This window comes from Rhodococcus sp. P4_C10, assembly GCF_056402135.1.
On record NZ_JBFUHZ010000009.1, the window covers coordinates 112204 to 169874 of the forward strand.

Consider the following 57671-nt stretch of genomic DNA (forward strand, 5'->3'; position numbering starts at 1 on the left):
GACGACCCCCGCGTCACAATCCTGCACACCCCCGCGGGCGGCGGCGCCAAGGCAAACTGGGACCGCGTGAGCCAGGCCGCGAACGGCGACCTGCTCAAGCTGGTGTGCGGCGACGACACGATCTTCCCGACCTGCCTGGCCGAACAGGTGGCGGCGTTCGACGAGCATCCCGACGCGGTCCTGGTCGCCTCGCAGCGCACTCTGGTCGACGCGGCGGGCAAGACGGTGCTCGCCGCCCGCGGCCTGGCCGGTCTGTCCGGACCGGTGAGCGGACGGGTCGCCGCCCGGCGGGCCGTGACCGCCGGGGCGAACATCTTCGGCGAGCCGGGCTCCGTGCTGATGCGGCGCGCCGTGCTCGAGAAGATCGACTGGTGGGACGACGCCAACCCGTACCTGATCGACGAGGCCACCTACATCGGCGTCGCACTGCACGGCGACGTCGTCGCGATACCCCGCCCGCTGGCATCGTTCCGCATCAACGCCGGCCAGTGGAGCGTGCGGCTCGCACGCCAGCAGGCGTCCCAGGCGGCGGCATTCCACGAGTCGTTGCGCGCGGCCGAACCGGGACTGCTGTCCGCGACGGATGTGCGGGTCGGCAACGCCAAGGCACTGGGCACCTCGTTCATGCGGCGCGCCGTGTACATGGTGCTGCGCCACCGCATGAGCTGAGCCCGTCAGCTCATCGTGCCGATACCGGTGGATCCGACGCCGACCGAGCCGATGCCGGTGGTCATCGAGCCGTCGGTGGCCGACCCGGTGTTCGCGAACCCGGTGTTCAGCGACCCCGTGTTGACCGAGCCCACGTTGCCGGAACCGGTATTGGCCGACCCGACGTTGCCGGAACCGGTGTTCGCCGACCCGACGTTGCCGGAACCGGTGTTCGACGACCCGACGTTGGCCGAGCCGGTGTTCGCCCACCCGACGTTCTGCGAGCCGGTGTTGTTGGAGCCGGCGTTGTAGGAGCCGGTGTTGTCCGGGCCGACGTTGTTGGACCCGAAACTGCTACCGCCCCCGGAGGATCCGGCACTGCCCGAGCCCAGGCTGCCGGCCACGTCGCGACAGGGCAGCAGAACCTCGGCGACGTCCTGCGCCACGGACCGGACCAGCACCGCGACATCGGCCAGTCCGGCCTCCGCGCAGGAGGGCCCGGCCGCGACTGCGGCGGCGTGCGCGCTCACCAGGTCGCTCACCGGGTCGGCATTCGCCAGTCCGGCGCCCGCGTAACCCGTCGACAGTGCGGCGAAGGTGGCGGCGCCCGCGAAAATTCTGACCGTCGTGGCCCGGCGAACAGCGTTCATGGAGTGCTCCTTCTCAACAAGTAAGGTGCGAGCGAACTCTCAGTGAATGGGTGTTGCGGACGTTACGGTACCGGTGTCCGGGCGAGGCCGCCCGCAAATCACCGATAGTCGGCGTGCCCCGTTCCGTGTCCGCAATCGGACCTGAGGTGACGGAACCCATGCCCGGTTCCCGTGACCCGGCGGTCCCGACCTGGCGTTGGCGGGCCCCGGCAATCACCCGTCCCGCGGCCCCGAAAAGTCGTAAGTTCAGATTCACCACTGCGCGTGATCTATCGGGCGGCCCCGCCGCAGGATGCCGGGTGTGTATGGCGGATGTGGAGACGGACAGGACGGCGCGACGTCGGCCGCGACACCGACGTGGACTCCGACTGCTGCTGGCCGCCCTCGCCGCGGTCGCGCTCGCCCTCGTCGGCACCCGGCTGGACACCGAGCCCCCGCGCCCCACCGTGGTCGCGACCCCCGAGATCTCGACGCCGGCGCCCGCCCCGCTGAGCCCGGAGGAACTCGCGGCCCGGGTGGTGCCGACCATCGTCACCGTCACCTCCAGCACCGGACTGAAGAGCACCGCGGGCACCGGCATCGTGCTGTCCGAGGACGGCCTGGTGCTCACCAACCACCACGTCGTGTGACCGCCCGCAGCTCCGGCGACGGGTCCCGTAACCGGCTGACCGGGATGATCGAGGTCGACGCCGACGTGCGTCCCGGCGACTCCGGCGGACCGCTGGTCGACGCCGCCGGGCGGGTGGTCGGGGTCAGCACCGCGGGCAATCCGGACAGCCGTCCCGACGCGCCCGCCGCCGACCACACGGGCATCACCTCGTACGCCATTCCCATCGACGACGCGATGGGCGTCGCCGGACAGGTCCGGGAGGGCCGGACCGGCGGGACCGTACACGTCGGGCCGACCCCGTTCCTGGGCGTCGCGGTGACCAACTCCCCCACCCTGCAGGACGGCGCGCGGGTGGTGGCCGTCGGGTTCGGCTCCCCCGCCGACCAGGCCGGGATCAAGTCCGACGACCTGATCACCTCGTGGTCCGGCACCCCGATCCGGTCCGCGTCGGACCTCACCTACGAGATGACCGCCCGGCATCCCGGCGACCGCGTCGAGATCGGCTGGGTGGACGCCACCGGCGCGGCCCGGACCGCGTCGCTGGTGCTCGGAGCCGGTCCGCCCTGAGCGGCGTCAGTGGATCTTGAAGATCACCGCGCGCTGGACCACGAAGTTGATCACCGTCGCGGTGCCCTGGGCGATGACGAAGGCGAGGGCGCTGTAGAGCAGGGTGTCCGGCCAGATCTGCCCGAACACCGTGTACAGACCGACCTGGACCGCGAACGTCACCGCGTACAACGCCACCACGGCCGCGAAGCGCGCGCGGCTCGGCGGGGCGTTGAACGTCCACCGGCGATTGATCAGGTAGGCCGTCGTCGTCCCGAGGACGAAGCCCACCGACTTCGCAGCCGCACGCGGCACCCCCAGGCCGTTCTGCAGCAGGATCGTGATCGTGAAGTCGACGACCGCGGACAGCGCACCGGTGAGCACAAACCGGACCAGCTGGGTCTTGAGGTCGACCTCGGTGCCGCCGGGCTCGTCCACCAGCGGCAACTCGACGGGGAGCGGCAGGTGCGGCTCTGGGGCATGCGGGGTACCGGACACCGGTCGAGGGTAAGCGACCCGCGCGCACCGAGTAGCGGTGGCCACATGTGCGCATCGACACGGGCTGCCGTCGCTACCGCCAGGTAGCCTCTACACCGATGTCCACGACAGCTGAAGAGACGCCGGCCGACGTAGTACAGCCGCAGCCTCTCCCCACCCAGACCCGCACCCTCACCGGTTGGGGACGCACCGCGCCGACGACGGCCGAGGTGCTCTCCACCCCCGACGTCGAGGTGATCGCGTCCGCGGTCGCCCAGGTCGCCGAGCGCAACGACGGCAAGCCCAGCCACCTGCGCCGCGGCGTCATCGCCCGGGGCCTCGGCCGCTCCTACGGCGACCCGGCCCAGAACGCGGGCGGCCTGGTCATCGACATGAATGCCCTCAACCGCATTCACCGCATCGACCGCGACACCGCGCTGGTGGACGTCGACGCCGGCGTGAGCCTCGACCAGCTGATGCGGGCGGCGCTGCCGTTCGGCCTCTGGGTCCCGGTGCTGCCGGGCACCCGCCAGGTCACCATCGGCGGCGCCATCGGCTCCGACATCCACGGCAAGAACCACCACAGTGAGGGCAGCTTCGGCAACCACGTGGTGTCGCTGGACCTGCTGACCGCAGACGGGCAGGTTCGCAAGCTGACGCCGAAGGGCGGTCGCAACGACCCCAAGGGCGCGCTGTTCTGGGCGACGATCGGCGGCAACGGCCTGACCGGCATCATCCTGCGCGCGACGATCAGCATGACGCCCACCGAGACGGCGTACTTCATCAACGACGGCATCCGGACCGAGAGTCTCGAAGAGACGGTCGCCGCGCACCAGGACGGCACCGAGGACAACTACACGTACTCGAGCGCCTGGTTCGACGTGGTCAGTGCGCCGCCGAAGCTGGGTCGCGCAACGATCACCCGCGGCTCGCTCGCGAAGTTCGACGAGCTGCCGAAGAAGCTGCAGAAGAACCCGTTGAAGTTCGACGCCCCGCAGCTGATGACCGTCCCCGACGTGTTCCCGAACGGCCTGATGAACAAGCTGTCGGCCAGCGCCATCGGCGAGCTGTACTACCGGATGGGCGGTAACTACACCGGCAAGGTCCAGAACCTGACGCAGTTCTACCACCCGCTCGACCTCCTCGGTGAGTGGAACCGCGCGTACGGCTCGAAGGGCTTCCTCCAGTACCAGTTCCTGGTGCCCACCGAGGCCCTCGAAGAGTTCAAGAGCATCATTCGGCACATCCAGGCGTCGGGCCACCACTCGGCACTCAACGTGTTCAAGCTGTTCGGACCGGGCAACAATGCACCGCTCAGCTTCCCGATGGCGGGCTGGAATGTCGCCATGGACTTCCCGATCAAGGCAGGCCTGAACGAGCTGGTCACCGAACTCGACAAGCGCGTGCTCGAGTTCGGCGGCCGGCTGTACACCGCCAAGGACTCGCGCGCGACCGCCGAGACCTTCCACGCCATGTACCCGCGGATCGACGAGTGGATCGCGACCCGCCGGAAGTACGACCCCACAGGCGTTTTCGCCTCCGATATGTCCAGAAGGTTGGAACTGTGATCAACGCCGTGGGTAACCCCCAGACGCTCCTGCTCCTCGGCGGCACCTCCGAGATCGGCCTGGCCATCTGCGAGGAGTACCTGAAGAAGGCTCCGATGCGGGTGATCCTGGCCGCGCTGCCCGGCGACCCGGGCCGTGACGGCGCGGTCGCGCAGCTGAAGGCCAAGGGCGCCACCGAGGTCGACGTCGTCGACTTCGACGCGCTGGACACCGAGTCGCACCCGAAGGTGATCGACGAGGCCTGGGCGAAGAGCGACGTCGACGTCGCGATCGTCGCGTTCGGCCTGGACGGGGACGCCGAGGAACTGTGGCAGAACCAGCGCAAGGCCGTGCTGGTGGCCAACGTCAACTACACCGCCGCGGTATCCGTTGGTGTGCTGGTCGGCGAGAAGATGAAGGCGCAGGGCTTCGGCCGCATCATCGCGATGTCCTCGGTCGCCGGTGAGCGCGTCAAGCGCGCCAACTTCGTCTACGGCTCCACCAAGGCCGGCCTCGACGGCTTCTACCTCGGCCTGGGCGAGGCCCTGGCCAAGTTCGGCCCGCGGGTGACGGTGGTCCGGCCCGGCATGGTGCGCACCCAGTTCAGCGCGCACGTCAAGGAAGCGCCGCTGACGGTGAACAAGGACATCGTCGCCACGCTCGCCGTCGCCGCGTCCGACAAGGGCAAGGAAATCGTCTGGACCCCGGGTCCCTGGCGCTTCGTGATGATGGCGCTGCGCCACGTGCCGCGGGCGATCTTCCGCAAGCTGCCGATCTAGGCGGCTCCGCAGCCTGTGTGCCTTTCTGGTTGCTCCAACTACCAGAAAAGCGCACAGGCGCGCAGCGCCTAAACTCTCGAATCGTGACGACCACCGCCGCCAGCCCCGTCTCCCCCAGCCACGTCCAGCCCGCTCGCCGGGCCGCGTCCGCCGCCGGGGAGATGGTGCTGGCGGCGCTCGTTTCGGTGGTGGTCGCCGCCGTCGGACTGGTCGCCTTCTCGGTGGTCCAGTGGCCGGCGTTCAACTCCTCCAACGTCACCCGCGCGCTGACCACGGTCGGGCAGGTGCTCACGCTGTCGGTGCTGGCGCTGTCCGTGTGGCTGCTGCGCCGACGCCGCGCGACCACCCTGGCGAAGGTGCTGTCCTGGGCCGGGGTGTCCGGGTTCGTCACCGTCACCCTCGGCATGCCGCTGGCCGCCACCAAGCTGTACCTGCACGGCGTCTCGGTCGACCAGGAGTTCCGCACCGAGTTCCTCACCCGGATGACAGACACCGCGGCTCTGAAGGACATGACCTACGCGGACCTGCCGTCGTTCTACCCGGCCGGCTGGTTCTGGTTCGGCGGGCGGGTCGCGAACCTGCTCGGCATGGACGGCTGGGAGGCGTTCAAGCCGTACGCGATCGCGTCGCTCGCGGTGGCGTCGGTGATCGCACTCGTGTTGTGGTCCAGGCTGATCCGCGCCGACCTCGCCGTGCTGGCGACGGTCGCGACGACCGCGCTGACGGTCGGGTACGCCTCGCCCGAGGCGTACAGCGCGATCCTGGTGGTGCTGCTGCCGCCGGTGCTGCTGCTGGCGTGGGGCGGGCTCTACCGGCCCGGGGAGACCGGGTCCGGCGGGTGGGGCGCCGTCGTGGGCACCGGACTGTTCCTCGGCCTCGCCGCCACCTTCTACACGCTCTACCTGGGCTACGCGGCCTTCGCTGTGACGGTGATGGCCCTGGTCGCGGCGGGCCTCGCCGTCCGCGCACAGGGATCCTGGCGGGCGGCCCTCGACCCGCTGGTGCGCCTGGCCGCGGCCGGAGTGATCTCCGGCCTGATCGCGCTGATCGTGTGGCTGCCGTTCCTCAGCGCGCTGCGCACCGGCACGCTGTCGGGCACCGGCTCCGCCACCCACTACCTGCCCGAGGCCGGCGCGGACCTGCCGCTGCCGATGTTCGACGGCGACCTGACCGGGGCGCTGTGCCTGCTCGGCACGGTGTGGCTGGCCGGTCGCGCCGCCTCGTCGCGGCGCGCACAGGCGCTGGGCCTCGGCGTGGTCGCGGCGTACCTGTGGGCCCTGATGTCGATGGCGGCGACGGCGGTCGGCACCACCCTGCTGTCCTTCCGGCTCGAGCCGGTGCTCATCGTGTTGCTCGGCGCCGCAGGTGTTTTCGGCTTCGTCGACTTCGCCCGCTGGCTGATCCTCGCGACCAGCGAGAACCCCCGGGTCAAGGCCGCGGTGGTGGCGGTGGGCGCGCTCGGCGCGGTCGCGTTCGCCCAGTCCATCCCGCACCTGCTGGCCCCGGAGATCACCATCGCCTACACCGACACGGACGGCGACGGGGTGCGCGCGGACCAGCGTCCGCCGGGCGCCGCTGCCTACTACGCGGCGGTGGACGAGGCGATCCAGGCGCAGCGCCCCGGCCCGCGGTCCGACACCGTGGTGCTCACCGCCGACACCAGCTTCCTGAGCTTCTACCCGTACTTCGGGTTCCAGGGACTCACGTCGCACTACGCAAACCCGTTGGCGCAGTTCGACAAGCGAGCCGCCTACATCGAGTCCTGGACGGAACTGCAGACCCCGGACGAGCTGATCGAGGCGATGGACGCGACCGGCCTGCGGGGCCCCGACACGTTCGTCTTCCGCCAGTCCGACGACGGGTACACCCTGCGCCTCGCGGAGGACGTGTACCCGAACGACCCGAACGTGCGCCGCTACACCGTGACGTTCCCGGAGAAGCTGTTCGAGGACCCGCGGTTCTCGGTCACCGAGGCCGGGCCTTTCGTGGTGGTCACCCGCGTCGGTTAGGGTCCACTTGTTGTCACGGTGTTCGGGAAGTCCGGTGTGAAACCGGCGCGGTACTCGCCACTGTGAGCAGGTACGTCGACCGCTTGGGGCTCGAGCTCCGACCACTGGGTGCGCAGGCATCTGGGAAGGTGCGGTCGCCGGTCATCCCTGCGAAGCCAGGAGACCGGCCGTGACGCAGCCCTGATGTTTTCCACGAGTCATGGAAGGCGGGTCGCTTTGCGCACCCTCGTTTCGTCGCGAGCTCGCTCGCGTATCTCCCCCCGGGTCATCTCCTCCGCGGCACTGTCGATCGCTGCCGCCCTCACCCTGTCCGCGTGTGGCGGGTCGTCGGACTCCGACGGCGACACCGCTGCGATCTCCCTGCAGAGCTGCGGTCGCACCGTCACCCTCGACGGACCCGCCGAGCGCGGCGTCACCCTCAACCAGGGCGCCACCGAGACGGCGCTGTCGATCGGCGCCCAGGACCGGATGGCCGGCACGGCCTACCTCGACGACACCATCGCACCGCAGTGGGCCTCCGCCTACGCGCAGGTCCCGGCGCTCGACGAGAAGGACTACCCGAGCCGCGAGGCCCTGCTCGAGGTCAAGCCCGACCTGGTGCTCGCGTCGTACTCGAGCGCGTTCGACGACAAGGCCGTCGGCTCGCACGAGTCGTTCGACGCCCTCGGTGTCGCCACCTACGTCTCCCCGTTCGGCTGCAAGGACAAGTCGACCCGTCCCGCCGTGTCCTGGGATTCGATCGGCACCGAGATCACCGACTACGGGACCCTGTTCGGCCACGAGTCCGAGGCCGACGCCGTCGTCGCGCAGATGCGCGAGACCCTCGGAGGCATCGAGGCCGCGGCGCCCGCGAAGGGCAAGAGCATCTTCTGGTACGACAGCAACACCGACACCCCGTACGTCGGCGGCAACGCCGGCGGACCGCAGCTGATCATCGATGCGGTCGGCGGCACCAACATCTTCGCGAATGCCGACGGCGCGTGGCTCGACGGCAGCTGGGAGACGGTGCTGGCCGCGAACCCCGACGTCATCGTCCTCGCGGACGCGTCGTGGGACACGGCCGAGGAGAAGAAGAACTACATGCGGGGCGACCCGGCCCTGAAGGATCTGAAGGCCGTGCGCGACGACGCGTTCGTCGTGGTCCCGTTCTCGGCGAGCACGCCGGGACCGCGCACCATCGAGGGCGCGAGCCAGGTCGCCGAGCAGCTGGGCGGCAACGGGGCATGAGTCCGACGACCCGGGTGCCGGCCCGGGTAGCCGCGGCGACCAGCACCGGCTGGTCGGTGATCCTGGTCGCGCTGCTCGTGGTGAGCTGCGCGGCCGGGGTCGCGATCGGCGCGGCCGACCTGTCGATCGGCACAGTCGTCGAGTCGATCGCCGGACGCCTCGGCATCGGCCCGGGCACTGATCTGCTCACCACCCATATCGTCGTGGACCTGCGGATGCCGCGGGTGCTGGCAGCCGCGGCGATCGGCGCGGGGCTCGCCCTGTGCGGCGCGGTGCTGCAGTCACTGACCGGCAACCAGCTGGCCGACCCCTACCTGCTCGGCATGTCCGGGGGCGCGTCGTTGGGCGCGGTCCTGGCGCTGACGACCGGCGCGAGTGCGGTGGGCGCCTTGGGATTCGGTGCCGTCTCGTCCGCAGCATTCCTCGGTGCCCTCGGGAGCCTGCTGCTGGTGTTCGTCATCGCGACGTCCCGGTCCGGGGCGCTGCTGCCCGGTCGACTCGTCCTCGCCGGTATCGCGGTGGGGCAGTTGGCCGCGGCGCTGACGTCGGCGTTGGTGCTGTTCGGCGACCGCGACTCCGCCCACCGGGTGCTGAACTGGACCCTCGGCTCGGTGGCCGGCGTGCGCTGGTCGGGTCTGGTCGGCATCCTCGTCGTCGTCGCCGCGACGATGACGATCTTCCTGGCCTACAGCCGGGTACTGGACTCGTTCGCGTTCGGTGAGCGTGCCGCCGCGAGCCTCGGCACCAACGTCGAGCGGTCGCGCTGGGTGCTGTACGTGGTGGCGTCACTGTGCACGGCGGCGCTGGTGGCGCAGGCCGGCATCATCGGCTTCGTCGGACTCGTGGTGCCGCACGCGGCCCGGATGCTCGTCGGTCCGCTGCACGCGCGCCTGCTCCCGGTGGTCGCTCTGGTGGGCGCACTGTTGCTGGTGTGGGCCGACATCGCCGCCCGCACGGTCATGCCCGGGCGGGAACTGCCGATCAGTATCGTCACCGCCGTCGTCGGGGTGCCGGCGTTCGTGTGGCTGCTCCGACGACGGGGAGCCGCCTCATGACGCACCACTCTCCGGAGATCCGGGTCGAGGACGTCACCTGGTCCGCCGGAGGCACGCGGATCCTCGACCGCGTGTCGTGCACGGCCCCGGCCAGGCGGGTCACCGGGCTGATCGGGCCGAACGGTTCGGGCAAGACGTCGCTGCTGTCGACCATCGCCCGGCTCGAACGTCCCGACAGTGGACGGGTGCTGATCGGCGACGTCCCGGCGACCGCGATGCACCGGCGCGAGTTTGCCCGCACCGTCGCACTGGTGGAACAGCATTCGGCCACCGAACTGGACCTGACGGTGGAGCAGATCGTCGAACTCGGCGCCATCCCGCACCGTGGCGGCTGGGCCCGCCCCGCCGCGCTCGGCACGGGTGAACTGGTCACCGACTGTCTCGCGACGGCCGGAATCACCGACCTGCGACACCGGTTGTGGCAGAGCCTGTCCGGCGGCGAGAAGCAGAAGACCCAGCTGGCCCGCGCCTTCGCGCAGCGCCCCTGTGTGCTGCTGCTGGACGAGCCCACCAACCACCTCGACGTCTCGGCGTCGCTGGAACTGCTCGAATTGATCCGGGTCCGCGGGCTCACCACTGTCGCCGCGATGCACGACCTGAACCTGGCCGCCATGTACTGCGATCATCTCGTGGTGCTGCGCGACGGCCGGGTCGTCACCGAGGGCCCGACGGAGTCGGTACTCACCGCCGAACTGCTGGCGGACGTCTACGGCCTCGACGCCCTGGTACAACCCCATCCACGAACGGGGCGTCCGATGGTGGTGCTGTGCGGGGCGGCCGCAGGCGCTGACGCACTCGTGGGGGGGGGGGGGGGGGGGGGGGGGGGGGGCCGGTGTAGATCGGGAACAGCGTGGTGCTCAGGATCGGCTGCTCGGTGAGCAGGTTGGTGGCGACGGCGCCGCCCAGGTACCCGGTCAGCAGGACCGCGCCGAGGACCGAGGTGACCGGCGCGAGGTAGAGCGCCAGGCACGCCAGCAGGACGACGCCGAAGACCCGGTTCAGCCCGGGATCGAAGCCGAGGTCCGCCATCGCGGTGCGCACCTGCTCCACGTTCGCGATGTGGGTGACCGAATCGAACAGCAGGAAGACCACGACCAGGCCGGTGACGATCCGACCGGCCAGGCGCTGCCGCGGCGTGACGGCGGCGGCCGTCGTGGCGGCGGGGGCGGACGTGGTGTGCGGGGTGATGGTCATGGCGTGCTCCGTCTCGTCCTCGTGGGCCTCACACGGGGTGCGGGAGGCGCATACCAGGTAGACCCGCACGGCCCCCGGAACTCATCGCCGCCGCGTCAGAGACGCACCGATCCGGGATCCGTCAATGTCGGGAAAACCACACCTGATCTGCGGCTTCTGACCTACTTCTCGTTGGCGGTGGAGCTCCCCGGACGGCTACCCTCGGCGGACATGAACGAGTCGAGTGCGGACCCCGGTCGCCTGCAGGCCACCTTCGTGCCCGCCCTCGCGACCCTCGCATGGTGGGGCGTCGAGGACGTCGAGTCGGCGCTGACCGCGCTCGGCCTCCCGCCGGGGACCGCCACCACCTGTCGGCTCGCGGTCCCGGTCGACGGCGCCACGGTCGCACCACGGACGGTGGGAGTTCGGGCCGCGGACCTGACCGACGTGCTGCCCGCGCTGCGGCGCCTGGATGTCGGTCCGGACGAGGTGGGCGCGTCGGTGCGGGCGTGGCACCGGGCGGCGCGCCAACTCGACGACGGCGACGACGACGACGCGGCCTGGGCGGAGCTGGCGCGGTCGATGCCGACCGCCGCGCACGCCTGCCTCCGCGCGGACGAGACGGCGGTCGGGACGGCGGCGTCCACCATCCGTCAGTTCGGCGCCGTGGCCGGCACCGGCCGCGAGCTGGCCGCCGCGGGTGTCCGGGCGACCTTGCGGCCCTATCAGATTCACGGCGTCACCTGGCTGCGCGCGCTGGCAGGCGAGGGCGGCGGCATCCTCGCCGACGAGATGGGGCTGGGGAAGACGCTGCAGGCCGTCTCGTTGCTGGCCACCCGCGCGGGGTCCGCGCCGCACCTGGTGGTGTGCCCGACCTCGGTGATCGGCAACTGGCGACGCGAACTGGACCGCTTCGCCCCCGACCTGCCCGTGGTGGTGCACCACGGCGCGAGCCGCGGGCTGCCGGCGACCGGGCCGGACGCCGCGGTGGTGCTCACGAGCTACAGCGTCCTGCGCACCGACGCGGACGAGCTGACCGCCGTCGCGTGGGACTGCGTGGTGTTCGACGAGGCCCAGCAGATCAAGAACCCGACGTCGCTGGCCGCCAAGGCCGCCGCCCGACTGCCCGCGACACTCAAGGTCGCGATGACCGGCACCCCGGTCGAGAACCGGCTCGAGGAGCTGTGGTCGCTCCTCCACGTCACCAACCCCGCCGTGCTCGGCACCCGGGCGCGGTTCCGGCAGCGGTTCGCGACGCCCATCGAGTCGGGACGGTCACGCACCGCCGCGGACCGGCTCGCCGCCGTCATCGAGCCGTACGTGCTGCGCCGCACCAAGTCCCAGGTAGCGACCGAGCTGCCCCCGAAACAGTTCTCGACGGTGGCGTGCACGCTGACCGACGAGCAGACCCGGCTGTACCGCGCCGCCGTCGCGGACGCGTTCGCCTCCGGGCTGGGCAGCGGCATCGCCCGGCGCGGCAACGTCCTGGCCCTGCTGACGACGCTCAAGCAGGTGTGCAACCACCCGGCTCAGGTCGGCGCCGGCAACGACGCCGGACTGGTCGGACGGTCCGGAAAGTTCGACCGCGCAACCGAAATGCTCGCGGAGATCGTCGAGGACGGCGACCGGGCGCTGGTGTTCACCCAGTACCGCGGCATGGGCGAGCTGCTCTCGGCGCACCTGACCGCCGAGCTGGGCGCCGGGACGATCCCGTTCCTGCACGGCAGCCTGAGCGTGGAGCGGCGCGACCGGCTGGTCGAGGACTTCCAGACCGGGCCGGACGCGGCGCCCGTGCTGATCCTCAGCCTCCGGGCGGCCGGGTTCGGGCTCAACCTGACCCGGGCCAGCCACGTGCTGCACTACGACCGGTGGTGGAACCCGGCGGTCGAGGCCCAGGCCACCGACCGGGCGCACCGGATCGGCCAGCACCGGACCGTCAACGTGCACACCCTCGTCACCGGAGGCACCATCGAGGACCACATCGCCGCCATGCACGAGTCGAAACGCGCTCTGGCCGAGTCGGTCACGGGGAACACGGAGTCGGCGCTGGCCGATCTACCCGACACCGAACTGCGCGCCCTGCTCGACCTCGACGCGATCGGCGTCTGCTGATGGGCGCGGAGTTCGGGGTCACCGCGTGGGGCCGGGCGTGGTTGCGGACCGTCGAGTCGACGGCCGCGTCCGCACCGAATCCGGCCATCCCCCAGGCGCGTTCCCTCGCGCGCAACGGGTCGGTGCACCTGACGACGATCGAGGCCGGGCGGGTCCTGGCCGAGGTTACCGTCCGCGGCAAGGTCTTCCCGGTGGCCGTTCAGGTGCCGGTGTGGACGAAGAAGGACGCCGGTGCGGTGCGGCGACTGCTCGACCGCGCCGGCGCCCGGGACCGTCGGGTGTCCGCGGGCGAGCTGCCCGACGCCCTGGTCGCCGACCTGCTGGCCGAGGACATCGCGGTGGCGCCCCCGATCGCCGAGCACGCGGCGACCTGCGGGTGCACCGGCCGCCGGCGCCCGTGCGTGCACCACCTCGCGGTGCTGTACGGCCTGGCCCAGAAGGTAGACGAGGAACCGGCGGTCGCGGTCGCGCTGCGGGAGAAAGGCGGTCGTTCGGCCGCGACGGCGACCCCGGCATCGGACTGGATCGCCCTGACCGAGATCGACCCGGCCGGGTTCTACGGGGCCTGAGCGTGCCGTCGGCCCCCTAGCCGCCGAACCAGGCCTGCGCGTCGAGCCGAAGGCCCTGCCCGCCGGTGACGGTGCGCAGGTCGGACTCGAGCGCACGCAGTCGGTCCGCGCCGATTGCCGACGCCCACTCCGACTGCAGCTCGTCGAAGATGACGGCGGAGCGGCGCAGGCTGTCCAGCCCACGCTCGGTGAGGACCACCGTCTTGGCGCGCGCATCGGACGGATCAGGTTGCCGGGAAACGTATCCCATCGCCTCCAGTCGGTCGACGGTCTTGCCCGCCGCCTGCTTGGAGACGCCGAGCCGACGCCCCACCTCGCTGGCGCTGGCGCCCTCGACGCCGATGGCCTGCATCGCGAATCCGTGAGCCGGCCGCATCTCCGGATGCCCCTGCGCGGCGAGCCGACGGTGCGTCTCGTCGATCAACGACCGGAACCCGGAGAACAGCAGGACGGGCAGCTCGTAGCCCGGACCCGCGCGCTCACTCATTCGGCACCCCTTGCGCCATATCGACAACCAGGTTTACTGTTTTGGTCAACCACATTGTCCATTCTATCCCGGGGGAAGCCGCCATGACGTTCACCGCACACACCGCCGAAACCGCCCCCGCCGCCGCCCGGCCGATCATGGCGGCGATCGAGCAGCAGTTCGGGTTCCTGCCCGCCGCGAGCGCGTTGATGGCCGAGTCGCCGGAGCTGATGCAGGCGTTCGCCCGCGCGAACGCCTTGTTCGAGCGCAGCACGCTTTCCCACCTCGAACGGGAGGTGGTGGTCTTCGCGGTCGCAACCCGGAACGAGTGCCACCTCTGCGTCGCCCTGCACTCGGCCGGCCTCACCCGCGCCGGGGCCTCGCCCGAGCTCACCGCCGCGCTGCGCGAGCGTCGCCCGCTCGACGACCCTCGGCTCGAGGCGCTGCGACGGTTCACCCTGGCCGTGCTCGACAGTGCTGGCGCGGTGGACGACGCCCGGATGCGCGCGTTCCTCGACTTCGGCTTCAGCCCCAGGCAGGCACTCGAGGTCGTGCTCGGCGTCGGCACGTACACCCTGTCCACCTTCGCCAACCGGATGACGGGCGCGCCGCTGGACGAGCCGTTCGCCCGGTTCGCCTGGGACGGCGCCGCGTAGCCCCATTTCACCGATTCGCGCCCACGGTCGCACCCGGCTTGTCATCATTGATGACAACACTGATGACAGATTCGGGACGGGGTGCACGATGGCCGACGACGGTTCGCGTCGCGCGATCCGGCTGACGCCGGAGATCATCGTGGAGGCGGCAGTGCGGATTGCCGCACGGGGCCGCCCCGACGGGCTGACCGGGCGCGCACTCGGCGAGGAACTGGGAGTGGACCGGTCCGCGGTGTGGCGACATTTCTCCGACAAGGACGCGCTCCTGCGAGCCGTCGGCGACCGGCTGCTGACGATGGCCCGCGACCGCGTCCCGACCGGGCTCGGGCCGAAACAGCGCATGGAACACCTCGCGCACGCGGTGGTCGCGGTGTTCACCGAGCACCCCTACGTGGGCGCCGCGGTAGCACCGCGCACCACCCGGGGCCCGGGCGAGTTCGCCCTCGTCGAGATGATGCTCACCTCGCTCGCCGAGATCGGCCTCGGCGACGCGGATGTCGTTCGCTACCAACGGATGCTGGCCGACAGCGTATTGGCATTTGCCGGCATGCAGGCCGGCTGGGCGGTACTGCCGGACACGATTCGGGACGCCGACGAGCGCGCCTGGCTCAGCGAGTACGCGGGCGCGGACCCTGCCCGCTACCCGGCGATCGCCTCGTCCGCTCGCGCCCTGGCCGAGGTGAGCCCGGACATGGTGCTCGACACCATGATCGAGGCGTTCTGGGCCGCCGTCGACACCCGCGCCCGGGCCACCGCCGGATGACCGCCACCACCCGCGACCGACCGCACCGGAGATCGAGGAACACCCGCGCATGACCGAGCCCAGCACCGCTACCGACGCCCGCCCCACCTCCGAGCAGCCGAGTTCCGACAGGCCGACCCGTCGCAGACGAATCCTGACCCGGACGGCAATCGCAGTCCCGCTGACCCTCGCGGTGCTGATCGCCGGGTCCTACGCCGCGACCGCCGCGCTCGACATCCCCGCGCCGCCCACTCTGGCCCGGCTGCTCACCGCTGCGCCGTCGACCCAGGGGTCGCTCTACCCGGCCCGGTCCGTGCCCGCCACCGACCCGCGACCGCTGCCCGTGCACGCGGCCGCACTGCCCGGGGCGGTGCCGTGGAAGGGCAAGCAGATCCCGGTCGCCGAATTCCTCGACACCACCCAGACGAACGCCTTCCTGGTGCTGCGCGACGGCGCGCTCACCCACGAGTGGTACCGCGACGGGGTCGAGCCCACGACCCGGCTGGCGTCCTGGTCGATGGCGAAGTCGGTGGTCTCGCTGCTGATCGGCCGGGCGATCGACGCGGGCAAACTGAGCGAGGACGACCGACTGGTCGACGTGCTGCCGGAGCTGGCCGGAGGCGGCGAGTACGACGACATCACGGTGCGGAACCTGCTCGACATGACATCGGGTGCCGACGTGTCGGAGAACTACAACCCGTACTTCCCCCTCACCGGCACCGCCCGGATGTACCTCACGGGTGACCTCGACACGTTCGTCCGCGACCACCGCGGTGTGCAGTTCCCGCCCGGCAGCAAGGGCGACTACCGCAGCGTCGACACCCAACTCCTCGGCCAGGTGCTCGCCCGCGTCGAGAGCAGGCCGCTGACCGACCTGCTCACCCACGACCTGTGGGGCCCGATCGGCGCGGAAGACGACGCGACCTGGAACCTCGACCGCGACGGCGGACAGGAGAAGGCGTTCTGCTGCATCAACGCCACCGCCCGCGACTTCGCGAAGGTCGGGCAGCTCGTCCTCGACGGCGGCCGCGTCGGCGACACGCAAGTCGTTCCGGCGGCGTGGATCTCGCGGATCAGTACCCCCGCCCAGCACCCGGTGTCCAAGTGGGGCTACTCGGCGCAGTGGTGGCACCCCACCGGCGGTGACGGCGCCGACCTCTCCGCGGTCGGGGTGTACGGCCAGTACACCTACGTGGACCCGACCACTCGCACCGTCATCGTCAAGCTCAGCGACTACGGGACCGAACAGGACGAGCAGGAGACGTTCGAGGTGTTTCGGGCGATCGCGGCGGCGCGCTAGCTCGGGTAATCGACGACGTATCCCAACGAACGACCTACGGCCGCCCGAACGCGAGGGTGACGTTGTGCCCGCCGAAGCCGAACGAGTTGCTCAGCGCGTATTCGATCCGCTGAGCCCGTGCGGCGCCCGAGACGATGTCCAGATTGACTGCAGGATCGTGGGTTTCGAGGTTCAGCGTCGGAGGTACCGTTTGGTCCCGGATCGTGGCCATCGTAAGTATCGCCTCCAGCGCACCGACTGCGCCGATCGAGTGTCCGAGCGCCGACTTGGGCGCGTAGACCGACGCGTCTTTGGCCACCGCCGTGATCGCGTTCGCCTCGGAGGCGTCGCCGACCGGGGTCGACGTCGCGTGCGCGTTGATGTGGTCGATGTCTGAAGCGCTGAGGCCGGCGGCATCGATCGCCTTGCGCATCGCGCGGGCGGCGCCGATGCCGTCGGGGTCCGACGCCACGATGTGGAAGGCGTCAGAGGTGATACCGGCCCCGAGAACGCGGCCGAACACCTCCGCCCCACGGGCTTTTGCGTGCGCCTCCGATTCGAGCACGACGAGCGCACCGGCTTCGCCCAGCACGAATCCGTCGCGGTGGAGGTCGAACGGACGGGACGCCCGCCCCGGCTCGTCGTTGCGGGTGCTCATGGCGCGCATCATGGCGAAACTCGCGATCGGAACGGCGTCGATCTGACCCTCGACACCGCCGGCGACGACGACGTCGACCTCGCCCGTGGCGATCAGTCGCCAGGCGTGGGCGATGGCCTCCGAACCGGACGAACAGGCCGACGTGGGCGCGAAGACACCTCCCTTGGCTCCGATTTCGAGACCGACGGTCGCTGCCGGCCCGTTGGGCATCACCATCGGAACGGACATCGGCGAGACCCGCCGATAGCCGCCGCCCCGCAGCGCGTCGACGGCGTCGATCAGAGCGTCGCCCCCACCGAGCCCGGTTCCGATCACCACCGCGAGCCGTTCGCCGTCGACCTCGGGGCTGCCCGCGCCCGCCCACACCTGGCGCCCCAGTACCAGCGCCATCTGTTCGACGAAGGAGTGTCTCCGTTGCTCCACCCTGGTCAACCGCGATGCCGGCACCGACTTCAACTTTCCGCCGATGCGGACCGGAAGATCGAATCGGTCGACAAAGTCGTCCTCCAGCCGAGCAATTCCGGTGCGGCCGTTCAGCAGCCCGTCCCAGGTCGCATCGACGTCGTCGCCGAGAGAGGTGGTCGCCGCGACAGAGGTGACCACGACGGAGCGTGAACGAGGGGCAGTTTCTGAAGCGATCGTTACAGTCACAATAAAACAGATACCTGTAGCGATCGCTACAGTCAACCCATGGCTCGTCCACTTGATCACGCGAAACGCGCGGAAATCCTCGCCCAGGTCATTGACTACATCGGCGAACGAGGACTCGCCGACCTGTCCCTGCGCCCCCTCGCCGCGGCGCTCGGCACCAGTTCGCGGATGCTCATCTACTACTTCGGCAGCAAGGAGGAGTTGCTCGCGCAGGCACTGGCCACGCAACGGCCTGACATCGACAACCTCTTCGCGGACGTGTCGAGCCCCGAGATGCTCCGGCCCCGCCTCCGCGCGCTGTGGGCAGCCCTGACGGACGGCGAGTATTCGACGCACACCCGGGTTCTGCTGCAGGTGATGGGGACCGCCTGTGTCCAGCAAGGCCCGTTCGTCGAGTACTCCACCGCCGCCATCGAGACGCTCGTCACCGCGCTCGCCGGCGTGCTCGTCCGCCTCGACTTCAATTCTGGCGATGCGTCGGCCGCTGCGACGCTGATGGTCTCCGGCCTGCGCGGCATCCTTCTCGATCGGCTGATCACCGGCGACGTCGAACGAACCGACCTGGCGGCACATCGGCTGATCGATGTTTCGCTCGGCTAGTGTGCGCCCAGGGCGTTCGGATCCCGGCCCAGAAACGCCAGTAACCGATTCCCCGGGTCCGCATCTCGCGCCACCTCGACCGGTCGGGCGAAGCGCGCCGGCCGGTCCGCATCGGTGACGAACAACGCTGCACAGGTGAGCAATTCGTCTGCCAGAGCGGCGGGAATCGGCCGGGGGTGCCCGCACGCCACGGACACGTCCCACCCGTGCACCGCGACCTCGAGCGCCCCCACGGAGGGCACGATGTCCGACAGCGCCGGCACCTCGCCGATCCGGATGGGAGCGGAATCTGCCGACCCGGTCCACGAGCCGAGCAGGTGGCAAGCCCGATCCCGCAGGGCGGCAACGGGATCGGATGAGATGCTGGGCGAGCCCTCTTCCGGCACGAGCGTCACCACCCGGTCGTCGACGGCCTCCTGCAACGCCTCGAGCGCGTCGTTCATGTGCGTCAGCAACTCCCGCAGATTCCATTCGCGGCACGGCGTCGGGGCCGACATGTCCTGCGCCGTCACCAGTTGCAGGCTGCCGAGCGTGTAACTGATCGCCCGCTCGAGGAGCGCAACCGGATCGGCGACCGGCCAGGCGACCCGACTCCCCGTCACGACCCTGCCGGCAGGACCGCCGGCAGACCGAACTTCTCGAACAGCGAAGTGTCGAAGAACGCCGTCACGTGGCCGATCCCGGACGGGCCGAGCGAGACCACCTGCAGCTGGAACGCAGGGTAGCTGCCGTCGGCGTCGCGCATGTACATCGCGAACGCCGGCTGGCCGTTCGACACCGTCGAGATCAGCTTCATGTCGCCCGGACCCTTTGCCGGGCAGTTGTTCTCGATGAGCGTCCGGATCGCATCCGGACCCTGGTACCAGCCGACGAACGGCGGCATCTCCCAGACCGCGTCCTGGGTGAAAAGCTCCTTCAGTGCGGCCATGTCGTACCGCTCGAATGCCGACATGTACCGGTCGAGCAGCTCGCGCTGATCGGGCCTGACCGGTTCCTGCACCGCGTCCTCGCTCGGCGCCGCCCGGTCGATCTGCGCGCGGGCCCGTTGCAGCGCGCTGTTCACCCCCGCGGTGGTGGTCCCGAGCAGCTCGGCGACGTCGGCCGCCGGCCAGGCCAGCACCTCGCGCAGGATCAGCACCGCGCGCTGCTTCGGCGGCAAGTGCTGCAGCGCGGCGATCAGGGCGAGGCGGATGGTCTCCTTGGAGGTGGCGGCCACCGCCGGGTCGTTCGAGGACAGGTCGACCAGGGTGTCCGGAATCGGTTCGAGCCACGGCACCTCGTCCTGGGTGACGAGGTCGTCGGACGGGTCGGAGCTCGGCGCGCCCAGCCCCGTGGGCAGTGGGCGCCGGCCCTTGCTCTCGAGCGCGGTGAGGCAGGTGGTCGTCGCGATCCGGTACAGCCAGGTACGCAGCGACGAGCGGCCCTCGAACTTCTCATAGGCGCGCCACGCCTTCAGGTAGGTCTCCTGCACCAGGTCCTCCGCGTCGTGCACCGACCCGGACATCCGGTAACAGTGCGCGAGCAGCTCACGCCGGTACGGCTCCGCCAACGGTGCAAAGTCCCCACGAACCGCGCTCTCAGTCATGGCGCACACATTTCCTTGGATTCCCATGCAGGTACAGACCCTCGGCGAATTCGAAACTCATCGGTGATCGATGGATTCACCGGCACCCGATGGTCTGTACTGGGAAGAGACCTCCGATCCGTCCACCCCGGGAAGGGGAAGGTCATGGCCGCAGTCACCTCCCACCAGGTCAGCTCCGCCGACGGCACCGTCATCGCGTACGAGCGTTGCGGCGACGGCCCACCTGCACTGATCGTCGGCGGCGCGTTCAACGACCGGCGGACGGCCGGCCCGCTGGCCGCGGCGCTCGCGTCGGAGTTCACCACCATCGCCTACGACCGACGCGGGCGCGGGTCGAGCGGCGACACCGCGCCGTACGCGCCGGAACGCGAGATCGAGGACCTCGCCGCGATCCTCGACGACATCGGCCGGCCGACGCACGTCTACGGCCTGTCCTCCGGCGCGGTGCTGGCCCTCGAGGCCGCCGCGGCGGGACTGCCGGTCGCGCGGCTCGCCGTGTTCGAGCCGCCGTACTCGGACGGCCCGCGGACGTCAGACGACTACCTCACCCGGCTCGCCGAGCTCACCGCGGCGGGGCGACGCGGCGACGCCGTGGAACTGTTCATGACCGAGGCGGTCGGGGTCCCGGCCGAAGCGGTCCCGTCGATCAGGCAGTCGCCGGCCTGGGTGCCGATGAAGGCGATCGCGCACACCCTGCTCTACGACGCGCTGGTGGTCGAGAGCGGCGCGATGCCGCGCGAGCGGCTGGCGACGATCTCCGTCCCGACCCTGGCGCTGGCCAGCGCAGGGAGTCCGCCCTGGCTCCGCGAGGCCGCCGCGGCGGTCGCCAAGGTGGTGCCCGGCGCGGGACTGGGCATCGTCGACGGGGGCTTCCACGACGTGTCGCCGAAGGTCCTGGCGCCCGTGCTGTCCGAGTTCTTTGGCGCCGGGCACTGAGGCGCCTCAGGCCGTTCACCAGTCGAAACATCGTTGTGATCGAATGTGCGTGCGAGTAGAATTCGATGTATGAAACTCGACGCCATGCTCACCGACCCCGCCGGGGCCGAGGCATGGCGACTCGACGAAACAGAGATCCTCGCCGCGGTACCGGAGCTCGTTCAGGACATGCGTAGACGCGAGGCGCTCCTCGTCCGACTCGTCCACGAGGCCGACCAGCGCTGCCTGCCCGAACACGCCGGCGCCGCCGACACCAACGCCTGGCTCGCCGGCATCACCCGGATGCACCGCGCCCACGCATCGCAGATCGTCCGCCTCTCCCGAGAACTCCCCCTGCACCCGCAGGTGGCCGACGTCCTGAACGAGGGACGGATCGAACTCGGCCACGTCCAGGTGATCGTCAACTTCCTCGGCCGCCTCGCGAAGCTCACCAAGGACTTCGGCATCGAACCCGCGGACACGGACTGGGACCATCCCGACCCCGACAGCGGACGGGCCGACGACTGCGAGGCCTACCTGCTGATCGCCGCCCGAATCGAGGACCCCAAACAGTTGCGGGACCGGGCCCGCGAGATGGAGATCTTCTTCGAGCGCGACAACGATCTCCCGTCCGACGGCGAGAATCCGGAGCTCAACGAGTTCCACGCCTCCAGCACGTTCGGCGGGCGCGTGCACGTGAGCGGCAGCTTCGACGCCGAAACCGGCGAAGCCCTCCAGACCGCCCTCTCCGGGCTGTCGAAGCCGCACCCCAGCACCGACGACGACGGCCACCCGATCCGCGACCCCCGTACCGCCGCCAAACGCAACGCCGACGCCCTCGAACAGATCATCCGCGGCCACCTCGACAACGCCCGCGGACCGACCGAAGGCGGCGAACGACCGCACGTCACCGTCACCATCGACGTCGACGCACTCAAGGACGCGGTCGCCGCGACGGCGCCGACACCCGCGACCGGGGCCTGGTCCGGGAACGGCTGGGACTACCACTCCGACAACGCAACCGGACCCATCAGCGGCGAACACTGCGACGGCTGCACCGACGTCAGGCCGCCGCGGCACTACCGCCGACGCCGCCACGCCACCATGCCCTGGGCAGGCCCGATCTCCGCGGCCATCGCCGCCCGCATCTCCTGCGACGCCCAGGTCACCGCGATCTTCGTCGACCGCAGTGGCAACCCCCTCGACGTCGGCCGCACCACCCGCATCGTCTCCCCGAAACTCCGGAAAGCCCTGGTGGCGCGGGACTGCGGCTGCGCCTTCCCCGGCTGCGGCCGCCCCGCCGCCTGGACCGACGCCCACCCTCCCCCAAGCACTTCGTGCAGGGAGGTGCCCCCATCCGGCACTGGTCCAACGGCGGTCCCACAGCACTTTCGAACCTCGTGCTGCTCTGCAAGAAGCACCACACGATCATCCACAGGAACCACTGGGCGGTGGCCATCGGCGATGACGGCCATCCATGGTTCACCCCGCCAGCCTGGGTGGACCCGTTGCGAAGACCCCGGCCGGCCCACAACCGACGCGCGATCCACGGAGCCTGACCAGGCAAGGCCTGAACACTCACCCACAACCGGTCTACGCCGCGTCACGCGGCCGTCAGCACCAGTGGGCCGTCCGCCGTGATCGCGACCGTGTGCTCGCTGTGCGCCGCCCGCTCACCGCCGAGCGTCCGCAGCGTCCACCCGTCCCGGTCGTGCCGGTAGTCGTCGCTGCCGCCGCGGATGAGCATCGGTTCCAGTGCAAGCACCATTCCCGCACGCAGCTTCATGCCACGACCGGCCCTGCCCTCGTTCGGCACGTGCGGTTCCTCGTGCATGGCCCGACCGATCCCGTGACCGCCGTGGTCCGCGAGCACGCCGTACCCCCGCGACCGGGCGAAACTCCCGATGGCCTCTGCGATGTCGCCGATCCGGTTCCCCACCCGCGCGGCCTCGATACCCCGGGCCAGCGCCTCCTCGGTTGCCGCGATCAGCCGCAGGTCCTCGGGATCGGCGGCGCCCACGACGAAGCTGACGGCCGAGTCGCCGCACCAGCCGTCGAGGTAGGCGCCGCAGTCCAGACTCACCAGGTCACCGTCGGCCAGCCGGCAGTCGGACGGAATCCCATGTACCACAGCATCGTTCACGCTCGCACACACGACGCCGGGAAACGGGGTCGGGGCCCAGTCGGGGTGGTAGCCGAGGAAGGCAGGGGTTCCGCCGGCCGCCCGGATCACCGCCGCCGCGGCGGCATCGAGTTCACTCACGCGAACCCCCACCTCTGCCACCCCCCGGGCCGCGGCCAACGCCTCCGCAACCACCCGGCCCGCGGCCCTCATCGAGCTCACCTCGCCCTCGGTCTTGATCTCGACCATCCGTTTCAGCGCCTTCCCGTCGACAACCATCAGACCAATAACTATACCGGTATTACTATAGGCAACATGGTGCGCGTACCGCTCACGGCGGAGGAACTCGAACGGGGCCGACGACTCGGCGAACTGCTGCGCGAGGCCCGCGGCGGGGCCAGCATGGTCGAAGTTGCGCTCACCGCCGGGATCTCCGTCGAGACGCTGCGCAAGATCGAGACCGGCCGCATCGCGACACCGGCCTTCTTCACCATCGCCGCCGTGGCCGAGGTGCTCGGGCTGTCGCTGGACCGCGTGGCCGAGGCACTCGCCGTGCCGTCGCCGGAGCGCGAAGCCGCATCCTGACGCGGACCGCCCACCGGACCTGACACAGACAGACCACAGGGTTCGCCCGTACCGTCAACGGGTCCCGCGAGCGTCGTGGGCGCAATCTCGGACAGGAGCGTGGATGACTTCGGTGCAGACAGCAGGCGATCTGACCCCGGGGCCGTCGACCCTCACGCCGGCCACCACCGCGACCGCCCCGGCACCCAGCCGTCTGCGCCTGCGCAGGCCGGACCTCCTCGCGGCGCTCGGGTTCACCGCGGTCGCGGTGTACGTCCTGGAACAGCAGTGGCGCTCACCGACCAGCGGCTACCTCGTCGGCAGCGGCCAGGACCAGCGAATGTGGGAATGGTTCTTCGCCGTCGCTGCGCACTCGGTCACCCACTTCCAGAATCCGCTCGGCACCGTGCTGCAGAACTACCCGCAGGGCGTGAACCTGATGGCCAACACGGCCATGTTCGGCGTCAGCCTGCCGCTCGCACCCGTCACCCTGCTGTTCGGCCCGACCTTCACCTGGACGCTGGTCCTCACCGCCGGGCTCGCCGGCACCGCCTTCGCCTGGTATTGGCTGCTGTCCCGGTACGTCGTCGAGTCGACGGCGGCGGCGGTGATCGGCGGCCTGTTCTGCGGATTCGCCCCCGCGATGATCTCGCACGCCAACGGCCACCCCAACTTCGTCGCCATGGGCCTGCTGCCGCTGATCCTGGCCTGCGTGGTCGCCCTGGCCCGCGGCGCCGGCCCGCGCACCACCGTCCTGCTCGGCGTGCTGGTCGCGGCGCAGATCCTGCTCGGCGAGGAACCCCTGCTGATCCTCGCGATCGGCTTCGGCGTCTTCACCGTGGCGTACCTCGCCGCACACCCCCGCCAGGCGCTGCCCACCATCCGGACCGCACTCAAACCTCTGCTGGTCGCCGCCGCGATCGCGCTCGCGATCACCGCGATCCCGCTGTGGTGGCAGTTCTTCGGGCCGCAGAGCTACGAGTTCATCGACCACGGGCCGATGGGCAACGACCTCAAGGCGCTGCTGCAGTTCCCCGCCCAGTCCGTCGGCGGACTGCTCAGCCCCGGCCAGGACGTCGCCATCAACCCCACCGAGCACAACGCCTACTTCGGCTGGCCGCTGCTCGCGCTGGTCACCGGCGCCGCGGTCTGGCTGCGACGCTCGCCGACGGCCCGGGCGGCGGCGATCACCACCGCGGTCATGTGCCTGCTCTCCCTCGGCGCCGAGCTGACGGTCGGCCGCGGCGGCACCGGGATCGACCTGCCCTGGAGCTGGCTCGAGCGGGTGCCGCTGCTCGAGTCCGTGCTCGAGACGCGATTCGCGATGGGCGCGATCCCCGCGATCGCGGTACTGCTGGCGCTGGCCACCGAGCGGGCCCTGCGGCAGCGGGCGGCACTCGTGCCCTGGCTGCTGCTCCTGCTGGTCGCGCTGCTGCCCCTCACCCCGACGCCGCTGCCCTCCGTCGACCGGGCCCCGGCCCCGGAGTTCTTCGCCGACGGCACCTGGCGTGACTACGTCTCTTCCGGCTCGGTCGTCACCGTCCCGCTGCCCCGGCCCGAGGACGCCCGCGCCCTGACCTGGCAGATCGAGGCCGACTTCGGCTTCCCCCTGGCGGGCGGCTACTTCGTCGGCCCGGTCGGCCCCGAGAAGAAGGCCAAGTACGGGCCCGACGACCGCCCGACCGCGCTGCTGCTGGCGCAGACCCAGAAGACCGGCGTGGTGCCCACGGTGACCGACGCGGAACGCAGGCAGGCCGTCACCGACCTGCAGTTCTGGCGGGCGGACGTGATGGTCCTGCCGCACGGCAGCAACGAGGCCGCGCTGCGTCAGACCGTCCAGCGACTGCTCGGCGACCCCGGCCACCAGGCCGGCGACGTCTGGGTCTGGGACGTCCGCGGCCTGGTCGCCGGCACCCGGTGACCCCCGGCCTCCCCACCCGCTAGGGGAAGACATAGGGACAGGGGGATGTCCGACTGCCCCCTAATCGGCCCCTAACTTGCGGTCGATCCGTCGACTCCGGCCGTCGCCACTCGGTCCAATGGCCTCCGACACCAGCCGGTGTCGACCAACGATCACGTGACACGCAGGAGCGCCTATGTCCTTCTCCGCAATCTTCTCGGCCCTGATCTCGGCGATGCTCGGCGGCGACCTCGGCGCCGGCTCGACCGGCAATGCGGGCGGCGGCGCGACCGGCGGCGCCGGTGGCGGCGGCGGATTCAACTTCGACTCCTGATCTCGGCGGACGCGGGTCAGGGCCCGCTCCCTCGCATCGGCCCTGACCATCGCAGTCGTCTCCGGGCTGGTGGGCCTGGTCCTGGCGGTACTCACCCCGCTGCTGCCCGTGACGCAGCAGCAGGCCACCGTCTCCTGGCCGCAGAACGGCACCCTGACCAGCATCGACGCCCCACTGGTCAGCTACGAGCCGATCAGCCTGGATGTGCACCTGCCCTGCGCGACGGCCGCGACCCTGCCCGACGGCGGCAACCTCCTCTCGACCGTGCCGAAGCAGTCCGCCGACGCCGAGCTCGCCGGGCTGGTGGTGAAGGTCGGCTCCGACGCCGACCGGACCGTGCAGGTGATCCTGCGCAACACCCAGCTGATCTCCGCGCCGCTCGCCGAACTCGGCGGATGCAGCGCCATCGTCGTGCACTCGGACGCCACCCACACCACCGCGACCTTCGCCGGCCTGCCCGACACAGACGCGGACGCCGCCGACGGGGCCACCAGCGTGGACCTGCCCGGCGACCTGCGCCCGCAGATGGTCGGCGTCTTCTCCGACCTGCAGGGCGCCGCCCCCGCCGGCCTCGCGGTGCACGCCGACATCGACTCCCGCTTCTCCTCCAGCCCGACGGTGTTCAAGCTGCTCGCGATGATCGTCGGTGTCCTCGCCACCGCGCTCGCGCTGCTGGCCCTGCACCGCCTCGACAACGTCGACGGCCGTCGGGCCCGGCGCTTCCTGCCGCGGCACTGGTGGACCTTCACCGGCGTCGACGCGCTGGTGGCGGGCGTGCTCGTGCTCTGGCACTTCATCGGCGCCAACACCTCCGACGACGGCTACCTGCTCAACATGGCCCGGGCCTCGGAGCAGGCCGGGTACATGGCCAACTACTTCCGCTGGTTCGGCGTCCCCGAGGCCCCGTTCGGCTGGTACTACGACGTGCTCACGCTGATGACCAAGGTCGGCACGGCCAGCACCTGGATGCGCCTGCCGGCCCTGATCGCCGGCATCCTGTGCTGGATGGTGGTCAGCCGGGAGGTGATCCCCCGTCTCGGCCGGGCGGTGCGGCACAACCGGATCGCGCTGTGGACCGCCGGACTGGTGTTCCTCTCGTTCTGGTTGCCCTACAACAACGGCCTGCGCCCGGAACCGATCATCGCCCTCGGCGCGCTGCTGACCTGGTGCTCGATCGAGCGGGCGATCGCCACCGGGCGGCTGCTGCCCGCCGCCGTCGGCGTGCTGATCGCGGCGTTCTCCCTGGCCGCCGGCCCGACCGGGCTGATCGCCGTCGCCGCCCTGATCGTGGGCGCGCGGCCGCTCGTTCAGATCGCCGTCACCCGCGCCCGGCAGGTCGGCTGGCTGCCCCTGCTCGCGCCGATCGGCGCCGCCGGTCTGGTGGTGCTGATCGTGATCTTCGCCGACCAGACCCTCGCCACCGTGCTCGAGTCCACCCAGGTGCGGTCCGCGGTCGGCCCCAACGTCCAGTGGTTCGACGAGTACCACCGGTACGACGCGCTGATGAACGTCTCCCCCGACGGCTCGCTGGCCCGCCGGTTCGGCGTGTTCGTGATGATCCTGTCGGTGGTGGTGTGCGGGATGATGATGCTGCGCCGCGGCGGTCGCATCGCTGGCACCGCCGCCGGACCGTCCCGGCGGATCCTCGGCATCATCGTCGGCTCGCTGTTGCTGATGATGTTCACGCCCACCAAGTGGACGCACCACTTCGGTGTCTACGCCGGCATCGCCGGCTCGGTCGCCGCCCTGGCCGCGGTGGCCGTCGCCGCCGCCACCCTGCGCTCGCGCCGCAACCGCACCCTGTTCGCGGCCGCCGTGCTGTTCCTGCTGTCCATGGCCTTCTCCGGTTCCAACGGCTGGTGGTACGTGTCCAGCTACGGCGTGCCGTGGTGGGACAAGCCGCCGTCCATCGGAGGCAACAGCTTCGCCAACGGCCTGCTCGTGTTGTCGGTGCTGGCGCTGCTGCTGGCCGGCTGGCAGCACCTGCGTCAGCCGTACCTCGCGGAGGAACGGCCGGTGCCCACCCACGGCTGGCGGGCGCTGCTCGACTCCCCGCTGACCCTGGCGGCGGCCTTCGTCGTGCTCTTCGAGGTGCTCTCGCTCGCCAAGGGCGCGGTCGCGCAGTACCCGGCGTACTCCGTGGCCCGGTCGAACTTCGACACCCTCACCGGCGACACCTGCGCCCTCGCCGACGACGTGCTGATCGAGCCGGACGCCAACGTCGGGATGCTCAGCGCCCTCTCCGGCGCACCCGACCCGCTCGGCGGCGAGGAGGCGAAGGGCTTCACCCCCAACGGCGTGCCCGTCGACCTCACCGCGGACGCGGAGAACAAGGGCGCGGGCGGCGCCAACTCGCTCGACTCGACCACGACGACGACCACCACCGGCACGGCCGCGGGCACCGGCGGCGGCACCGGCGCCACCGGCGTCAACGGCAGCTCCGTGGCGCTGCCGTTCGGCCTCGACCCCGCGCGCACCCCGGTTCTCGGCAGCTACCAGGTCGGCGAGCAGGTGCCCGCGCAGCTGATCTCCGACTGGTACGGCCTGCCCGACCGCAGCGACGCCGCACCGATCCTCGTGGTCACCGCCGCCGGCCGGATCCGTTCGGTCGACAAGGACGGTGTGGTCACCCCCGGTCAGGACCTCGCCGTCGAGTACGGCACCCGCACGGACGACGGCCGGGTGGAGGTACGCGGCCGCGTCGCCCCGATCGACATCGGGCCGTCGCCGTCCTGGCGGAACCTGAGGGTGCCGATGGCGGACATCCCCGCCGACGCGGACGCCGTCCGGCTGGTCGCGGACGACCGCGACCTCACCCCGAAGCAGTGGCTGGCCGTGACGCCGCCGCGGGTACCGCAGCTGCAGACGCTGAACGAGGTGGTCGGGACCACCGCGCCGGTGCTGCTGGACTGGTCGGTCGGGCTGTCGTTCCCTTGCCAGCGCCCGTTCGCGCACGAGTACGGCGTCGCCGAGGTGCCGGAGTACCGGATCCTGCCCGACCGGGTGGGCGCGGACTCCACCAACGGCTGGCAGGACAAGATCGGCGGCGGCCCGCTCGGCTGGATCGACCTGCTGCTGACGTCACGGACCATGCCGAGCTACCTGGACAAGGACTGGGCGCGGGACTGGGGTTCGCTGGAGAAGTACACCCCGCGCGACCCCGCCGCGGTGACCGGACAGGTCGACACCGAGCCGGTCACGCGGTCCGGACTGTGGAGCCCGGGGCCGCTCGCCGCTCGCTGACCGGGACCGCGAACGCGGGTGCGGGCTACCCCATACACGGGCGCCCGCACCCGCGTTCGCGATATCGGACAATCCCGACGCGGTGTGATCCGCCACGGCCGCTCGCATACCATCGTCAATCGTGCCCGAAGCCGTGACAGCTCCCCCTCGCCCGCCCGCAATATCGACCTCCGTGGACATGCGCGCGAAGTACCGGACCGCCCGGCTCATCGCGATCGTCACCGGGCTGCTCGGGTTCGTGCTCGCGGTCGCGACGCCGTTCCTGCCCGTCAAGCAGACCGCGGCGGCGCTGAACTGGCCGCAGGCCGGGGTGATCGGCAACGTCGACGCACCGCTGATGGCACAGGTGCCCATCGACCTGCAGGCCAGCGTGCCGTGCCGGCTGGTCCGGGACCTGCCGGCGTCGGGCGGACTGCTGCTGGCCACCGCGCCGCCGCAGGGCTCCGAGGCGTCGCTGAACGCTATGTTCGTCCGGGTCACCGAGAGCACCGTCGACGTCCTCGACCGCAACGTGGTGGTCGCCACCGCGCCGCGCGACGCCGTCGCGTCCGGCGGCTGTTCCGCGCTGACCATCGTCTCGGACATCGACCAGACCACCGCCACGTTCGAGGGCCTCACCGTCGACGGGCAGCCGGCGACCGGCACCCTCACCGGCGACCTGCGCCCGCAGCTGGTCGGCGTCTTCTCCAGCCTCGACGGCGCGGCGCCGTCCGACCTGACCTTCACCGCGAACATCGACAGCCGGTTCACCTCGGCGCCGACGTTCGTGAAGCTGGCCGCGATGGTGCTGGCCGTGCTGCTGACCATCTCCTCCCTGGTCGCGCTGGGCCGCCTCGACGGCACCGACGGTCGAGTGCACCGTCGCTTCCTGCCTGCCAGCTGGTGGCGCTTCCGGCCCATCGACGCGACCGTCACCGCGGCCCTGGTGCTCTGGCACTTCATCGGTGCCAACACCGCCGACGACGGCTACCTGCTGACCATGGCCCGCGCGTCCGAGCACGCCGGCTACATGGCGAACTACTTCCGCTGGTTCGGTGTCCCCGAGGCGCCGTTCGGCTGGTACTACGAGGTGCTCGCCGCGATGGCGAAGATCTCCACCGCCAGCCCGTGGATGCGGCTGCCGGCGCTGCTCGCCGGGATCCTCTGCTGGATGGTGATCAGCCGCGAGGTGATCCCGCGCCTCGGGCGGGCGGTCCGGCACAGTCAGGCCGCCGTCTGGACCGGCGCACTGGTGTTCCTCGCATTCTGGATGCCCTACAACAACGGCCTGCGCCCCGAACCGATCGTGGCCCTCGGCGCCCTGCTGACCTGGTGCTCGGTGGAGCGGTCCATCGCCACCGGACGCCTGCTGCCGGCCGCCGTCGCCATCGTGATCGCCGCGTTCTCCCTCGGCGCCGCCCCGACCGGCCTGATGTGTGTGGCCGCGCTGCTCGCCGGCGCCCGCCCGATGCTGCGGATCCTGGTCCGCCGCCACCGCGAGGTGGGGCTGTGGTCGCTGCTCGCGCCGCTGATGGCCGCCGGCACGGTGGTGCTGGTCGCGGTGTTCGCCGACCAGACCTTCGCCGGGGTTCGCGAGGCCACCCGGGTGCGCACCCTGATCGGCCCGAACATGAACTGGTACGAGGAGTTCCTCCGGTACTACTACCTGTTCGTGCAGACCGTCGACGGCTCGGTCTCGCGCCGCTTCGCCTTCCTGGTGATGATGCTGTGCCTGTTCACCACGCTGTTCGTGCTGTTGCGCCGCAAGCGGATTCCCGGCGCGGCCGTCGGCCCGTCCTGGCGGCTGCTGGGCGTGGTGTTCGGAACGATCTTCTTCATGATGTTCAACCCCACCAAGTGGACGCACCACTTCGGTGTGTACGCGGGCATCGCCGGTTCGCTGGCCGCGTTGACCGCGGTCGCGGTGTCGGCCAGCGCGCTGCGCTCTCGCCGCAACCGCACCATGTTCGCGGCCGGGCTGCTGCTGGTGCTCGCGTTCTCGTTCTCCGGCATCAACGGCTGGTGGTACGTCTCGAGCTACGGCATCCCGTGGTTCGACAAGACCGTCTCGCTCGCCGGCTTCGAGCTCAACACCGCGCTGCTCGCGCTGTTCGTGGCGGCGATCCTCCTGGTGGGCTGGCAGTACTTCCGCGAGGACTTCATCGGCACCGAGGTGAAGGCCTCCACCGAGAAGGGCCGGCGGATCATGAAGTTCGCGGCGATGCCGCTGACCGTGGTCGCCGCGGCGATGGTGCTCTTCGAGATCCTCTCCCTCGCCAAGGGCGCGGTCGCGCAGTACCCGGCGTACTCGCTGGCCCGCTCCAACGTCGACGCCGTCACCGGCTCGAGCTGTGGGCTGGCCACCGACGTGCTCACAGAGGCCGACCCGAACGCCGGACGCCTGCAGCCGGTGCGCGACCCGGCGCAGCCGCCGACCGACCCGAACGACCCGCTGGCCGGCGTCGCCCCGACGGGCTTCAGCCCGAACGGCGTGCCGGAGGACCTGACCGCGGACTACACCGAGGTCAAGCCCGGGCAGTCCAACACCGACTCGCAGTCGGTCGGCGCCAACTTCGCCACCGGCTCCAACGCCGGCACCTCCGGCGGCACCGGCGCACAGGGCGTCAACGGCAGCACCGCGAAGCTCCCGTTCGGCCTGGACCCGGCGACCACCCCGGTCCTGGGCAGCTACCAGCCAGGTGTGCAGGAACCCGCGAAGGTCACCACCAGCTGGTACCAGCTGCCTGAGCGCACCGAGGACTCCCCGCTCGTGGTCGTCACCGCGGCCGGTCGGATCTGGTCGGAGACCAAGGACGGCGAGTCCACCTACGGGCAGTCGCTGCTGCTCGAGTACGGGCACCGCGACGCCGGTGGCGCCGTCACCGCGCTGGGCACCTACCTGCCCAAGGACATCGGGCCCGCGCCGTCCTGGCGGAACCTGCGGATCCCGCTCGACGAGCTGCCCGCGGAGACCAACGTGGTGCGGGTGCTCGCGCACGACCCGAACCTCACCGGTGACCAGTGGCTCGCGTTCACCCCGCCGCGGGTGCCGCAGCTGCAGACGCTCAACGACTTCGTCGGTTCCACCCAGCCGGTGCTGCTGGACTGGGCGGTCGGGCTGCAGTTCCCCTGCCAGCGCCCGTTCGACCACCTGTACGGCGTCGCCGAGATGCCCAACTACCGGATCAAGCCGGACCGCCCGCTGGCGGTGAGCTCCACCGACACCTGGCAGTCGCAGGAGAACGGCGGACCGCTCGGCTGGACCGAGATGCTGGCCGAGCCGTCGACCGTGCCCACCTACCTCAAGGACGACTGGGGCCGGGACTGGGGCGCACTCGAGCGGTACACCCGGTTCTTCCCCGACGCCGCCGCCGCGACCGTCGACACCAGCGAGGTCACCCGGTCCGGCTTCTGGAACCCCGGGATGATGCGGGTCTACTAGCCCGCCCGCACTTTCCCCAATGTCACATTGGTTGCCCACAGGGCCCCCAATGTGACATTGGGGACCGGGCCGGGCGGGATCCTGGCGCGGGACGGACGGTTGTCCACAGGTCCGGATTCCATCCACAGGGCGCCCCGAATCGGGGCTCGACGGACTCGTACCGTGCATCGTCTCGGGCAACCTGAACGGGTGAATCGAGCAGACCGCGAGGCCGAATACGCGAGGGTCGTCGCCCACAGCCTCAACCTGGTCATCCGGTCGAGAACTCTGAAGGCACTCGGCGTCTCACCGAAGGCGATCTCCGGTCGCTGCCTACCGGGCGGACCTTGGCAGCGGATGCTCCCCGGCATCGTCCTGCTGCACAACGGTTTCCCGACGCAGCTCGAGCGGGCGACCGCAGCGATGATGTACGGCGGCGACAACTGCGTCCTCTCGGGCCACGCGGCCCTCGCTGCACACGGCTACCGACGCTCCGCCTCCATGAATGGGGTGCTGCTGCTGATCCCAGCTGAACAGCACAGGGCAGCTTCTGCTTTCGTCCAGACCGAGCGCACATGGCGGATACCGCACGCTCCGATCCGGCGAGGCTCGCTCCGCTGCGCACCGGTCACCCGAGCCGTGCTGGACGTCGCGCGCCGCTTGCGACGAAGGAATGCCTGCCGGGCGCTGCTCAGCGAAGTCATCCAGCGGGGCGACACCTCGGTCGAGGAACTGGCGATCGAACTTGCCGAGGGGTCACGGCGCGGCACCGCGCTGCCACGATCGGTTCTGCGCGAACTCGCGGCCGACGCCCACTCCGTCGCCGAGATCGCAGCGCAGCAACTCTACCGGCGCAGCGGTCTGCCACCGATGGTCCACAATCGTGAGATCGAAACCGGCACAGGCAGCTTCATCGCGAGGCCGGACGGTTGGATCGACTCCGTCGCGATGGCCTGGGAAATCGACTCCCTCGAGCATCACCTGAACGTCCGCGACCACGAACAGACTCTGATCAGGCGGGCACGGATGCAGAGCCACGGCATCATCGTGCTCACGCACCTGCCGCGGACGGTGCGGGACCGGCCGGACCTGGTGCTCCACGAGCTCCAGCAGAGCTATCTCCTGGCGCAGTCGAGGCCCCGGCCCGACGTGCGCCTGCGGCCGGCATCCTGACCGCACTGACCACCCACCTCCCGGTTCCCCAATGTCACATTGGGGACCCTGTGGGTAATCAATGTGACATTGGGGAGGAGAACGGGTGGGACGGTCAGAACGGGATCAGCGCATGCTTCCGCGGGTTCTTGGCGACCGTCTTGCCGCGCAGCAGCGTCAGCGCCTTGCGGATCTCGAGGCGGGTGGTCGACGGGTCGATCACCGCGTCGATGTAGCCGCGCTCGGCCGCGACGTACGGGGTCGCGACGTGCTCGTTGTAGAAGTTGATCAGCTCCCGCCGCACGGCGGGGGCGTTCTCGCCGGCCGCCTCGATCTGCCTGCGGCCGATCACCGCGACCGCGCTCTCCGCGCCCATCACCGCGATACGGGCGGTCGGCCAGGCGAAGTTCACGTCGGCGCCGAGCTGCTTGGAGCCCATCACCGCGTAGCCGCCGCCGTAGGACTTGCGGACCACGACGGTCACCTTCGGCACGGTTGCCGAGACGTAGGCGAAGAGGAACCGGCCACCGCGCTTGATGACGCCGATCTTCTCCTGCTCGACGCCCGGCAGGAAGCCCGGAGTGTCCACGACCAGCACCAGCGGGATGTTGTACGCGTCGCAGACCTGCACGAAGTGCGCGGCCTTGTCCGACGCCGCCGCGTCCAGCGCGCCGGAGAGGTGCATCGGCTGGTTCGCGACCACGCCCACCGGACGGCCGTCGACCCGGGCGAAGCCGGTGATGATGTTCTGCGCGGTCTGGCTGCGGACCTCGTGGAAGTCGCCGTCGTCGAAGATCTTCAGCAGCACGTCGTGCATGTCGTAGCCGGAGTTGTCGGCGTCGGGCATGAACGTGTCGAGCGACAGGTCGTCTTCGGTGATCTCCGGCTCGAGGCCGGGGTTGACGATCGGGGGCTGCTCGGTGCAACTGGACGGCATGAAGCTCAGGTACTTGCGCGCGTACTCGAACGCGGCCTTCTCGTCCGGCGCGACGTGGTGCACGTTGCCGTACTCGGCCTGCTTGCGGGCGCCGCCCAGATCGTCGAGGCTGACGTCCTCGCCGGTCACGGACTTGATGACGTCCGGACCGGTGACGAACATGTACGACTCTTCGGTCGCGATCACGACGTCCGTGTTGATCGGCGCGTAGACGGCTCCACCGGCGCACTTGCCGAGGATGATCGAGATCTGCGGGCACAGCCCGGACAGCGGCTCGTGACGCCGGCCCATCTCCGCGTACCAGGCCACCGACGCGACGGCGTCCTGAACGCGGGCGCCGGCGGACTCGTTGATGCCGACGACGGGGCAGCCGATCTTCATTGCGAAGTCGAGGATCGCGGAGACCTTGCGGCCGAAGATCTCGCCGGCCGCGCCGCCGAAGACGGTCTGGTCGTGCGCGAACACCGCGACGGGCCGGCCCTCGACGGTGCCGTGCCCGGTGACGACGCCGTCGCCGTACGGGTTGGCGGGATCGCCCGCCATCCGGGCGAGCTGGCCGACCTCGACGAAGCTGCCCGGGTCGAGCAGCATGTCGATGCGTTCGCGCGGAGTGGGCAGGCCCTTCTCCGCGCGCCGCGCGATGGCCTTCGGGTTGCCCGGGGCCTTCGACAGCTCCAGCTTCTCGCGAAGTTCCGCCAGCTTGTCTGCGGTGGTGGTCACTCAGTTGCTCCGGTTCTCGGCCTCGATCAGGGCCAGCTTCTTGGTCAGGTCAGCCCCCACCTTGGCAATGTACGGCTCGTCGACGATCTGGATGTGATCGCCGCCGACGTGGATGATCTCCAGATTCGAGGCGACCTTCCCCCAGCCGCCGTCGGGTGCACGCGTCCCGAACGCAGGCTCGAGCGCGATCGCGTCGTCGTGGTACCGGTCCGCCAGGTACAGCACCACGTCCCCGTCGTACTTGTCAGGCTTCGCCGTCTGAAGTGCCCGGTTGTCCAGCCACGAGGTGCGCTGGTGCTTGATGATCCCGCCCGGGATCTTCGCGCCGCTCATCTTCAGCAGCTCCATGAGGATCTGGATCTGGTCCTCGTCGGATTCGGCCGCGGCCAGCTTGTCGTACGGCAGCGGGGCGTCGACGTTGTACGTCTTCTTCGCGAACGCGGCGTACCGCTGCCAGCGCTTGCGGATCTCCTCGGGGGTCTCCTCGACCTCCTCGCCCGCCATGACCGTGTCGATCAGGCCGATGATCCGGACGTCCTTGCCCTCCTCGCGCAGCATCTTGCCGACCGCGTAGGACAGGACGCCGCCGAGCGACCAGCCGTACAGCACGTACGGGCCGTCGCCCTGGATCTCCTTGATCAGCGGCAGGTACTCCGCCGCCCGCACCTCGATCGAGCCCTCGGTGCGCTCGAAGCCGTACATCGGGGTGCCCGCGGGCAGTCGCCTGAGCAACGGCTCGTAGGCGACGGTGGACCCGCCGGCCGGGTGGAACACGAAGACCGGTACGGCAGTGGAACCTTCGGGACGCTCGCGCAGGGTTCGCACCAGCCCCTCGATCTTGACGCCGTCCTCGAGGTGCTCGCGCACCTTCTCGGCGAGCTGCTCGACGGTCTCGGAGTCGAGGACGTCGTCGAAGCTCACCTCGCCGCCGGCCCGCTCGGTCAGTCGCGCGGCCAGCTTCTCCGCGGTGTCGTCGTCCAGCACCGGGAGGATGTTGAAGATGCCCTTGGCGGACTTGCCGGTCACCACCGCCCAGGTGGCGAACGTCAGGCGCTCGGCGGCATCGCGCGGCGGGACGTTGATCTCCCCGTCCGACTCGTCCTGCTCCGCCTCGGCGACGATCTCCTCGGCCTCGGCGACGGGGCTGGTGGTCTCGTCCGCCAGCGCGGAATCGAGTGCGGTGGAGGCGGCGGCGAGCTCGGCCTCGGCCTCGGCCTCCTTGTCGCGACGCTGCTGCTCGGCGAGCGCCGCGACCTCCTCGCGGTTCTCGATCGCGTAGCGCAGGTACTTCTCGACCTCGCGTAGGTTCGCGTCGCGCACCGCCTGCAGCTGCAGCTGCGGGATGTCGAACTCGTACTCGACGCGGTTCTTGATCCGGACCGCCATCAGCGAGTCCAGGCCCAGCTCGATCAGCGGGATCTCCGCGGGCAGGTCCTCGGGCGAATACCCCATGGACTCGGCGACGATCAGCGCCAGCCGGTCCTCGAGCCTCTGGCCGCTCTCCGGGTCCCAACGGTCCCCGAACGACTCCTCGACGGCGGGCAGCTCCTCCATCGGCGAGCTGGACCGCTCGGCCGGCGCGGCGACGACGAGCTCGGGCAGCGCCTCACCGGAGGCGACGACGGCGTCGAGCAGCAGCGCGAAATCCGCACCCTGCTTGCCGTGCACCTGCAGCGACGCACCGCCGGGGTGCCGATTCAACGTGGTGGTCAGGGTGCCGGACGCCGGCAGCTCGCCTTGCGTGACAGCGGCCGTCAGCGTGACGTCCGCGAGCACCTGCGCCGCGGCCGCGGTGACCAGCTCGTTCAGGTCGGTGACGGCATCAGCCGCGACCTCCCAGACGTGCCGGCCGTCGGGCAGCGCCACGTGAGCGCCGGGCGGGCGACCGCTGCCGGACGCACCGATCCGGATGTCGAGCCAGTGCTCCTTGCGCAGGAACGCGGTCCGCGGCGGGTTGGCGAAGGCGCCGGCCTCGAACAGCGACGGCAGGTCCACCTTGTGGCCGTGCACGTAGAGCTGCGCCAGCGCGGTGAGGACGCCCAGCTGCTCGTCCTCCTTGCGCTTGAGGGTCGGGATCAGCTGCGCGTCGTGCAGGCCCGCGTCGAACGCGGTCGCCGCCACCGACATCAGCGTGGCCGGGTTCGGTGCCAGCTCCACGAACGTGGTGTGCCCGGCGTCGACCGCCATCCGCACCGCGTTGGTGAAGTACACGCTGTGGCGCATGCCCTTGGTCCAGTACTCGACCTGGTGCACCGGGTCGTGACCCGCGCGGTAGAAGGTCTCCTTGTCCACCGAGGAGTACAGCCCGGCCGTCAGCTTGTGCGGCTCGATGCCGGCCAGCTCCGCGGCCAGCTCGCCGAGGATCGGGTCCACCTGCGAGGTGTGGCTGGCGCCCTTGGTCTGCAGGATCCGGCCGAGCTTCTGCTCCGCCTCGGCGCGGGCCACGATGGCCTCCACCTCGGGCTGCGGTCCGCCGATCACGGTGTGCGTCGGGGCCGCGTACACGCAGACCTCGAGGTGCGGGAAGTCGCCGAGGACGGACTCGATCTCGGCGGCGCTGTACTCGACGAGCGCCATGAGGCGGATGTCGTCGCCGGAGAGCACCGACTCGCCCTCGCCCATGAGGCGCGAGCGGGCGGTGATGACGCGGACCGCGTCCTCGAGCGAGAGCCCGCCGGTGACGTACGCCGCGGCGGCCTCACCCATCGAGTGCCCGACTGCGGCATCCGCGTCGGCGCCGTGGTGGCGGAGCACCGCGGCCAGGCCGATCTGGATGGTGAAGATGCCGACCTGCGAGGTCTCGACGTCGTAGTCGACCGAGTCGTCGAGGAACTTCTCGGCCATCTTGTAGCCGGCCTCGTACTCGATCAGCTCGTCGACCTCGTCGACCGCCTTCCGGAACACGGCGTTGTTCAGGTAGAGCTGCTTGGCCATCTTGCGGTGCTGCGAGCCGAAGCCCGAGAACACCCAGACCGGACCGTTGGTGGCGGGGGCGTCCGCGGAGAGCACGCCCTGACCGGGCTTGCCCGCGGCGACGGCCCGCAGGCCGGTGATGGCCTCGGCGCGGGTGCGGGCCAGCACGACGGCGCGCGAACGGCCGTGGTTGCGGCGGACCAGCGCGCGGCCCAGGTCGGCGAGCTCGGTGGTGCTGCCTTCCTCGGTCTCGAGCCAGTCGGCCAGGTCCGCGGCGGCCCGACGGCGGCGCGAGGGCAGCGCGGCGGAGACTGCGAGCAGCACCGGCATCGGCTCCGCGTCGACCGACTCGGCGGCGACGGGCTCGGCGGCGACGGGCTCGATGCCCATCGACTCGGCGGCGTCGGCGAGCACGCCGGCGGCCTCGGCCACGACGTCGAGCAACTCCGTCGCCTGTGCGTCGTTCTGGTCGTCCTGGCTACCAAGAGTGCTCACAGGCGGCGCAGCCGCCTCGTACTCGCGAACCACCACGTGCGCGTTGGTGCCGCCGAAGCCGAAGCCGGAGACGCCCGCGACGGCGTGGCCGGTGTACCGCGGCCAGTCGGTGGCCTCGGGGATCACCTGGAGGTGCGCCTTGTCGAAGTCGATGTACGGGTTGGGTCCCGCGTAGTTCAGGGAGGCGGGGAGCTTGTCCTCGCGCATCGCCAGGACGACCTTGATCAGGCCGGCGGCGCCCGCCGCGGCCTCCAGGTGGCCGAAGTTCGTCTTCGCGGAACCGAGCAGCGCCGGCTTGTCGGCGTCGCGACCCCGGCCGACCACGCGACCGAGGGCGTCCGCCTCGATCGGGTCGCCGAGGATGGTGCCGGTGCCGTGCGCCTCGATGTAGTCGACGCCGGACGGGGCGATGCCCGCGTCCCGGTACGCCTGCCGCAGTACGGCGGCCTGCGCGTCGGGGTTCGGGGCGAGCATGCCGTTGGAGCGGCCGTCCTGGTTGACCGCGCTGCCCGCGATCACCGCGAGCACCGTGTCGCCGTCGCGTTCGGCGTCCTCGAGCCGCTTGAGCACGACCAGGCCGCCGCCCTCGGCGCGCACGATCCCGTTCGCGTCGGAGGAGAACGCCTTGATCTTGCCGTCCTCGGCGAACATCCCGATCTCGTTGAAACCGAGGCTCGCGGCGGGCGCGACCAGCATGTTGACTCCGCCGGCCAGGGCCAGGTCGGACTCGCCGGAGCGCAGCGACTGCACCGCCTGGTGCACCGCCACCAGCGACGACGAGCACGCGGTGTCCAGCGCCACGGACGGGCCGCGGAAGTCGAAGAAGTAGGAGACGCGGTTCGCGACGATCGCGGTCGAGGTGCCGGTCAGCGCGTACGGGTGCGCGTGCACCGGGTCGCTGACGGCGAGCAGCTGGTAGTCGTTGGCGGAGCTGCCGATGAACACGCCGACCTGCTCGCCCTTGAGCCCGCTGGCCGGGATCCGGGCGTGCTCGAGCGCCTCCCAGGTCAGCTCCATCGCCAGGCGCTGCTGCGGGTCGACGTTCTTGACCTCGAGCGGCGACAGCGCGAAGAACTCCGCGTCGAAGCCCTTCACGTCGTCGAGGTAGCCGCCCTTGGTGTTGGCCTTCGCGATGGCGTCCGCGACCATCGGGTCCGCGGCGAACTCGTTCCAGCGGCCCTCGGGCAGCTCGGTGACGGCGTCCCGGCCCTCGATGAGCAGCTGCCACATCTCGTCGGGTGTCTGCCCGGTCCCGGGGAACCGCGTGGACATGCCGACGATCGCGATGTCGTGCGACTGCGAGGTGTCCTTGATCGCGTAGTACGAAGCATCCTCGGCGACGTCCGCGACCTCCGGCTCACCCTCGACGATCAGGGTGGCCAGCGAGGCGATGGTCGGGTGCTGGTAGACGACGGTGGCGGCCAGCGTGATGCCGACCAGCTCCTCGATCTCGCCGGACAGCGCGACGGCGTCGCGGGACGACAGCCCGAACTCCTCCATCGGACGATCGTCGGAGATCTGACTCACCGGTTGCCCGGTGGCCTCGGCCACCCAGTTCCGTAGCCATTCGCGCAGCTGCGCGACTGTCATCTCTGTTTCAGCCATCACTCATCACGCTACCCGTCGGGAAGGAACTGGAAGTCACACGCTGTCGGGGAAGGCTGTCTGCGTGTATCCGCCGCGCAGGGTGCCCTCGATGTAAGCGGCCTTGCAGGCCCGCCGTGCGATCTTGCCGCTGGAGGTACGCGGGATCGACCCCGCGGGCACCAGCAGGATGTCGCGCGCCGTGACGCCGTGGCGGGTGGAGATCGCGGCCCGGACCGCGTCCGCGATCGGACCCTGCTCCGCCTTGCCTGCGCCCGGTGCCCGCTCCGCGACGAGCACCAGCTGCTCGGACGCGTCGTCCTCGTCGAAGGTGAGTCCGCCGGCGCCGGCCTCGAACACCTCCTTGGGGAGCTGGTTGGCGGGAACCGCGAACGCCGCGACGAAGCCGGGGCGCAGCGCGGTGCTGGCCTCCTGGGCCGTCGCCTCGAGGTCCTGCGGGTAGTGGTTGCGGCCGTCGACGATCACCAGGTCCTTGACGCGACCGGTGATGTACAGCTCGCCGTCGACGTAGACGCCGTAGTCGCCGGTGCGCATCCAGGTCGCGTCGTCGGGCGCGCCGGCGGCATGGCTGCCCCCGTCGAGCGTGGAGGAGAGCCGGTTGTGGAAGGTCTGCTCGGTCTCCTCGGGACGGCCCCAGTAGCCCTTGCCCATGTTCTTGCCGTGCAGCCAGATCTCGCCGACGTGATCGTCGGGCAGTTCGCCGCCGGTCTCGGCGTCGACGATCGCGGCCCACTGGCTGCGCGCGACGTAGCCGCAGGACACCTGGGCGATTGCGCCCGGGGCGTCCTTGTCGACCTTCACCATGCGACCGCGGTTCAGCTCGTCGCGGTCGACGTAGATGACCTTGGCCTCGTCGCTGTGCTTGGTGGAGGAGACGAACAGCGTCGCCTCGGCCATGCCGTAGGACGGCTTGATCGCGGTCTTGGGCAGTCCGTACGGACCGAACGCGTCGTTGAACTTGCGCATCGACGAGGTGGTGACCGGCTCGCTGCCGTTGATCAGGCCGATGACGTTGCTCAGGTCGAGGCTCTCGCCGTCCTTGGGCAGGCCGCGGGCGGCGGCGTGCTCGAACGCGAAGTTCGGTGCCGCGGCGAAGGTGCCCGCGCCGTCGGTGATGGCGGCGAGTTCCTTGATCCAGCGGTAGGGACGCGCCACGAAGGCGCGCGGGCTCATGATGGTGATGTACTTGCCGCCCAGCGCCGGCAGGATCACCGTGAGCAGCCCCATGTCGTGGAACAGCGGCAGCCAGGTGACGCCGCGGGAGTCGGTGGTCAGTTCGATGGCGTCGACCATCTGCAGCGCGTTGGTGCCGACCGCGCGGTGGGTGATCTCCACGCCCGCGGGCACCCGGGTCGAGCCCGAGGTGTACTGCAGGTAGGCGATGTCGTCGAGGTCGATCTCCGGGTAGACCCAGGTCTCGCCGACGGTGTCCGGGATCGCGTCGACGGCGATGATCCGCGGCCGTTCCGCCGCGGGCAGGTGACGGAACAGCTGGCGCACGCCCGCGGCCGACTGGGTCGCGGTGAGGATCGCCGACGGCTTGCAGTCGCCGAGGACGGCGTAGAGACGGTCTCCGTGACCGGGCTCGTCCGGGTCGAACAGCGGCACCGCGATGGTGCCCGCGTGCATGGCAGCGAAGAAGGAGACGACGTAGTCGAGGCCCTGCGGGGCCAGGATGGCCACCCGCTGACCGGGCTCGGTGACCTGCTGCAGACGGGCCGCGACCGCGCGGAGACGGTGACCGAACTGATCCCAGGTGAGCTCCTGGACCTCACCGTCGCGCTCGCGGGAGTAGTCGATGTAGCGGTATGCCAGCTCGTCCGAGTTTTCCCGGGTGTGCCGTTCGACGTGGTCGACGAGGGTACTGCCAGGCATCATCCTGATCTGACCGTCTTCGTCGATGTAGTCATCGAATTGCTGGTTCATACCTTCTTCTCCTCCAAGGCAAGCCCTCGGTGCGACGTGGTCCCGACAGGCTCATCCCCACGGGCCGCGGGGGGATCGTGCAATCGTCTCTACTGGTTGTTTCGCATATCTCGTAACGGTAACGAATCGGTTCGTAGTCCAAACCAACAGCATGTTACAGACACCGCGCGGTGCGAGGGCGAATCTGCTCACTCGCCCTTGAGCTCGGTGATAACTGGCGCGAAGGCTTCCATCTGCGTCGGGAAGATGCCGACGTAAGACATCGAGGTACGGGCGCGAACCGCGCGAATCTGGTCGGCGATTTCCTCGTAACTGCCGAATGCCAGGTACGGCGAATTCAGAATGTCCTCGACGGTGAGCTTCACGTCGACCTCGATGTTCGGCGGGTAGCCGTTGTCCAGGGCGGCCAGCGCCATCTCCGCCATCGCCTCCCGATCGTCGGTCGGCACGATGGTGGTGATCGTCCAGTTCAGCTCGATGTCGTCGAACCGGTCGCCGGCCGCCTCCCGGATCTTGTCCACCCGGGCGGCGGTGGCCTCCATGGTGATGCCGGACAGCAGCATCTTGCCTTCCTTGTTGCTCGGGGCGGCCACCGAGATGATGTCGGCGTACTTGGCCGCCAACGCGAGCATCTTCGGGCCGCCGCCGCCGACCACGATCGGCGGGCGCGGGCCCTGACGCGGCCGCGGGCTGCCCTTGAGCCCGTTGATCTGGAAGTACTTGCCCTGGAAGTTGCACTCCTGACCACGCAGCAGGGTGTCCAGGATCTGCAGCGTCTCCTCCAGCTTGGCGATGCGCACGCCGGGGCTGTCGTAGGCGATGCCGCCCTTGTCGAACTCTTCCTTCATCCAGCCCGCGCCGATGCCCAGTTCCAGCCGTCCACCGGAGAGCACGTCGATGGTCGCGGCGTCCTTGGCCAGGACGGCGGGGTGACGGAAACCGTTTGCGAGCACCGCGGTTCCGATGCGGATCTTGTCCGTGGCGACGGCGAGCGCGCCGAGCGCGGCGATCGGCCCGACCTGGTTGCCCAGGTGGTCGGGAATCATGAAGCTGTCGTAGCCGAGTTCCTCGGCCTTCTGCGCCAGCTTGACGAATCGGCGGGCCCCGCCCTCCTCGGCGTTGCCCTCACCGCCCGCGGCGAACCGGAACTTGCGCGGCGCAGCGGCGTCGGCGGAACTCATCGATCACTTCTCCTGAAGACTGGGCAGAACGGCGGGGGCCAGGCCTGGCCGTGGCAGCTGGCCGACTGGTCACTCTATCGGGTCCGTGTCCCCCGGTCGCTAATCGTGCGCGGGGGTCGGCGCGGATCGCACCTTGTCGGCGGCCCAGTCTGTCATCCAGACCGTGGCCGTGGTGCCGCTTTGATCCACCACGAAGGTGTTGTAGAGGGCGTGGACGGGATTGTTCACGTACTCCCCGATCCGAGCCAGGCTCGCGAGCATGTTGCCCGGCTTGAACGCGTTCGGCGGGGCGTCGCAGATGCCGTCGGTGGGCGCACATATCTGCACCACCCGGTCGGCCAGCGCACCGAATCCGCCGGGCCGGGGGCCGGTCATCGTGATGCCCGGCACCTTCAGCCCCGCCAACGAGAGCTCCGCGCCGACACCGGCCACCGGCGGGCCGATCGTCGGGGCGGCCGCCGGGTCGCGCCTGCCGTCGGCGATCACCCCGACGCCCAGCACCAGGTCCTGCGGGACCGGGCCGTTACCGGCCCCGATGCTCGCCGCGAGGTCGCCCGCGATGACCGCACCCTGCGAGAAACCCATCAGCACGAAGCTGGTCAGCGGGCACTCGGCGTGCATCGACGCCATCACCTCGGTGGCCTTCGCCGTGCCCTCGCCGCGGCTCTTGTTGTACGACATCTGGCCGTCCGGCGGCAGCGCCACCGGGTTCGAGAACTGCGCCACGTACGGAACCGTGTAGACCTGCGCGCGCTGACCGGGGAACTCGGCCTCCAGCGGGCGGGTGACGTTGAGCATCAGCGAGGCCGGATTGGCCGTCGGGTTGAACGGGTCGTCCACGGAGCTGGACTCCCAGGTGCCGGGGATCGACACCACCTGCACGTCGGGACAGGACGCCGGCTGCGCGCTGGGCCGTTCCGGCGGCGCCGGCGGTCCGGGCGGCGGCGACGGCACCCGGCCGGCCAGCAGGTACCAGGCCACCAGCGCCACGAGGGCGACCAGGAGCGCCACGATGACCACGACCACCAGTCGCAGCAACCGGCTCCCTGCCGACTTCCGGCCCTTCCTCGCGGCGCCCATCGTCGACTACTTGCAGTACGTCTTGGTCGCGGCGGCGATGTAGACGCCGGCGGCCCGCGCCGCCTCTTCCGGTGAGACCGTCGCGCCGCTCATCCCGGCCTCGACGCCCGCCATGCCGGTCACGTACGCGGTGACCTCGTCGGCCGGACGGTTGTTGGCCTGCGCCGCGCAGATGTAGTTCGCGGTGGAGATCGCGATGTCGCCACCTTCGGCGGGCGTCACGCCGCCGGCCTTGAGCGCGTCGAGGAATTCCTGGCCCCGCTCGTCGACCGCGGGGGCCTCGGTGGGACCGGGGAAGCCACTGGGCACCGACTCCGGGGTCTCCGGCGGGGCCGTCGCGGCGACCGCGGGCGGCGTGTAGGGCGGCACCTCGATGTCGGTCTTGAGCGGCGGCACCGTCGCCGACCCGGGCGACTGGGCGGTCGTCAGGGTGGGGGTGCTGCTCGCCGTCGAGTCGTCGCTGCCGCAGCCCGCGAGCACGCCGACGGAGACCGCCAGCATCGCGCCGAGGGCCAGGGCCCGCGCCAGGGGCTTACGCGTGGAATCGAGCATTGTCTGTGTCAGTCCTCGGGGTCGGGGTGGTGGCCGCCGCGTTCGGCTGCCGTGCGAATCGGAATCGAGCGTACCGACAACAGCGGGCCGGGACCGGAGACGAACGCCGGTCACGACCCGCTGCCTGGTGATCTAGCGGAAGTGGAGGTCGCCCCGGTCGCCGGCCGTGGTGATGCTGCCGCCCTGGAAGTCCTGCTGGACCCCGCCGGGGATGTCGCGCGCGTCACCGATCGGGAAGCCGAGTCGACCGTTCTCGTAGCCCTGGCTCTTCCAGGCGTCGAAGACCGGACCGTTCTTGACGGACCAGGCACCGCTGAGCGGCGACCAGTAGATGTTGCCACCGTCGAACGCGTTGAAGCGGCCGCCGTCCTTGACGGGGATCTCACTGGTCTTGGGGAAGCCGAGCCAGCCGTTCTCGTAGCCCATCGAGCCGTACTTCTGCATGATCAGGCCCTGCACGGCGTTGGCGCCGTTGGCCGGGCTCCAGTACATGGCCCCGATCTCGAAGCCCTGCACCGCGCCGTCCTTGCCGGGGGTGTTGATCTCGTCGGCCGACGGGTACCGGAGCGGACCGCCCTCCCAGCCCTGCTTGGCCCACTCGTCCCTGATGGCGCCGCGGACCGCGTGTGCACCGGTCTGCGGGGTCCAGTAGATCGAGCCTGCCTGGAAGTGGTTGTACCGGCCGCGGCCGTCCGGGGTGCCGGTCTCGCTGGTGGTGGGCATACCGAGCGGGCCACCGGGGCCGCCCATGGCCTGGTAGGCGCCGCCGATCATGCCGGCCACCACCTGGGCGCCGGTGCCACCGGAGAAGAAGATCCGGCCGTTGCGGAAGTCCTGCGCGACACCGCCGGGCACGCCGTACTCGCCGGTGACACAGCCACCGAGCCACGGGTTGGCGTTCGCGACGGGCGCGATGGCGCCGCCGGGCGCACACGCCGGGGCGTCCACCGGGACACCGAGCGTGTTGGCCACCTGCGGCCAGGCCTGGTGCAGCTCGAACTGCCAGTACGGCCACGAGTGGGTTCCGGACGGGCGGTAGTTCACCTGCGCCGGGATCCCGAGCTTGTTCAGCTTGGTCGCGAAGTTCTGCGAGGTGAGCCGGGACAGGATCTCGAGGCCCATGCCCGCGTAGTTGGTCGACACGCCGGGGATGCCGGACGGCTGGTCGTACGGGCCGGTCATGCCGCTGCCGCTGGAGATGTAGAGGCTGATGCCCTTGAGCTTCTCGGCCTGCACGTACGGGTCGTGTGCCGCCCACTCGGGGTTGCTCGGTGCGCCCCACATCTTCGCGGCGTTGTACTTGCCTGCGTCGGTCATCGCGTACTGGACTGCCTGCGGCATGCCCAGCGAGGTGGTGGTCAGGATGCCGGAGAAGGAACCGGCGAACTTGAAGAAGTCCGGGTTGCGGGCGGCCAGCGCCATCGCGGCGGTGCCGCCCATGGACAGGCCGATGACGCCACGGGTGTCCGTGGTCCTCAGGCTGTTCTGCAGCACCGGCGGAAGTTCCTTGGTCAGGAACGTCTCGAGCTGGTAGTTCTTGCCGTTGTCCGGCTCCAGCCAGTCGGAGTAGAAGCTGGACTCGCCGCCGACGGGCAGGATCACGTTGACGTTCTTGTCCGCGAAGAAGTTCGCGGCGTCCGTCTCGATGGTCCAGCCGCTCTCGTCGTCCCGCGCGCGCAGGCCGTCGAGCATGTACAGCGCCGGGAAGGTCGCGTCGGGCTTGGCATTCCAGTCACGCGCGAGCAGCACCTGCACCTGGAAGGGTGCGCCCATCGCCGGGGAGTCGACCCACAGGGCCACCCGGCGGTCGGTGATCCACTGCACCTTGGAGACGCCGGGGATCGACTGGTTCGGGGCCGGGGCGGACCGGGCGGTCGCGGCACGCGGCGGCGGGGCCGGAGCCTCCGTGGTCGTGGTCGGAGCCTCGGTGGTGGTCGTGGTCGTCGGCGCCGCCGTGGTGGTGGTGGTGGTGGTGGTGGCCTTCGGCGTGGTGGTGGCCTTCTGCGCCGTGGTGGCCTTCGGCGCGGTCGTCTCGGCGACAGTCGTCTTGTCCAGCGGGACCAGACTCTCGTCGTCGGAGTCCGTGGTGGTCGGCGCCGCGGTGGTCGTGGTCGTCGTCGTGGTGTCGGCGGGGGCCGCGTTCGCCACGGTGGTGAGCCCGGCGGCGGTCGGCAGCACCAACGCGGCCGCCAGCAGCCCCAGGGCGCGCCCGCGACGAGTCCTGCCGGACGCCGTCCCCTCGGGCCCGAAGCCCGGCTTCCTCAGTGCTGGTCGCATCTGACGGTGACTCACTTTCTGCTCTTCGGCCACACTGCTCGTCGGCTCGACACTCGGATCTCGGTCAACCCCCGGCCCGGGCGACGCCACACGTGGACGCCAGCCGCTCGTGATTCTTTCTACACGTCGGCGAACGGCCGAGCCGGGTGACTCGCTGTGACCGGTGGTGCAATTGTTACTTCTGTTCAGCTTCCGGATACGGCAATGCCGCCCCACACGGCCGGTAGGTCGGGTGGAGCGGCATCATCGAGTCACGGTGCTGGGACGAACCCGGTCACCAGGCGTTCAGGGTGTCCAGGATCTGGCCCCGGGCCTTGAACAGCTCGGCGGACCAGTACGGCCACGAGTGCGTTCCGTTGGACGGGAAGCTGTACGTCGCCGGGATGCCGAGGGTGGCCAGGCGGACCTGGAAGGCCCGGCTGTTCGCCAGCGCCAGCGCCTCGAGCGCCATGCCGTTGGCGGTGTTGTAGTAGTCGATCGCCTTGCTCGGGTGGTCGTACTGACCGGGCAGGCCGCTGGCCGAGGACACGTACATCGACAGGTCCTTGAGCTTCGGCGCGAAGACGAACGGGTCGTTGCGCAGCCACGACTTGCTCCACGGCGGGCCCCACATGGAGTCCACGTTGTAGCGGCCGGCGTCGAGCATCGCGACGCGGATGGCCTCACGCATGCCGGGCGCCGAGATGTTCAGGTAGCCCGAGAGCGATCCCGCGAACTTGAACTGGTCGCGGTGGTACGCGGCCAGGGTCAGGGCGGCGGAGCCACCCATCGACAGGCCGAGGATGCCGTTGTTGGTCCGCGAGACGCCACGCGTAGCGAGGTAGTCCGGCAGTTCCTTCGTGAGGAAGGTCTCCCACTTGTAGGTGACCTGCTGGCCGTTGAAGTTCGACGGCGCCATCCAGTCGCTGTAGAAGCTGGACTCGCCGCCGACCGGCATCACCAGGGTGATGTTGTCGTTGCGGTACTGGTCGAGCGCGTTGGTCTCGAACGTCCAGGCGTTGCGGTCGCTACGGGCGCGCAGGCCGTCGAGCAGGTACAGCGCGGCGCTGCCACCACGGGCAGCCCACTGGATCTGAACCTTGATGGGGCCCATCGAGGACGGGACCATCACCTCTTCGAATCCGCCCGACGGGGCGCGGTGCGCGATCGGTGCGGCGCCTGCAACAGCGGTACCCGCAATACCAGCGGCTAGGGGCAGGACGAGCGCCGCGGCCGACAGGCCGAGAACGCGTCGCTTGAGGCGTTCAGAGAACCTCGGTCTGCCTATACGCATGAATATTGCTCTCTTTCTTTTACTGCGGTGCCCGCCAGCGGCGGCACGGCGATCGGCGTCGGCCACGTCATTCCGTCCCCACACATGTGAAAACGGCAGTGGTACTGCTCAAGGTCACACTGCGCTCGGTGGACTGTATGTCACCGAACCGACTCTGACAACAGAGCCGCTGTGGCTGTCTGTGACCGCGTTGCACACTCTCATTTCATCGGCCCACGAGGACCCATCGTTACACAAACGAGATAAATTCGCCGTGCACGATCACCTCTACCTGGGCTCGACCGGCGGCGGTGGCGTGAGCCCACACCGCTCGATCTCGTACTCCGGGACGCGGTCGAATCTGTACCCCGCATAGTCGAAGGCCTTCTTCAGGTTCCGGACGAACAGTGGCCGGCTCAACTCGCCCCGGTACGACTGCAGCAGCTCCTCGGTTTCCGGACAGGTCAGCGCGACCTTCGCCTGCCGCACCCAGTCCTCGTCGAGGTACCAGGGCAGCCAGGGATGCACGTCCACCATCCCGGTGTCCGCGACCACCCAGTCCGGGTAGAGGGCCTTGTCGTGACCGATCCGGCCGTCGTCGAGGCGCTCGGTGTGGGCGGCCAGCGGGTACGCCAGCCCCATCTGGTCCAGCACCCGGACGTCGAGGCCGACGTTCATGCTCGTCATGCCCAGGTTCAGGAAGTAGACGACGTGGCCGACGCCACCCTCCGGGATCGGCGCCGGCGGCGGCACCACGTCCCAGTAGGTGTACGCGGCGGCCGGCAGCAGCACCCCACCGTCCGGAGTGTTCGCGATCGCCTCGACCATCGCGCGCATCCGCGGGTAGTCGAGGTAGTCCTCGGACCGGATCGGGTGCTCGTGACCGGTGTTGAGTATGTAGAAGGCGCGCTCGTCGACGATGCCGGACTTGCCGACGACGGTGCCGTTCGGCATGCCGGTCACAGTGGACACCGAGATCGCCCACACGACCGTCGCGAGCCAGGCCAGCGACCCGGCCGCGAACAAGGCGGTCGCCGGGGTCTTGCCCCACTGCCCGCGGGCGGGTACCCGAACCGGCAGGACCGCGATGGGCAGGATCAGGCAGAAGAGGGCGGGCAGCAGGACCCGGCCGTGCATGAAGTCGCCGCCGACGCGCACCGAGTAGACGGCCAGCAACAGGCCGGCACCCAGCATGAGGAGGACCACGGCGGTGGGGGTGTGCAGCCGCTGAGTCAGCGGGGCACGGACGCCGGTCCGGTCTGCCGCCGCCTTCTCCTTGCTGTCGGCGGGCGAAACCTTGCGGCCGAGCAGCACCCAGCCGACGTAGCCGCCGACCACCAGCAGCGGCAGCCACAACCAGTACGGGCCCACGAGGTTCCACAGGTAGGCGAAGCCCTGCGACCACTTGGCGCCGCCCGCGTCCTTGGAGACGGCGGTGTTGGGGTAGGGCAGGGCGTAGTAGCCCATCCGCCAGATCTGGTAGCCGACCGGCAGTGCGCCGGCGACGGCGACGATCGAGACGCGCCGCTGCCAGCTGCCCGGTGTGAGGAAGATCATCAGCAGGGCCAGACCGGCCACGATCACCATCTCGGGGCGGACCAGCGGCCCCAGCCCGGAGACGAAGGCGAGCACCAGCACCCGAACGGTGGTCGGCTCCCGCTGCGACCACTGCACCAGCAGCAGCCACACCAGCGAGATCCAGAAGATGACAAGGCAGGTCTCGAGCCCGGAGGTGGCGAAGTCACGGGCGGGCGGGATCGCGATGTAGGCGAGGGCACCGGCGGGCAGCAGCAGGGTGGACCGGCCCAGTGCGCCGGCCCGGTTGTTCCAGAGAGAACCGGCGCCCAGCATGCCCAACGCGATCGCGGCACCGGAGAGGACCAGGGCCAGCGTGAGCACCACGTACTCGAGCCGGATCTCGGTCAACCAACCGAAGGCGTAGACCAGGTACGTCCATACGGTGCTGGTGTTGGCCTCCACCCGCTCGCCGGCGTTGAACACCGGCCCGTTGCCCGCCAGCAGGTTCCGCACCGTCCGCAGCACGATCAGGCCGTCGTCGGCGATCCACCGACGCTGCCAGGCGCCCCAGAAGAAGAGGGCAGCGGTCAGCGCGACCCCGCCCAGGTACACCCACCGGGCCAGAGACCTCGGCAGCGGCTGGTCGGCGGGGTCGCCGGCCGCCGCGGACCCCGCGGAACGTGCGGTGTCAGGCGAGGTAGACAGCGACACCCACCGCTCCGATCCAGGCCAGCGCGAGGAACTGCAGCACCCGGTCGCCCAGCGCGATCTCCTCCGGCTCGCCGGCCTCGCCGCCGTCGACGTCCACGGCGTAGCGCAGGATCGCGATGGTGAACGGGATCATCGAGATGGCGAACCAGTTGGTGCCGTTCGCCTGGTCCCGCTCGAAGGCCCACAGTCCGTAGCAGATCACCACCGCCGTTGCGGACAGCGTCCACACGAAACGCAGGTAGGTGCCGGTGTAGTACTCGAGGGACTTACGGATCTTGGCGCCGGTGCGCTCGGCCAACTGCAGTTCCGCGTAGCGCTTGCCCGCCGCCATGAACAGCGAGCCGAAGGCCATGATCAGCAGGAACCACTGCGAGAGCGGGATCTCGGCGGCCACACCACCGGCGATCGCACGCAGCAGGAAGCCCGAGGACACGATGCAGATGTCGAGCACGGCCTGGTGCTTGAGGCCGAAGCAGTACGCGAGCTGGATGGCGATGTAGACGCCCATCACCAGCGCGAGCTGCCAGTTCGCCAGGAACGAGATGCCGATCGCGCCGACGAGCAGCACGACGGCCATCGCGTAGGCGAGGTTGACCGGCAGCACGCCGGCGGCGATCGGGCGGAAGCGCTTGGTCGGGTGCGCCCGGTCCGCCTCCACGTCCATCGCGTCGTTGACGAGGTAGATACCGGACGCCGCCATGCAGAACACGACGAACGCCAACGCCACCGGCACGAGCACGTCGACCTCGGTGACGGACCCGGCCGCCAGCGGCGCGGCCAGCACCAGGACGTTCTTGACCCACTGCCGCGGGCGGACCGCCTTGACGATCCCTCCCAGCAACGTCTTGGGGGGCCCGGCGACCTCGGACGGCTCCTCGCTCATTTCTCTCCAAACTTCTTTTCGGCACGCAGAACCACTGCGGCCGAGGCTGCGCCCAGGGCGGATCCGGCAAGCACATCGGTCGGGTAGTGCACGCCGAGAACGAGCCGCGAGAGCAGCATCGGAGGCACCAGCACCGCGGGCAAGGGTAGACCGGTCAGACGACCGAGGAGTACCGCGGCGGCCGTCGTCGACGTCGCGTGCGACGACGGAAAGCTCAGCTTGCTCGGCGTCGACACGTTGACCTGCACCGAGGGGTCGTTCGGGCGGGCCCGGCGGACGACACGCTTGATCACGATGGACGCCGCGTGCGCGCCGACCGCGCCGACCGCGACACCGGCCCACTGGCGGCGGCGACGGGGGTCGACGACGGCGCCGACGCCGGCGATCGCGACCCAGCCGAGCGCGTGCTCACCGAAGTGGGACATGCCACGGGCGGCGGCGATCACGCCGGGCTTGGCACCGACCGTGCCCTGCACCGCGTTGAGCACCCGCACCTCGGCAGCCGACTCAGGCCTTGTACTGGAAGACACTTTCCCACCTCTCCTTGCTGGTCAGCGCCGGCACCGCGGCCGCGTACTCGGCCTTGAGCTCCGGGAACCGGGCGGCCAGCTCGCGGCGCAGCCGCAGGGCCTCCTTCAGCAGGGCCCAGGCCTGGCGCGGGTCGCGCTTGCGGTAGACGACGCCGCGACCGTCTGCGGTGGTCACGGTGACGCCGTCGACCTGCGAGAGCAGGAACCAGCGGGCGTCGAGCGTCGGGACGTTCAGCTGCGGGCGCTCGTGGTGCTCTTCGACGGCGGGCTTCAGGTTGTGCACCAGGCCCTTGCCGAGCCGGACGAGCTTCGCGAGCGGGCCGTGGGGTTCGCCCACCGCGCCGACACCGGCGCCGGACGGCAGCGGCAGGCTGGTCGAGGACGGCACCACCACGGCGTCGGGGAACTCCTCACGCAACGCGCGGACCTCGCCGAGCGCGGTGGGCAGCAGCTCGACGATGTGCTCCGGGCCGCCGAGGAAGTCCGCGATCGCGCGGTTCTGGATGGCGACGGTGGAGTACTCGAGGCAGAGCAGGTGCTTGACCGTGGCCTTGACGGTGTCGAGCACCAGGCCCCGGCCGTTGCCCGGCATGTACAGCGACGCCACCACCAGGCGGTTGCGCAGGTGGAAGTAGGCCTGCCAGTCGATGGCGTCGTCCTTGTCGGACCAGGCCATGTGCCAGATCGCCGCGCCCGGCATGGTGACGGTCGGGTAGCCCGCCGCCCGAGCGCGCAGCCCGTACTCGACGTCGTCCCACTTGATGAACAGCGGCAGCGGCTGGCCGATCTCCTCCGCGACGACGCGCGGGATCATGCACATCCACCAGCCGTTGAAGTCGACGTCGATGCGCCGGTGCAGCAGCTTCGAGTTCTCCCGGTCGCTGAGCGGGTACTTGGAGAAGTCGTGGTCGTACTCGACGTTGGGCGCCGCGGACCACATGAAGTTGCCGCGGTTGATCACCTCGCCCATCGTGTGCAGGTGACTGCGCTCCTGCAGGTTGAGCATCTGCCCGCCGACCAGCATCGGCGACTTCGCGAACCGGGACATCGCCAGGGCGCGCAGGATCGAGTCCGGCTCGATCTCGATGTCGTCGTCCATGAACAGGATGTGCTGGCAGTCAGTGGTCTTCAGGGCCTCGTACATGATCCGGCTGTAGCCGCCGGAGCCACCGAGGTTGGCCTGGTCGTGCATCGCGAGGCGATCGCCCAGCACCTCCGCCGCGGCCGCGAAGCCCGGCTCGTCGCGGGCCTTGCGGGTGCCCTGGTCGGGCACGATGACAGCCTTCAGCACGTCCAGCACCAGCGGGTCGGAGCCCAGTGCGGTCAGGGCCTTGACGCAGTCCGTGGGGCGGTTGAAGGTCGGGATGCCCAGCGCGACGCTGGCCTCACCGGGCGCCTCGACCGGGGCGAACCAGCCGGCACTCTCCACCGTCACCGCGGTGTCACTGGTGATGTCGAACCAGATCCAGCCGCCGTCCTCGAACGGCGCCAACTCGACCTCGAACTCCAGGGCGGTGTCCCCGTCCTCGAACTCCTTGCCCTCCACGTGGATTCGCGAGGAGTCGGCCTTGGAGCGGTACACGTCCACCCGGCAGTGCCCGCTGAGCTCGAGCCGCAGCACCACGGAGCCGAGGATGCTCCAGCGCCGCCAGTAGCTGGCCGGGAAGGCGTTGAAGTAGGTGCAGAACGACACCTCGGACTCGGCACCGATCGACAGCGCGGTACGCGAGAGGGCGTGCGCGCGAGCGGAATTGGTGCTCGACTCCTCGAGGTACAGGGTGCGCACGTCGAGCGGCTCGCCCGGTCGCGGCAGCAGCACCCGCTGCAGCAGCGCCTTGCCGCGCAGTTCGACGTGGTCGTCGGCGGTCGCGTCCGCCTCGATCAGGTGCCGCGCGCTCATTCGGCGGTCCCGTTGGCGAGGGGCGCGCCGGTCTCGAGGTGCGGGCGCAGGGTGTTGTCGAACATGCTCAGGGCGCTGGCGATGGCCATGTGCATGTCCAGGTACTGGTAGGTGCCCAGACGCCCACCGAAGAGCACCTTCTGCTCCGCGGTCTCCTGCTTGGCGCGGGCGCGGTACGCCTCGAGCTTCTGCCGGTCCTCGGGGGTGTTGATCGGGTAGTACGGCTCGTCCGTGGACTCGGCGAACCGGGAGAACTCACGCATGATGACGGTCTTGTCCGCCGGGTACTCCCGCTCGGGATGGAAGTGCCGGAACTCGTGGATTCGGGTGTACGGCACGTCCGCGTCGTTGTAGTTCATCACCGGGGTGCCCTGGAAGTCACCGGTCGGCAGCACCTCGGTCTCGAAGTCGAGGGTGCGCCAGCCCAGCTCGCCGTCGGCGTAGTCGAAGTAGCGGTCCAGCGGTCCGGTGTAGACGATGGGTGCGTCGGGGCTGACCGCGCGCAGCTCGTCGCGGACGTCGAACCAGTCGGTGTCGAGCCGGACGTCGATGCGCTCGTCGGTGACCATGTTCTCGAGCCACGCGGTGTAGCCGTCGACCGGCAGTCCCTCGTAGGTGTCGCTGAAGTAGCGGTTGTCGAAGGTGTACCGCACCGGCAGTCGGGTGATGTTGCCGGCGGGGAGGTTCTTCGGGTCCGTCTGCCACTGCTTGGCGGTGTACGCCTTCATGAACGCCTCGTAGAGCGGGCGGCCGATGAGGCTGATCGCCTTCTCCTCGAAGTTCTTCGCGTCCTTGCTGTCGACCTCGGCCGCCTGCTCGGCGATCAGCGCGCGCGCCTCGTCGGGGGTGAAGTACCGGCCGAAGAACTGCGAGACCAGGCCCAGGCCCATCGGGAACTGGTAGGCCTGGCCCTTGTGCATCGCGAAGACGCGGTGCTGGTAGCCCGTGAACTCGGTGAACTGGGTGACGTAGTCCCAGACCCGCTGGTTCGAAGTGTGGAACAGGTGCGCGCCGTACTGGTGCACCTCGATGCCGGTTTCCGGCTCGGGCGCCGAGTAGGCGTTGCCGCCGAGGTGGTTGCGGCGGTCGAGGACCAACACCCGCTTGCCGAGCTGGGTCGCGGCCCGCTCGGCGATCGTCAGTCCGAAGAATCCTGAACCTACGATGATCAGGTCGTACGGGCCGGAGGTCACGGAGTTCTCGGTAACAGAGGTCACGGCGAACCAGGGTATCCGACAGAACTGTCGGCGCTGATCGGACGCCCGGCGCGCTACCGGAAGGTGCGTCCGACGTACACCCGTAGCGCGTCACGGACGAAGGTCGCGCCGGCGAGGCCGCCGTACTTCGCGGCAAACCGCTGGTCGGTGACGTACATCTCCGCCAGGCTCAGGACGTAGTCCCGGTCCGGCGCCGCGCCGTGGCCCGGCGTCCCGGGGATGCCGCTCAGCCACTCGACGTGCCGGCGCGCCAACTCGGCGACCGCGGGCAGGCCCAGGCCCAGCTCGCGCAGCAGCAGGATCCGCTGCAGCCGCACGAGGGAGTCCCGGTCGTAGTACCGGTAGCCGTTGACGCCGGTGCGGCTCAGCGTTACCTGTGTGTCGGTTCGACATGTCCAGGATGGAAGTTGACGTTGCGTCAAGGTCAAGGTCGAGTTGGCGCGTCCCCGGATCTACGCGCGGTGCAGCGCCCACGCCCGCGCGGCGTCGACCGGGTGGCCTCCGGGAATCGGCAGGAAGTGCTCCAGCTGCCAGGCCTGCGTGGCGCCGGCCTGGCGACTGCTCGTCGTCACCCACTGCGGGTAGACGCGGATCGCCCGCTTGCCGCCCACGCCGGCTCGCGAGAGCACGCCACGCTCGCGCAGGACCTCATGGGAGAACACGAACTGACCGAAGTGGTCGCCGTCGCGGCAGCTGACGACGAACAGGTCGACGGGGTCGGCGGCGTCGAAGGGCGCGATGGGACCCGGGCCGGGCCGCTTCCACAGCGTCACGAACTGCCCGACCTTCGTCGGTGTGATCCTTGCGACGCGGTACCTGACCGCCCGGCCGTCGAGGGTGAACTCGTACGCCCCGTACGCCGCACTCTCCGGCTCGGGCACCGGCCTCGAACAGGCGAACCCGCAGGGGTCGTACAGCCGCGTCCTCGCCGCCAGCAGGTCGGCGTGAACCCCGGGCCAGGCCGCCGGATTCGAGTTCTCGCGCCCGGCAGGGTCGGTCATGGTCGTCCTCGTTTCGTGCTCGTCGACGCGCTGGGCGCCGGTGGCGGGGCGCCGCGCCCGACCACTTCGGACAGCCTTGCATTGCTGGTAGCGGCCCCTCGCAGCCACTAGCGTTCCGGCCATGAGCACCGACTCGGGGGACGTGTCGACCGCCCCGGAACCCCACGACGCCGAACCGCACGGCCAGGGCCTCTACGCCAAGCTGAACTGGCTGCGGGCCGGGGTCCTCGGTGCCAACGACGGCATCGTCTCGACGGCGGGCCTGGTGGTCGGTGTCGCCGCCGCGACCACCGACCGCGGGTCGATCCTCACCGCCGGCATTGCCGGGCTCGCCGCGGGCGCGGTGTCGATGGCGCTCGGCGAGTACGTCTCGGTGAGCACCCAACGCGACACCGAGCGCGCGCTGCTGGCGAAGGAGCAGGCCGAACTGGCCGAGACCCCCGAGCAGGAACTCGCCGAGCTCACCGGGCTCTACGAGGCGAAGGGCCTGTCCCCCGCGACCGCGCGCACGGTGGCCGAGGAACTGACCGCGCACGACGCCTTCGCTGCGCACGCGGAGGTCGAACTGGGCATCAACCCCGACGAGCTCACCAACCCCTGGCAGGCCGCCGCGTCCTCGGCGGTCTCGTTCACGCTGGGCGCGCTGCTGCCGCTGATCGCGGTGCTCCTCACGCCGCCCGCGGCGCGGATCCCGGTCACGGTCGTGGCGGTGCTGGTCGCGCTGGCGCTCACCGGAAGCGTCAGCGCCCGGCTCGGCGGGTCCGACCGCGGCCGGGCGGTGGCGCGGGTGGTGCTGGGCGGCGCGCTCGCGATGGCCGTCACGTACGGGATCGGGCAGCTGGTCGGCGGCGTCGCCCTCTAGCTTTGATGTCCCGGCGTCAGCTTCGATGTCCCGGCGTCGCCGTCAGGCGGGCGGCGCCAGCAGCACGGGGACCACGAACTGCTCGATCATGGCGCGCTCGTCGGCCTCGTCGGCACCGGGCACGGTGAGCAGCGAGACGATCACCCGGACCAGCCAGCGGGCCCGGCGCGAGACCTCCGCGTGGTCGCCGAGCCCGGCGTCGGCCAGGAAGGCCGTCCCCAGCACCTCGATGACATCCGAGGTGCTGGCCAGTTCGGAGGCGATGCCCGCGTCGCCGAGCCCGAACCAGGCGGCCAGGGTCGGCGTCCGCCGCACCTCACGGACCGCGCCGAGCGTCGCCTCCACGACGCGTCGACGCAGGTCTGTGATGTCGGCGACCTGGGTCGACAGTTGCTCCCCCAGCCGCCGGGCCTCCCGGTGCACGAACGCCAGGTGCAACGAC

At 70.3% G+C, this 57671-nt stretch carries 45 protein-coding genes, 2 pseudogenes and 1 riboswitch (2 of these 48 only partly in view); of the genes and pseudogenes, 23 read left to right on the top strand and 24 right to left on the bottom strand.

Features of this window, described 5'->3' with window-relative positions; genetic code table 11:
* Positions 1–669 carry the 3' portion of a glycosyltransferase family 2 protein gene (locus tag AC1DWC_RS07835; protein WP_477906922.1) on the top strand. It extends 162 nt beyond the left edge of the window, so 669 of the gene's 831 nt are visible here — the last part of the coding sequence; its start codon lies off the left edge, out of view; the stop codon is at positions 667–669.
* Between the two features lie 5 nt (positions 670–674).
* On the opposite strand, the gene AC1DWC_RS07840 is transcribed toward AC1DWC_RS07835, so the two are convergent.
* Positions 675–1298, bottom strand: coding sequence for a pentapeptide repeat-containing protein (locus tag AC1DWC_RS07840; protein ID WP_477906924.1), 624 nt, complete (start codon positions 1296–1298; stop codon positions 675–677).
* A gap of 305 nt (positions 1299–1603) precedes the next feature.
* Between AC1DWC_RS07840 and AC1DWC_RS07845 the strand changes: the two are divergent.
* A pseudogene (locus tag AC1DWC_RS07845) lies at positions 1604–2475 on the top strand (S1C family serine protease).
* A 6-nt stretch (positions 2476–2481) separates the two neighbouring features.
* On the opposite strand, the gene AC1DWC_RS07850 reads toward AC1DWC_RS07845, so the two are convergent.
* Complete coding sequence (locus AC1DWC_RS07850) at positions 2482–2952, bottom strand: GtrA family protein (protein ID WP_477906926.1); 471 nt, start codon at positions 2950–2952, stop codon at positions 2482–2484.
* A 98-nt stretch (positions 2953–3050) separates the two neighbouring features.
* Between AC1DWC_RS07850 and AC1DWC_RS07855 the strand changes: the two genes are divergently transcribed.
* The 6 genes from AC1DWC_RS07855 (at position 3051) to AC1DWC_RS07880 (ending at position 10426) form a co-directional block, all read left to right on the top strand.
* Complete coding sequence (locus tag AC1DWC_RS07855; protein WP_477906928.1) at positions 3051–4499, top strand: FAD-binding protein; 1449 nt, start codon at positions 3051–3053, stop codon at positions 4497–4499.
* A complete protein-coding gene (locus AC1DWC_RS07860) occupies positions 4496–5257 on the top strand; it encodes a decaprenylphospho-beta-D-erythro-pentofuranosid-2-ulose 2-reductase (protein ID WP_477906930.1) in 762 nt (253 codons plus the stop codon). Before AC1DWC_RS07855 ends, AC1DWC_RS07860 begins: the two co-directional genes overlap by 4 nt.
* Positions 5258–5418: 161 nt before the next feature.
* Positions 5419–7266 (top strand): galactan 5-O-arabinofuranosyltransferase, encoded by a 1848-nt coding sequence (locus AC1DWC_RS07865; protein ID WP_477907150.1) that lies wholly within the window; start codon positions 5419–5421, stop codon positions 7264–7266.
* Positions 7266–7452, top strand: a riboswitch (cobalamin riboswitch). It overlaps the preceding gene by 1 nt.
* A gap of 30 nt (positions 7453–7482) precedes the next feature.
* Positions 7483–8493, top strand: a complete 1011-nt coding sequence (locus tag AC1DWC_RS07870) for an ABC transporter substrate-binding protein (RefSeq protein ID WP_477906932.1) — start codon at positions 7483–7485, stop codon at positions 8491–8493.
* Positions 8490–9548, top strand: coding sequence for a FecCD family ABC transporter permease (locus AC1DWC_RS07875; protein WP_477906934.1), 1059 nt, complete (start codon positions 8490–8492; stop codon positions 9546–9548). Before AC1DWC_RS07870 ends, AC1DWC_RS07875 begins: the two co-directional genes overlap by 4 nt.
* Positions 9545–10426: an ABC transporter ATP-binding protein gene (locus tag AC1DWC_RS07880; protein ID WP_477906936.1), complete on the top strand. Its 882-nt coding sequence runs from the start codon at positions 9545–9547 to the stop codon at positions 10424–10426. The genes AC1DWC_RS07875 and AC1DWC_RS07880 overlap by 4 nt, the downstream gene beginning before the upstream one ends.
* Here the strand turns inward: AC1DWC_RS07880 and AC1DWC_RS07885 are convergent.
* Positions 10377–10742, bottom strand: a pseudogene (locus AC1DWC_RS07885) (DoxX family protein); the annotation flags it as partial. The gene AC1DWC_RS07880 and the pseudogene AC1DWC_RS07885 overlap by 50 nt on opposite strands.
* A gap of 210 nt (positions 10743–10952) precedes the next feature.
* On the opposite strand from AC1DWC_RS07885, the gene AC1DWC_RS07890 reads away from it, so the two are divergent.
* Together AC1DWC_RS07890 and AC1DWC_RS07895 are read left to right on the top strand one after the other, a co-directional pair.
* Positions 10953–12833 carry a DEAD/DEAH box helicase gene (locus AC1DWC_RS07890; protein WP_477906938.1) on the top strand — a complete coding sequence of 627 codons (1881 nt, stop codon included), beginning with the start codon at positions 10953–10955 and terminating at the stop codon, positions 12831–12833.
* Entirely contained in the window at positions 12833–13402 is a 570-nt protein-coding gene (locus AC1DWC_RS07895) for a hypothetical protein (protein ID WP_477906940.1), read from the top strand. Before AC1DWC_RS07890 ends, AC1DWC_RS07895 begins: the two co-directional genes overlap by 1 nt.
* A 16-nt stretch (positions 13403–13418) precedes the next feature.
* Here AC1DWC_RS07895 and AC1DWC_RS07900 read toward each other — a convergent pair whose 3' ends face one another.
* Positions 13419–13889, bottom strand: coding sequence for a MarR family winged helix-turn-helix transcriptional regulator (locus AC1DWC_RS07900; protein WP_477906942.1), 471 nt, complete (start codon positions 13887–13889; stop codon positions 13419–13421).
* A gap of 83 nt (positions 13890–13972) precedes the next feature.
* On the opposite strand from AC1DWC_RS07900, the gene AC1DWC_RS07905 reads away from it, so the two are divergent.
* The 3 genes from AC1DWC_RS07905 to AC1DWC_RS07915 all read left to right on the top strand — a co-directional run bounded on the left by AC1DWC_RS07905 (position 13973) and on the right by AC1DWC_RS07915 (position 16566).
* Positions 13973–14524 carry a carboxymuconolactone decarboxylase family protein gene (locus tag AC1DWC_RS07905; protein ID WP_477906944.1) on the top strand — a complete coding sequence of 184 codons (552 nt, stop codon included), beginning with the start codon at positions 13973–13975 and terminating at the stop codon, positions 14522–14524.
* Between the two features lie 88 nt (positions 14525–14612).
* The gene (locus AC1DWC_RS07910; protein WP_477906946.1) at positions 14613–15287 is read left to right on the top strand and encodes a TetR/AcrR family transcriptional regulator; all 675 of its coding nucleotides are present in this window, start codon (positions 14613–14615) and stop codon (positions 15285–15287) included.
* Between the two features lie 49 nt (positions 15288–15336).
* On the top strand, positions 15337–16566 hold the full coding sequence (locus AC1DWC_RS07915; RefSeq protein WP_477906948.1) for a serine hydrolase domain-containing protein: 1230 nt from the start codon (positions 15337–15339) through the stop codon (positions 16564–16566).
* 34 nt (positions 16567–16600) lie between these two features.
* Here the strand turns inward: AC1DWC_RS07915 and AC1DWC_RS07920 are convergent, their stop codons facing one another.
* Positions 16601–17854, bottom strand: coding sequence for a KasA/KasB family beta-ketoacyl-ACP synthase (locus tag AC1DWC_RS07920; RefSeq protein WP_477907152.1), 1254 nt, complete (start codon positions 17852–17854; stop codon positions 16601–16603).
* Positions 17855–17893: 39 nt separating this feature from the next.
* Here AC1DWC_RS07920 and AC1DWC_RS07925 point away from each other — a divergent pair, with 39 nt between their 5' ends.
* The gene (locus AC1DWC_RS07925) at positions 17894–18454 is read left to right on the top strand and encodes a TetR/AcrR family transcriptional regulator (protein ID WP_477906950.1); all 561 of its coding nucleotides are present in this window, start codon (positions 17894–17896) and stop codon (positions 18452–18454) included.
* Here the strand turns inward: AC1DWC_RS07925 and AC1DWC_RS07930 are convergent.
* A complete protein-coding gene (locus AC1DWC_RS07930) occupies positions 18451–19056 on the bottom strand; it encodes a TIGR03086 family metal-binding protein (RefSeq protein ID WP_477906952.1) in 606 nt (201 codons plus the stop codon). The two genes, AC1DWC_RS07925 and AC1DWC_RS07930, sit on opposite strands and share 4 nt — an antisense overlap.
* The gene (locus AC1DWC_RS07935) at positions 19053–20039 is read right to left on the bottom strand and encodes a sigma-70 family RNA polymerase sigma factor (protein ID WP_477906954.1); all 987 of its coding nucleotides are present in this window, start codon (positions 20037–20039) and stop codon (positions 19053–19055) included. Before AC1DWC_RS07935 ends, AC1DWC_RS07930 begins: the two co-directional genes overlap by 4 nt.
* A gap of 144 nt (positions 20040–20183) precedes the next feature.
* Here AC1DWC_RS07935 and AC1DWC_RS07940 point away from each other — a divergent pair, with 144 nt between their 5' ends.
* Positions 20184–20975: an alpha/beta fold hydrolase gene (locus AC1DWC_RS07940; protein WP_477906956.1), complete on the top strand. Its 792-nt coding sequence runs from the start codon at positions 20184–20186 to the stop codon at positions 20973–20975.
* Positions 20976–21044: 69 nt separating this feature from the next.
* Positions 21045–22595, top strand: coding sequence for a DUF222 domain-containing protein (locus AC1DWC_RS07945; RefSeq protein ID WP_477906958.1), 1551 nt, complete (start codon positions 21045–21047; stop codon positions 22593–22595).
* On the opposite strand, the gene map is transcribed toward AC1DWC_RS07945, so the two are convergent.
* Positions 22558–23325: a type I methionyl aminopeptidase gene (map, locus tag AC1DWC_RS07950; protein WP_477907154.1), complete on the bottom strand. Its 768-nt coding sequence runs from the start codon at positions 23323–23325 to the stop codon at positions 22558–22560. The two genes, AC1DWC_RS07945 and map, sit on opposite strands and share 38 nt — an antisense overlap.
* Positions 23326–23391: 66 nt before the next feature.
* Between map and AC1DWC_RS07955 the strand changes: the two genes are divergently transcribed.
* From AC1DWC_RS07955 to AC1DWC_RS07980, 6 genes are all read left to right on the top strand, one after another.
* Entirely contained in the window at positions 23392–23661 is a 270-nt protein-coding gene (locus AC1DWC_RS07955; protein ID WP_072844487.1) for a helix-turn-helix domain-containing protein, read from the top strand.
* 103 nt (positions 23662–23764) lie between these two features.
* A complete protein-coding gene (locus tag AC1DWC_RS07960; protein ID WP_477906961.1) occupies positions 23765–25561 on the top strand; it encodes a glycosyltransferase family protein in 1797 nt (598 codons plus the stop codon).
* A 175-nt stretch (positions 25562–25736) separates the two neighbouring features.
* A complete protein-coding gene (locus AC1DWC_RS07965; protein ID WP_169888241.1) occupies positions 25737–25874 on the top strand; it encodes a hypothetical protein in 138 nt (45 codons plus the stop codon).
* A gap of 69 nt (positions 25875–25943) precedes the next feature.
* Positions 25944–29117, top strand: a complete 3174-nt coding sequence (locus AC1DWC_RS07970) for an arabinosyltransferase domain-containing protein (RefSeq protein WP_477906963.1) — start codon at positions 25944–25946, stop codon at positions 29115–29117.
* A gap of 178 nt (positions 29118–29295) precedes the next feature.
* Positions 29296–32538: an arabinosyltransferase domain-containing protein gene (locus tag AC1DWC_RS07975; RefSeq protein ID WP_477907156.1), complete on the top strand. Its 3243-nt coding sequence runs from the start codon at positions 29296–29298 to the stop codon at positions 32536–32538.
* 189 nt (positions 32539–32727) lie between these two features.
* Positions 32728–33690 carry a hypothetical protein gene (locus AC1DWC_RS07980; RefSeq protein ID WP_477906965.1) on the top strand — a complete coding sequence of 321 codons (963 nt, stop codon included), beginning with the start codon at positions 32728–32730 and terminating at the stop codon, positions 33688–33690.
* 94 nt (positions 33691–33784) lie between these two features.
* Here the strand turns inward: AC1DWC_RS07980 and AC1DWC_RS07985 are convergent, their stop codons facing one another.
* The 15 genes from AC1DWC_RS07985 to AC1DWC_RS08055 all read right to left on the bottom strand — a co-directional run bounded on the left by AC1DWC_RS07985 (position 33785) and on the right by AC1DWC_RS08055 (position 56367).
* On the bottom strand, positions 33785–35326 hold the full coding sequence (locus tag AC1DWC_RS07985; RefSeq protein WP_072844483.1) for an acyl-CoA carboxylase subunit beta: 1542 nt from the start codon (positions 35324–35326) through the stop codon (positions 33785–33787).
* Complete coding sequence (pks13, locus tag AC1DWC_RS07990; protein WP_477907157.1) at positions 35327–40324, bottom strand: polyketide synthase Pks13; 4998 nt, start codon at positions 40322–40324, stop codon at positions 35327–35329.
* A gap of 51 nt (positions 40325–40375) precedes the next feature.
* The gene (gene fadD32 / locus AC1DWC_RS07995; protein WP_477906968.1) at positions 40376–42265 is read right to left on the bottom strand and encodes a long-chain-fatty-acid--AMP ligase FadD32; all 1890 of its coding nucleotides are present in this window, start codon (positions 42263–42265) and stop codon (positions 40376–40378) included.
* Between the two features lie 188 nt (positions 42266–42453).
* A complete protein-coding gene (locus tag AC1DWC_RS08000) occupies positions 42454–43446 on the bottom strand; it encodes an LLM class F420-dependent oxidoreductase (RefSeq protein ID WP_477840283.1) in 993 nt (330 codons plus the stop codon).
* 99 nt (positions 43447–43545) lie between these two features.
* Positions 43546–44526, bottom strand: coding sequence for a cutinase family protein (locus AC1DWC_RS08005; protein ID WP_477906970.1), 981 nt, complete (start codon positions 44524–44526; stop codon positions 43546–43548).
* Positions 44527–44532: 6 nt separating this feature from the next.
* Positions 44533–45078, bottom strand: coding sequence for a DUF732 domain-containing protein (locus tag AC1DWC_RS08010; RefSeq protein ID WP_477840279.1), 546 nt, complete (start codon positions 45076–45078; stop codon positions 44533–44535).
* A 132-nt stretch (positions 45079–45210) separates the two neighbouring features.
* Positions 45211–47355, bottom strand: coding sequence for an alpha/beta hydrolase-fold protein (locus tag AC1DWC_RS08015; RefSeq protein WP_477906972.1), 2145 nt, complete (start codon positions 47353–47355; stop codon positions 45211–45213).
* A 274-nt stretch (positions 47356–47629) separates the two neighbouring features.
* The gene (locus AC1DWC_RS08020; protein ID WP_477906974.1) at positions 47630–48628 is read right to left on the bottom strand and encodes an alpha/beta hydrolase; all 999 of its coding nucleotides are present in this window, start codon (positions 48626–48628) and stop codon (positions 47630–47632) included.
* A 267-nt stretch (positions 48629–48895) separates the two neighbouring features.
* Complete coding sequence (locus tag AC1DWC_RS08025; RefSeq protein ID WP_477906976.1) at positions 48896–50836, bottom strand: arabinofuranosyltransferase AftB family protein; 1941 nt, start codon at positions 50834–50836, stop codon at positions 48896–48898.
* Complete coding sequence (locus AC1DWC_RS08030; protein WP_072844476.1) at positions 50814–51719, bottom strand: decaprenyl-phosphate phosphoribosyltransferase; 906 nt, start codon at positions 51717–51719, stop codon at positions 50814–50816. Before AC1DWC_RS08030 ends, AC1DWC_RS08025 begins: the two co-directional genes overlap by 23 nt.
* Positions 51716–52249 carry a phosphatase PAP2 family protein gene (locus AC1DWC_RS08035; RefSeq protein ID WP_477906978.1) on the bottom strand — a complete coding sequence of 178 codons (534 nt, stop codon included), beginning with the start codon at positions 52247–52249 and terminating at the stop codon, positions 51716–51718. Before AC1DWC_RS08035 ends, AC1DWC_RS08030 begins: the two co-directional genes overlap by 4 nt.
* Entirely contained in the window at positions 52227–54149 is a 1923-nt protein-coding gene (locus AC1DWC_RS08040) for a glycosyltransferase (protein ID WP_477906980.1), read from the bottom strand. Before AC1DWC_RS08040 ends, AC1DWC_RS08035 begins: the two co-directional genes overlap by 23 nt.
* Positions 54146–55366, bottom strand: a complete 1221-nt coding sequence (glf, locus tag AC1DWC_RS08045) for a UDP-galactopyranose mutase (RefSeq protein ID WP_477906982.1) — start codon at positions 55364–55366, stop codon at positions 54146–54148. Before glf ends, AC1DWC_RS08040 begins: the two co-directional genes overlap by 4 nt.
* A gap of 53 nt (positions 55367–55419) precedes the next feature.
* Positions 55420–55788, bottom strand: a complete 369-nt coding sequence (locus tag AC1DWC_RS08050; RefSeq protein ID WP_477906984.1) for a TipAS antibiotic-recognition domain-containing protein — start codon at positions 55786–55788, stop codon at positions 55420–55422.
* Positions 55789–55818: 30 nt separating this feature from the next.
* Entirely contained in the window at positions 55819–56367 is a 549-nt protein-coding gene (locus AC1DWC_RS08055) for a MepB family protein (RefSeq protein ID WP_477906986.1), read from the bottom strand.
* Between the two features lie 121 nt (positions 56368–56488).
* Here AC1DWC_RS08055 and AC1DWC_RS08060 point away from each other — a divergent pair, with 121 nt between their 5' ends.
* Positions 56489–57229 (top strand): VIT1/CCC1 transporter family protein, encoded by a 741-nt coding sequence (locus AC1DWC_RS08060; protein WP_477906988.1) that lies wholly within the window; start codon positions 56489–56491, stop codon positions 57227–57229.
* A 42-nt stretch (positions 57230–57271) separates the two neighbouring features.
* Here the strand turns inward: AC1DWC_RS08060 and AC1DWC_RS08065 are convergent, their stop codons facing one another.
* Positions 57272–57671, bottom strand: partial view of a TetR/AcrR family transcriptional regulator gene (locus AC1DWC_RS08065; RefSeq protein ID WP_477906990.1) — the 3' portion only. 209 nt of this gene lie beyond the right edge of the window; the window shows 400 of its 609 coding nt (coding positions 210–609); the start codon falls outside the window, past its right edge; it ends in the stop codon at positions 57272–57274.

Coding starts and splice junctions, on each gene's coding strand:
- AC1DWC_RS08060 (WP_477906988.1), top strand. CDS start 56,489: ATGAGCACCGACTCGGGGGACGTGTCGACCGCCCCGGAACCCCACGAC.
- AC1DWC_RS08055 (WP_477906986.1), bottom strand. CDS start 56,367: ATGACCGACCCTGCCGGGCGCGAGAACTCGAATCCGGCGGCCTGGCCC.
- AC1DWC_RS07865 (WP_477907150.1), top strand. CDS start 5,419: ATGGTGCTGGCGGCGCTCGTTTCGGTGGTGGTCGCCGCCGTCGGACTG.
- AC1DWC_RS07855 (WP_477906928.1), top strand. CDS start 3,051: ATGTCCACGACAGCTGAAGAGACGCCGGCCGACGTAGTACAGCCGCAG.
- AC1DWC_RS08030 (WP_072844476.1), bottom strand. CDS start 51,719: ATGAGCGAGGAGCCGTCCGAGGTCGCCGGGCCCCCCAAGACGTTGCTG.
- AC1DWC_RS08040 (WP_477906980.1), bottom strand. CDS start 54,149: ATGAGCGCGCGGCACCTGATCGAGGCGGACGCGACCGCCGACGACCAC.
- AC1DWC_RS07900 (WP_477906942.1), bottom strand. CDS start 13,889: ATGAGTGAGCGCGCGGGTCCGGGCTACGAGCTGCCCGTCCTGCTGTTC.
- pks13 (WP_477907157.1), bottom strand. CDS start 40,324: ATGACAGTCGCGCAGCTGCGCGAATGGCTACGGAACTGGGTGGCCGAG.
- AC1DWC_RS08010 (WP_477840279.1), bottom strand. CDS start 45,078: ATGCTCGATTCCACGCGTAAGCCCCTGGCGCGGGCCCTGGCCCTCGGC.
- AC1DWC_RS07955 (WP_072844487.1), top strand. CDS start 23,392: ATGGTGCGCGTACCGCTCACGGCGGAGGAACTCGAACGGGGCCGACGA.
- AC1DWC_RS07895 (WP_477906940.1), top strand. CDS start 12,833: ATGGGCGCGGAGTTCGGGGTCACCGCGTGGGGCCGGGCGTGGTTGCGG.
- AC1DWC_RS07910 (WP_477906946.1), top strand. CDS start 14,613: ATGGCCGACGACGGTTCGCGTCGCGCGATCCGGCTGACGCCGGAGATC.
- AC1DWC_RS07960 (WP_477906961.1), top strand. CDS start 23,765: ATGACTTCGGTGCAGACAGCAGGCGATCTGACCCCGGGGCCGTCGACC.
- AC1DWC_RS07890 (WP_477906938.1), top strand. CDS start 10,953: ATGAACGAGTCGAGTGCGGACCCCGGTCGCCTGCAGGCCACCTTCGTG.
- fadD32 (WP_477906968.1), bottom strand. CDS start 42,265: ATGAACCAGCAATTCGATGACTACATCGACGAAGACGGTCAGATCAGG.
- AC1DWC_RS07840 (WP_477906924.1), bottom strand. CDS start 1,298: ATGAACGCTGTTCGCCGGGCCACGACGGTCAGAATTTTCGCGGGCGCC.
- AC1DWC_RS07965 (WP_169888241.1), top strand. CDS start 25,737: ATGTCCTTCTCCGCAATCTTCTCGGCCCTGATCTCGGCGATGCTCGGC.
- AC1DWC_RS08015 (WP_477906972.1), bottom strand. CDS start 47,355: ATGCGACCAGCACTGAGGAAGCCGGGCTTCGGGCCCGAGGGGACGGCG.
- AC1DWC_RS07945 (WP_477906958.1), top strand. CDS start 21,045: ATGAAACTCGACGCCATGCTCACCGACCCCGCCGGGGCCGAGGCATGG.
- map (WP_477907154.1), bottom strand. CDS start 23,325: ATGGTCGAGATCAAGACCGAGGGCGAGGTGAGCTCGATGAGGGCCGCG.
- AC1DWC_RS07940 (WP_477906956.1), top strand. CDS start 20,184: ATGGCCGCAGTCACCTCCCACCAGGTCAGCTCCGCCGACGGCACCGTC.
- AC1DWC_RS07875 (WP_477906934.1), top strand. CDS start 8,490: ATGAGTCCGACGACCCGGGTGCCGGCCCGGGTAGCCGCGGCGACCAGC.
- AC1DWC_RS07880 (WP_477906936.1), top strand. CDS start 9,545: ATGACGCACCACTCTCCGGAGATCCGGGTCGAGGACGTCACCTGGTCC.
- AC1DWC_RS07915 (WP_477906948.1), top strand. CDS start 15,337: ATGACCGAGCCCAGCACCGCTACCGACGCCCGCCCCACCTCCGAGCAG.
- AC1DWC_RS07905 (WP_477906944.1), top strand. CDS start 13,973: ATGACGTTCACCGCACACACCGCCGAAACCGCCCCCGCCGCCGCCCGG.
- AC1DWC_RS08000 (WP_477840283.1), bottom strand. CDS start 43,446: ATGAGTTCCGCCGACGCCGCTGCGCCGCGCAAGTTCCGGTTCGCCGCG.
- AC1DWC_RS07975 (WP_477907156.1), top strand. CDS start 29,296: ATGCGCGCGAAGTACCGGACCGCCCGGCTCATCGCGATCGTCACCGGG.
- AC1DWC_RS08005 (WP_477906970.1), bottom strand. CDS start 44,526: ATGGGCGCCGCGAGGAAGGGCCGGAAGTCGGCAGGGAGCCGGTTGCTG.
- AC1DWC_RS08020 (WP_477906974.1), bottom strand. CDS start 48,628: ATGCGTATAGGCAGACCGAGGTTCTCTGAACGCCTCAAGCGACGCGTT.
- AC1DWC_RS07925 (WP_477906950.1), top strand. CDS start 17,894: ATGGCTCGTCCACTTGATCACGCGAAACGCGCGGAAATCCTCGCCCAG.
- AC1DWC_RS07935 (WP_477906954.1), bottom strand. CDS start 20,039: ATGACTGAGAGCGCGGTTCGTGGGGACTTTGCACCGTTGGCGGAGCCG.